This is a genomic window from Snodgrassella sp. B3882 (assembly GCF_026535915.1).
GTDB lineage: Bacteria > Pseudomonadota > Gammaproteobacteria > Burkholderiales > Neisseriaceae > Snodgrassella.
Window position 1 is genome coordinate 1 of sequence record NZ_JAFNPF010000002.1, and the last position, 57,671, is coordinate 57,671.

Annotated in this window: 47 protein-coding genes and 1 pseudogene (1 of these 48 running past the window's edge); 25 read left to right on the forward strand and 23 right to left on the reverse strand. The window is 37.9% G+C overall.

The window, feature by feature from the left end; genetic code table 11:
• Nucleotides 1-2,491 (reverse strand): autotransporter outer membrane beta-barrel domain-containing protein (locus tag J3U68_RS08845; RefSeq protein WP_267376254.1); only part of this gene is annotated, 2,491 nt, incomplete at its 3' end.
• Between the two features lie 514 nt (nucleotides 2,492-3,005).
• Here J3U68_RS08845 and J3U68_RS08850 point away from each other — a divergent pair.
• Nucleotides 3,006-3,860, forward strand: coding sequence for a serine/threonine protein kinase (locus J3U68_RS08850; RefSeq protein ID WP_267376255.1), 855 nt, complete (start codon nucleotides 3,006-3,008; stop codon nucleotides 3,858-3,860).
• 207 nt (nucleotides 3,861-4,067) lie between these two features.
• Here the strand turns inward: J3U68_RS08850 and J3U68_RS08855 are convergent, their stop codons facing one another.
• Nucleotides 4,068-5,270, reverse strand: coding sequence for an MFS transporter (locus J3U68_RS08855; RefSeq protein WP_267376257.1), 1,203 nt, complete (start codon nucleotides 5,268-5,270; stop codon nucleotides 4,068-4,070).
• A 1,072-nt stretch (nucleotides 5,271-6,342) separates the two neighbouring features.
• Nucleotides 6,343-7,233 (reverse strand): LysR family transcriptional regulator, encoded by an 891-nt coding sequence (locus J3U68_RS08860; protein WP_267376258.1) that lies wholly within the window; start codon nucleotides 7,231-7,233, stop codon nucleotides 6,343-6,345.
• A 100-nt stretch (nucleotides 7,234-7,333) separates the two neighbouring features.
• Between J3U68_RS08860 and J3U68_RS08865 the strand changes: the two genes are divergently transcribed.
• The 8 genes and pseudogenes from J3U68_RS08865 to J3U68_RS08900 all read left to right on the forward strand — a co-directional run bounded on the left by J3U68_RS08865 (nucleotide 7,334) and on the right by J3U68_RS08900 (nucleotide 14,133).
• Nucleotides 7,334-7,999 carry an NADPH-dependent F420 reductase gene (locus J3U68_RS08865; RefSeq protein WP_267376260.1) on the forward strand — a complete coding sequence of 222 codons (666 nt, stop codon included), beginning with the start codon at nucleotides 7,334-7,336 and terminating at the stop codon, nucleotides 7,997-7,999.
• 247 nt (nucleotides 8,000-8,246) lie between these two features.
• Complete coding sequence (locus J3U68_RS08870) at nucleotides 8,247-9,389, forward strand: 2-methylaconitate cis-trans isomerase PrpF family protein (RefSeq protein ID WP_267376262.1); 1,143 nt, start codon at nucleotides 8,247-8,249, stop codon at nucleotides 9,387-9,389.
• A 795-nt stretch (nucleotides 9,390-10,184) separates the two neighbouring features.
• Nucleotides 10,185-11,147, forward strand: coding sequence for a TraB/GumN family protein (locus tag J3U68_RS08875; RefSeq protein ID WP_267376264.1), 963 nt, complete (start codon nucleotides 10,185-10,187; stop codon nucleotides 11,145-11,147).
• A gap of 463 nt (nucleotides 11,148-11,610) precedes the next feature.
• On the forward strand, nucleotides 11,611-12,009 hold the full coding sequence (locus J3U68_RS08880; protein WP_267376265.1) for a hypothetical protein: 399 nt from the start codon (nucleotides 11,611-11,613) through the stop codon (nucleotides 12,007-12,009).
• Nucleotides 12,010-12,531: 522 nt separating this feature from the next.
• Nucleotides 12,532-12,843 carry a hypothetical protein gene (locus J3U68_RS08885; RefSeq protein WP_267376266.1) on the forward strand — a complete coding sequence of 104 codons (312 nt, stop codon included), beginning with the start codon at nucleotides 12,532-12,534 and terminating at the stop codon, nucleotides 12,841-12,843.
• 107 nt (nucleotides 12,844-12,950) lie between these two features.
• Nucleotides 12,951-13,121 (forward strand): annotated as a pseudogene (locus J3U68_RS08890) (RHS repeat-associated core domain-containing protein); the annotation flags it as partial.
• Between the two features lie 233 nt (nucleotides 13,122-13,354).
• Nucleotides 13,355-13,705, forward strand: a complete 351-nt coding sequence (locus J3U68_RS08895) for a hypothetical protein (protein WP_267376267.1) — start codon at nucleotides 13,355-13,357, stop codon at nucleotides 13,703-13,705.
• 188 nt (nucleotides 13,706-13,893) lie between these two features.
• The gene (locus J3U68_RS08900) at nucleotides 13,894-14,133 is read left to right on the forward strand and encodes a hypothetical protein (RefSeq protein WP_267376268.1); all 240 of its coding nucleotides are present in this window, start codon (nucleotides 13,894-13,896) and stop codon (nucleotides 14,131-14,133) included.
• A 1,155-nt stretch (nucleotides 14,134-15,288) separates the two neighbouring features.
• Here J3U68_RS08900 and metE read toward each other — a convergent pair.
• Nucleotides 15,289-17,562 carry a 5-methyltetrahydropteroyltriglutamate--homocysteine S-methyltransferase gene (gene metE / locus J3U68_RS08905; protein ID WP_267376269.1) on the reverse strand — a complete coding sequence of 758 codons (2,274 nt, stop codon included), beginning with the start codon at nucleotides 17,560-17,562 and terminating at the stop codon, nucleotides 15,289-15,291.
• A gap of 298 nt (nucleotides 17,563-17,860) precedes the next feature.
• On the opposite strand from metE, the gene J3U68_RS08910 reads away from it, so the two are divergent.
• The 4 genes from J3U68_RS08910 to J3U68_RS08925 all read left to right on the forward strand — a co-directional run bounded on the left by J3U68_RS08910 (nucleotide 17,861) and on the right by J3U68_RS08925 (nucleotide 22,446).
• A complete protein-coding gene (locus J3U68_RS08910; RefSeq protein ID WP_267376270.1) occupies nucleotides 17,861-18,793 on the forward strand; it encodes a LysR family transcriptional regulator in 933 nt (310 codons plus the stop codon).
• A gap of 110 nt (nucleotides 18,794-18,903) precedes the next feature.
• Complete coding sequence (locus J3U68_RS08915) at nucleotides 18,904-19,617, forward strand: 2-keto-4-pentenoate hydratase (protein WP_267376271.1); 714 nt, start codon at nucleotides 18,904-18,906, stop codon at nucleotides 19,615-19,617.
• A 143-nt stretch (nucleotides 19,618-19,760) separates the two neighbouring features.
• Entirely contained in the window at nucleotides 19,761-21,980 is a 2,220-nt protein-coding gene (locus J3U68_RS08920; RefSeq protein WP_267376272.1) for a UvrD-helicase domain-containing protein, read from the forward strand.
• Nucleotides 21,981-22,023: 43 nt separating this feature from the next.
• The gene (locus tag J3U68_RS08925; protein ID WP_267376273.1) at nucleotides 22,024-22,446 is read left to right on the forward strand and encodes an HIT family protein; all 423 of its coding nucleotides are present in this window, start codon (nucleotides 22,024-22,026) and stop codon (nucleotides 22,444-22,446) included.
• A gap of 345 nt (nucleotides 22,447-22,791) precedes the next feature.
• Here the strand turns inward: J3U68_RS08925 and dnaJ are convergent, their stop codons facing one another.
• Complete coding sequence (dnaJ, locus tag J3U68_RS08930) at nucleotides 22,792-23,898, reverse strand: molecular chaperone DnaJ (RefSeq protein ID WP_267376274.1); 1,107 nt, start codon at nucleotides 23,896-23,898, stop codon at nucleotides 22,792-22,794.
• 207 nt (nucleotides 23,899-24,105) lie between these two features.
• Nucleotides 24,106-25,986, reverse strand: a complete 1,881-nt coding sequence (locus tag J3U68_RS08935) for a ribonuclease catalytic domain-containing protein (RefSeq protein ID WP_267376275.1) — start codon at nucleotides 25,984-25,986, stop codon at nucleotides 24,106-24,108.
• Nucleotides 25,987-26,876: 890 nt separating this feature from the next.
• Between J3U68_RS08935 and J3U68_RS08940 the strand changes: the two genes are divergently transcribed.
• Both J3U68_RS08940 and J3U68_RS08945 read left to right on the forward strand, forming a co-directional pair.
• Nucleotides 26,877-27,104 (forward strand): exodeoxyribonuclease VII small subunit, encoded by a 228-nt coding sequence (locus J3U68_RS08940; protein WP_267376276.1) that lies wholly within the window; start codon nucleotides 26,877-26,879, stop codon nucleotides 27,102-27,104.
• The gene (locus J3U68_RS08945; protein ID WP_267376277.1) at nucleotides 27,088-27,984 is read left to right on the forward strand and encodes a polyprenyl synthetase family protein; all 897 of its coding nucleotides are present in this window, start codon (nucleotides 27,088-27,090) and stop codon (nucleotides 27,982-27,984) included. Before J3U68_RS08940 ends, J3U68_RS08945 begins: the two co-directional genes overlap by 17 nt.
• 826 nt (nucleotides 27,985-28,810) lie before the next feature.
• Here the strand turns inward: J3U68_RS08945 and J3U68_RS08950 are convergent.
• Nucleotides 28,811-29,380, reverse strand: coding sequence for an L-threonylcarbamoyladenylate synthase (locus J3U68_RS08950; protein ID WP_267376278.1), 570 nt, complete (start codon nucleotides 29,378-29,380; stop codon nucleotides 28,811-28,813).
• Nucleotides 29,381-29,467: 87 nt separating this feature from the next.
• Between J3U68_RS08950 and J3U68_RS08955 the strand changes: the two genes are divergently transcribed.
• Nucleotides 29,468-30,241 (forward strand): HesA/MoeB/ThiF family protein, encoded by a 774-nt coding sequence (locus tag J3U68_RS08955; protein ID WP_267376279.1) that lies wholly within the window; start codon nucleotides 29,468-29,470, stop codon nucleotides 30,239-30,241.
• A gap of 19 nt (nucleotides 30,242-30,260) precedes the next feature.
• Here J3U68_RS08955 and J3U68_RS08960 read toward each other — a convergent pair whose 3' ends face one another.
• From J3U68_RS08960 to tsaA, 6 genes are all read right to left on the reverse strand, one after another.
• Nucleotides 30,261-30,467: a hypothetical protein gene (locus tag J3U68_RS08960; RefSeq protein WP_267376280.1), complete on the reverse strand. Its 207-nt coding sequence runs from the start codon at nucleotides 30,465-30,467 to the stop codon at nucleotides 30,261-30,263.
• 334 nt (nucleotides 30,468-30,801) lie between these two features.
• The gene (locus tag J3U68_RS08965) at nucleotides 30,802-30,936 is read right to left on the reverse strand and encodes a hypothetical protein (protein ID WP_267376281.1); all 135 of its coding nucleotides are present in this window, start codon (nucleotides 30,934-30,936) and stop codon (nucleotides 30,802-30,804) included.
• A 118-nt stretch (nucleotides 30,937-31,054) separates the two neighbouring features.
• A complete protein-coding gene (locus tag J3U68_RS08970) occupies nucleotides 31,055-32,260 on the reverse strand; it encodes a CynX/NimT family MFS transporter (RefSeq protein WP_267376282.1) in 1,206 nt (401 codons plus the stop codon).
• Between the two features lie 963 nt (nucleotides 32,261-33,223).
• The gene (locus J3U68_RS08975; RefSeq protein WP_267376283.1) at nucleotides 33,224-33,589 is read right to left on the reverse strand and encodes a hypothetical protein; all 366 of its coding nucleotides are present in this window, start codon (nucleotides 33,587-33,589) and stop codon (nucleotides 33,224-33,226) included.
• Between the two features lie 106 nt (nucleotides 33,590-33,695).
• A complete protein-coding gene (gene lpxC, locus J3U68_RS08980) occupies nucleotides 33,696-34,613 on the reverse strand; it encodes a UDP-3-O-acyl-N-acetylglucosamine deacetylase (RefSeq protein WP_267376285.1) in 918 nt (305 codons plus the stop codon).
• A 308-nt stretch (nucleotides 34,614-34,921) separates the two neighbouring features.
• On the reverse strand, nucleotides 34,922-35,641 hold the full coding sequence (gene tsaA / locus J3U68_RS08985) for a tRNA (N6-threonylcarbamoyladenosine(37)-N6)-methyltransferase TrmO (RefSeq protein WP_267376286.1): 720 nt from the start codon (nucleotides 35,639-35,641) through the stop codon (nucleotides 34,922-34,924).
• Nucleotides 35,642-36,546: 905 nt separating this feature from the next.
• Between tsaA and J3U68_RS08990 the strand changes: the two genes are divergently transcribed.
• The 6 genes from J3U68_RS08990 to purD all read left to right on the forward strand — a co-directional run bounded on the left by J3U68_RS08990 (nucleotide 36,547) and on the right by purD (nucleotide 43,495).
• The gene (locus tag J3U68_RS08990) at nucleotides 36,547-36,729 is read left to right on the forward strand and encodes a hypothetical protein (protein ID WP_267376287.1); all 183 of its coding nucleotides are present in this window, start codon (nucleotides 36,547-36,549) and stop codon (nucleotides 36,727-36,729) included.
• Nucleotides 36,730-38,583: 1,854 nt separating this feature from the next.
• Nucleotides 38,584-39,333: an electron transfer flavoprotein subunit beta/FixA family protein gene (locus J3U68_RS08995; RefSeq protein ID WP_267376289.1), complete on the forward strand. Its 750-nt coding sequence runs from the start codon at nucleotides 38,584-38,586 to the stop codon at nucleotides 39,331-39,333.
• A 10-nt stretch (nucleotides 39,334-39,343) separates the two neighbouring features.
• The gene (locus J3U68_RS09000; RefSeq protein WP_267376291.1) at nucleotides 39,344-40,288 is read left to right on the forward strand and encodes an electron transfer flavoprotein subunit alpha/FixB family protein; all 945 of its coding nucleotides are present in this window, start codon (nucleotides 39,344-39,346) and stop codon (nucleotides 40,286-40,288) included.
• Nucleotides 40,289-40,506: 218 nt separating this feature from the next.
• On the forward strand, nucleotides 40,507-41,556 hold the full coding sequence (locus tag J3U68_RS09005; protein WP_267376292.1) for a threonine aldolase family protein: 1,050 nt from the start codon (nucleotides 40,507-40,509) through the stop codon (nucleotides 41,554-41,556).
• A complete protein-coding gene (locus J3U68_RS09010; RefSeq protein WP_267376293.1) occupies nucleotides 41,553-42,158 on the forward strand; it encodes an IMPACT family protein in 606 nt (201 codons plus the stop codon). The genes J3U68_RS09005 and J3U68_RS09010 overlap by 4 nt, the downstream gene beginning before the upstream one ends.
• A 68-nt stretch (nucleotides 42,159-42,226) precedes the next feature.
• On the forward strand, nucleotides 42,227-43,495 hold the full coding sequence (gene purD / locus J3U68_RS09015; protein WP_267376295.1) for a phosphoribosylamine--glycine ligase: 1,269 nt from the start codon (nucleotides 42,227-42,229) through the stop codon (nucleotides 43,493-43,495).
• A gap of 12 nt (nucleotides 43,496-43,507) precedes the next feature.
• Here purD and J3U68_RS09020 read toward each other — a convergent pair whose 3' ends face one another.
• The 9 genes from J3U68_RS09020 to J3U68_RS09060 form a co-directional block, all read right to left on the reverse strand.
• Complete coding sequence (locus J3U68_RS09020; RefSeq protein WP_267376296.1) at nucleotides 43,508-44,185, reverse strand: TenA family protein; 678 nt, start codon at nucleotides 44,183-44,185, stop codon at nucleotides 43,508-43,510.
• Between the two features lie 2,403 nt (nucleotides 44,186-46,588).
• Complete coding sequence (locus J3U68_RS09025) at nucleotides 46,589-47,134, reverse strand: hypothetical protein (RefSeq protein ID WP_267376298.1); 546 nt, start codon at nucleotides 47,132-47,134, stop codon at nucleotides 46,589-46,591.
• Between the two features lie 163 nt (nucleotides 47,135-47,297).
• Nucleotides 47,298-47,825 (reverse strand): hypothetical protein, encoded by a 528-nt coding sequence (locus J3U68_RS09030; protein WP_267376300.1) that lies wholly within the window; start codon nucleotides 47,823-47,825, stop codon nucleotides 47,298-47,300.
• Between the two features lie 58 nt (nucleotides 47,826-47,883).
• Nucleotides 47,884-48,105 carry a hypothetical protein gene (locus tag J3U68_RS09035; protein WP_267376301.1) on the reverse strand — a complete coding sequence of 74 codons (222 nt, stop codon included), beginning with the start codon at nucleotides 48,103-48,105 and terminating at the stop codon, nucleotides 47,884-47,886.
• Between the two features lie 254 nt (nucleotides 48,106-48,359).
• Nucleotides 48,360-49,064 (reverse strand): DKNYY domain-containing protein, encoded by a 705-nt coding sequence (locus tag J3U68_RS09040; protein WP_267376302.1) that lies wholly within the window; start codon nucleotides 49,062-49,064, stop codon nucleotides 48,360-48,362.
• Between the two features lie 668 nt (nucleotides 49,065-49,732).
• The gene (locus J3U68_RS09045; protein ID WP_267376303.1) at nucleotides 49,733-50,506 is read right to left on the reverse strand and encodes a DKNYY domain-containing protein; all 774 of its coding nucleotides are present in this window, start codon (nucleotides 50,504-50,506) and stop codon (nucleotides 49,733-49,735) included.
• A 110-nt stretch (nucleotides 50,507-50,616) separates the two neighbouring features.
• Nucleotides 50,617-50,913, reverse strand: a complete 297-nt coding sequence (locus J3U68_RS09050; RefSeq protein ID WP_267376305.1) for a hypothetical protein — start codon at nucleotides 50,911-50,913, stop codon at nucleotides 50,617-50,619.
• Nucleotides 50,914-51,245: 332 nt separating this feature from the next.
• Nucleotides 51,246-51,896 (reverse strand): hypothetical protein, encoded by a 651-nt coding sequence (locus J3U68_RS09055; protein ID WP_267376307.1) that lies wholly within the window; start codon nucleotides 51,894-51,896, stop codon nucleotides 51,246-51,248.
• Between the two features lie 1,043 nt (nucleotides 51,897-52,939).
• Nucleotides 52,940-53,875: a D-2-hydroxyacid dehydrogenase gene (locus J3U68_RS09060; protein ID WP_267376309.1), complete on the reverse strand. Its 936-nt coding sequence runs from the start codon at nucleotides 53,873-53,875 to the stop codon at nucleotides 52,940-52,942.
• A gap of 102 nt (nucleotides 53,876-53,977) precedes the next feature.
• Here J3U68_RS09060 and J3U68_RS09065 point away from each other — a divergent pair, with 102 nt between their 5' ends.
• The 3 genes from J3U68_RS09065 to J3U68_RS09075 all read left to right on the forward strand — a co-directional run bounded on the left by J3U68_RS09065 (nucleotide 53,978) and on the right by J3U68_RS09075 (nucleotide 56,191).
• Entirely contained in the window at nucleotides 53,978-54,304 is a 327-nt protein-coding gene (locus J3U68_RS09065) for an FKBP-type peptidyl-prolyl cis-trans isomerase (RefSeq protein WP_267376310.1), read from the forward strand.
• A 77-nt stretch (nucleotides 54,305-54,381) separates the two neighbouring features.
• Complete coding sequence (gene mnmE / locus J3U68_RS09070; RefSeq protein WP_267376311.1) at nucleotides 54,382-55,755, forward strand: tRNA uridine-5-carboxymethylaminomethyl(34) synthesis GTPase MnmE; 1,374 nt, start codon at nucleotides 54,382-54,384, stop codon at nucleotides 55,753-55,755.
• 310 nt (nucleotides 55,756-56,065) lie between these two features.
• The gene (locus tag J3U68_RS09075; RefSeq protein WP_267376312.1) at nucleotides 56,066-56,191 is read left to right on the forward strand and encodes a hypothetical protein; all 126 of its coding nucleotides are present in this window, start codon (nucleotides 56,066-56,068) and stop codon (nucleotides 56,189-56,191) included.
• 48 nt (nucleotides 56,192-56,239) lie between these two features.
• Here J3U68_RS09075 and J3U68_RS09080 read toward each other — a convergent pair whose 3' ends face one another.
• Nucleotides 56,240-57,671 carry the 3' portion of a class I adenylate-forming enzyme family protein gene (locus tag J3U68_RS09080; RefSeq protein ID WP_267376313.1) on the reverse strand. It continues 122 nt past the right edge of the window, so 1,432 of the gene's 1,554 nt are visible here — the last part of the coding sequence; the start codon falls outside the window, past its right edge; it ends in the stop codon at nucleotides 56,240-56,242.

The following is a 57,671-nucleotide window of genomic DNA, read 5'->3' on the forward strand; positions in this document are numbered from 1 at the left end:
AATAATTTCTTACATTCGATAAATGTACATTGGTTTTGTTTTTAAACCAGCTGTATTGTGCCCAGCCATCTACATACAAACCTGCGCCATTATCCTGAGTATTCCAGTGACCATATACACCTAGGTTATAACCGGATACGCTACCGTCTCCTCGACGTGTGCTGTTTTTCTGGTCTGTATCTGTTGAGCTATGACCATAGCCGCCATAAACACCAACTTTGAATTTATCTGATGAGAATACATCCACACCCATCTCGATGATAGAGGTCTTAATCTCTACTTTTTGACGTCCACTAAACAGATCGCTTTTCTCGCGATTGTAGCCAGTACGCATCCAAACATTTGAATCTGGTGCATAGATAGCTGTGCTTCTGTCATGGGCACTGTGACGGAACATACCCAATGACGCCATCTGATTAGCAAAAACAGATCCTGATACTGGAGAGTTCAGCGCATTAGAAAAGGCGTTGGTATAATCAATCACTAATTTACCATTACTATCCCGTTTAATCTCGTAGTCATAAGCACTGTCTTGCTTCTCTTTGATGCCCCAGATCGCCTCATCTTTACCATTAACAATAATGATGTCTTCTAAACGACCATCTTCAATATCACCTTTGCCTATTTCAATGATATCTATATCGGTTTTACCTGTGGTATCACCAGTAACAATCAGCTTATCGCTTTTGCCATTTTCAACATCGGTATAGATGTTCAATTGACCATTCTCACCAGTATAATTACCGTTGATGGTTAAAGTGGTGTCTGCTGAGTTTTTACCCAGATCGATTACACCACTGTTGATCACATCCGAATTTTTCAAAACAGCGGAATTGATTTCTGGATCTACAATTTGGATGGTTCCAGTGTTGTTGATCAGACCATTTTTAGTATTGGTACCGATAACATTAATAACAGTGCCAACTTGTCCACCACTGCTTAAACCAGTGCTGTCTTTGATATTCCAAGTTCCGTTATTATTAAATTCAACGTCACCATTACTTTCGACATCTTTATAATCATTGTTTTTATCAATTACAGATGCATTGATATTTTTCGTGGTACTTAAATCAACAAAACCATTGATGGCACCATCATTGTTGATAATGGTTTTGCCGCCATTTGTTCTGGAACGATGCGCAACAATAGTTCGATCATTCGTTGCAGAAATCACACCTTTATTATTCACAATCTGTGAGGCAGCTTTTTCATTATTTACGTCGCGATGATGTGCGGCACTGGTCATATCAATCGCCACACCCTTGTCACCACCGCCACCAATAACTTCTGAATTCGAATCTAAATTAATATTAACATCACCGTCGCGAGAAAAAACAACGATTGATTTAGAATCCTTGCCTGACGTATCGACTAAACCATTATTATTAATCGTTACCGTACCAGTATTTTCCGCAGATCCCTGCATAGAGGCATTGATACCTTTTGCATTTTCACCTTTGGCAATAAGCTGACCTTGATTATCAATATTAATGTTACCAGTAACGGTTCCTAATCCATCATTACTTCTAACACTCAAAGCGGCATGTATTAAGCTAAGATCTTTTTTGTCTTTAGATTCTGATAAAATGGTACCTCTATTTCTAATATTAATATCGCCTTTTGCTTCAATATAATATTTATTCCATTCTATGACATTTAAATTAGCATAAATACCACTGGCCCAACCCACTGCTGAATCTTTAATGGTTAAGACGCCAGCATTATCAATATTGATATCACCAATACCTTGCTGCCAAGCACGAATAGCATGAACAGGGCTACTGATATGACCAGAATTATTGATGGTAATATTGCCCTCATTACCATTCAAGGCAACACCAATAATACCTACTGGGTATTCACCAGTTTTGATATCTCCTCCGTAACCTGGATGCTCACTAGTAATGTCGATATTACCTGAATTATTAACCTCAATACTGGTATGTGTTTTCCCTTCATTCGACCATTGTGCTGCATCATTGGCTAGAGCAATGATCCCCCCAGCACGATCACCATTGATGGATATGTTACCTTCATTTTTGATTCTAATCTGTCTGTCATTTTCTCGACGAGTACCAAAAACCAATATTCCACGTGCATAGTCGGTTGATGTTTCAATGTTACCTGTATTGGTAATATCAACTACACTGCCACCCTTCAATTTATACCACATAGCCGTGCTACCTTTACCGGTAGTGGTAATATTACCTGAATTCTTAACAATAATATTTTCATCGGTATCCAGAATAGTAAATTTACCATCTGCATTGGCCGATGAATTGGCATTGTCTTTGTCAATAACAACATTATCTGTATTATTAATCACGATATCTGCTAGGGCATGACCAGCAAAACACATAGATAATGCACTGGCTAACATAGCTTTTACCAGCAATGAACTTGTTTTGGATTTTCCCTGTCCTTTGGCCAGTTCAGAGGCCACCAAACTTTGTCCAAGCCGGTTTTTTATAACTTTATAAACCTTATTCAAGATTAAATTCCTTCCAGTTTTTTTACAATTACCATAATACATAGGTATTATGTTGCTCGGATTATTATCGAATATTCTACTTATAACAATAAATAATTAGAATATTCTTCTATTTTGATGCCAAAGTATTATTAAATTATTGTGCTTAAAAGAAATTAACATTTGCTGCTGATACAACAAAAGAATTGATGTGATTTGATAATGAATAAAGTGATTAGATTCTACTTAATTGAATTTCCATCGCTATAGTTGATCATTAATGCTCCAATTCAGTCGATCTTACTGAAAGCTTTTTTAGTCTCTTTACCCAACAGAAGAGCCAATTAAAAAATAATCTTATCTATTTGTAAACGATACATTGTCATCATCAACACAATATTCGTATTGTTTAATCTTCTCGTGATAGGTATTTGCTATCGCTAATTTAGTATTTCAAATTTTTCTGCTTTTTGGCTACCCTTTTAGCTAGTAACACCGCGAATAAATCGTTTATTTGATAATATGTGGGAGTGGTATGAAAAAAAAATCTTTGTATGCCAGTGCTTTTGCCTGTCTAACTGTATTGGCTTTATTTTTATATGGGGGTGGTAAAATGGCTGATTCAAAACCAAGTGAGTATACTGGGTCAATTAAAAATACTGCTGCCAAGCTAACCAAAGTGGGTGATGCTTTTAACGCACCTACCGGCATCGCGTTTGACAGTACTGGCGCAATGTATGTTACCAACTGGTCTGGTAATTCAGTGGTTAAAATCAAAACTAATGGTGAACGTGAAACCATTTATGACAACATTGCATCACCTGCCGGTATCGTGATAGATGCTCAAAATAATATTTTCGTGTCATCTTACAGTGATGATTACATTTTAAAAATTACCCCTGATGGCAAATCAGAAAAAATTTCAGATGGTTATCACACGCCAACTGGTATTGCTTTTTCAAATAAAGGACAGTTACTGGTTACCAACCGTTCCACCGGAGAAATTGTTGCCCTGGATTTGCAAACTGGGCGTAAACAGATCGTAGCCAAAGGATTATCCACACCAGTGGGCGTGACGCAATTACCAGATAATAGTTTGGTTGTTTCCCAATATAGCGGACGTCTGACATTAATCCAACCGAATGGTAAACAGGTTGAGATTGGCTCAGGTTTTAATCGTCCAGGTGTCGGAATCGTGACTATTGCGCCAACCGTGGTAGCCGTGATCGATAATGGTGCTGATATGGTTAGAAAAATTGATGTAAAAACACAAAAAACCACCACGATAGTTTCGTCCATCTCTGGAGCTGTAGCATTAGCCTATCACCAAAATCATTTTTATATTGGCGGATGGGGTAATGGCACCATCTATTCCTATCCCAATGAGTAAAATGGTCTAGATCATTGGCTTATTTTGCTAAGCGATTAGATCACCGTTACATTCTGTAGCGCATAATCAGACAAACATTAAAACTTATATCGGCTAAAAGCCGATATAAGTTTTTTAATTCTCAACCACTCTTACTTGACCTCAGCACAGCATGGCCAAAATCAACTGATCAAAAAAGTTAAGTTTTAAGCAGATATTCCAGACATTTTAATTCTCTTTGGCCCGGGTTAATTTTATTCCCAATAAAGCCAGTGCAATATTCATCATCGCCAGAATAATGCAAGTAAAAATTAACCCATCCCAATTCAGTTTTGCATAGAGTATTCCTAAAATATAGGATCCGATACTACCGCCAGCCAGGCAAGACAATAGATATAGTGACGAAATGGCTCCGCGTGAGCTTACTGGCACTATCTGATTAAGCATAGAGATCACGATCGGTTGAATACCAAAAACAAAAAAGAACAAAGCAAATATACCCAAGGCGATAAGTAACAAGTGCGTACTGAAGCCGATAATGATTACTGCAGCCATCACGCAAAACAGATAAAGGGGTAATAATTTTTGTATACTGATTTTTTGGGATAATTTACCCGTAATGACAGCGCCGATAACGGCACTCATTCCGGCAAAATTAAGCCATCCAAGTGTAGTGGATGATAAATAGAAAGGAGCACCTTTTAAATAAATCGTTAAAAAAGATGATAAACCGAGATAAACAAAAAAGAGGATAAAGCCTACTAAAAGAAATATATTTACCTGTTTATTCAACAGTAATTTACCAGCCAGCAAATATGTTTCAGTAATCCTGATCCCGCTATGGTTGCTCGCATTACTTTTTATACCCATTGGAACAAAAACACTGGCTAATATGATAAAAGCAGCATAAACAACAAAAGCATATTGCCAAGAACTCTTATCAGTCATAATAGCGACAATACTGCGGCTAAATATAATGCCAATAATTGATGCAGAAATCATCAATCCCATTGCCTGGGCCAATTTATCATTTGGCGTGTTTTTTGCGGTATAAGCAAATAATGCCGATGGCACAGATGCAGCAAAAAAACCGATTAATGACATAATAATTAGATAGAGATTGAATGATTGTACTTGAACCGACAGAATAAGACAGACTATGGTTCCGATACTGCCAAATAAAACCAAGAATTTTGTGGCTACTCGGTCAGATAAAGGACCATAAATAAAAAATGAAATAGCATAGAAAAAACATGACAAGCTAAACACTCGACTTGCATAGACATGATCAATGTTAAAACTTTCAGCTATTTCCTGAAAAATAAGCTGGCTGATATAGACGGAACCAACCAACAAAACAATCAATATGGCTGAAAGCCACATACCCAATTTGGAAGATGGGTTTTTTATTGGCGTAATATTTGAATTCATATTGTTAACCTTATTCTGTTGCAGAATTATTTATGACTGTATTTTTAATCTTTGTTGTACCGTCAGAATAAAGTGACCTGAAAACCAGATAAAAAATATCAAATAAATAAGAACTGACCAAGATATATTACAAATAATATTGTTTATTAATTGCTCAAAGCCTAAACAAATACACAGTCAGATGGAAATACTAAATTAGCGATATAAAAAACATATCAAAAAAGAACAGCGAACAAATTATGTTTTTTGAGAATTGATTACAGTGGTTATCGGCAATATTTTTTATAAATCAGCAATAAACATAAAAAGTTTAGAGATTAAGTTTGACCGATTCAGATTAACATAAAAAAAAATGCTAATGCATTACGATTGATCTGGGAAACTTTAACTCTTTAAGCAGAACAGATAGCTTATATGATATTTGAAAGCTAAAGCAAAAAAACTTGATCGGCATAACCCCATCTGTCTACAAACAGGATAAATTAGCATATCTTTCATTATTCATGCGCCAAATTGCATGCAGAAATAATTGGCACTAGTTCGCCCAAACCAGCATAAAATACTGCGAAATTTAATTAGGCAAAGAATATAAACGATACATTTATGCGCATCTTCATCATGTCTATATTGCTATGAGTATTGAGTCATATGTCTGCAGATACCATGCAACTAGGCGTATAAAATAAAAGTTTCTGTACATCTGCGTTATGCATTAACCGGTTAAAATTCTACCAACACCATTACTGAATCAATCAACATCCCTTTAAAACTGTTTCCGTTTTGATTTAGTTGAAGGTTATGTGTAAATAGATTAATGCTTTAACCATCTATTGTAACCATATTTCTACTCCATCGGGATATCAGCATGACTTGCGGGAAGATAACATCCTCATCGAAAGAGCGAAAATGATTTCGTTGTATATCTTCTAATCCACCAAGTGGATGATTATCCAAACTGCTTAGCCTGCTTAAATTTAAATGTATTTATCTCTTTACTGGTACTTGGCTTATTGGTTGCCTGCGATGAAAATTTTAACTAATCAATCGAGCAAAGTATCCAAACCAGCTTAATTTATAATAAAGCATCTATGATAAATTCGATAAACATGGTTAGTTTGGGCAGTCTGTGCGGATCGGCAGAGTATAACAGATGCATTTCTTTAGCCGGAGGCAAAAAATCTTGTAATATAGGAATTAATTGGTTTTGACTTATGGCTTGAGCGAGCATTATTTCTGGCAACATAGTTATGCCTAATCCTTCTATTGCTGCACTAGCTAAAGCGGACACATTATTGCTTTGGAATGATCCTGCAATGGGTTGTCTGATGACTTGACCATTGCATGTAAACGGCCACAAATAATCTTTATTATTGCGGTTGGCATATTGATAAATCAAACATTGATGCGATTTTAGCTCATCGGGTGTAGATGGAATCCCATATTTCGTCAAATAACTTGGCGCAGCAGCAAAAATCATCTGATATGGCTTCAGTTTACGGGCAATCAATCCAGAATCATTAATGGCACCAATACGAAAAACAATATCATAATTCTCTTTGGTTAAATCAACATATCGATCATTTAATTGCAAATCGACGTTGACTTGCGGGTAAAGCTGCATAAAGCGGCTAAGCAAAGGTAACAAGTTGCTATAAGCATAACTTACCGGCGCACTCATTCTCAGGGTTCCTGTTGGTTCTTCTATATATTGCTGAGCCAAAGCATTACTTGCCTTCACTTCTGCCAGAATCAATTCGCAACGGTGATAGTATTGTTGACCAAATTCAGTCAAACTTTGCGATCGCGTGGTGCGGTTCAGTAGCTTTAAACCTAAGTGATTTTCTAAATAAGCTATGTATTTTGCCACCATTTGAGCGGAAGTATTCAGTGAAATCGAAGTGGCGACAAATGAGCCGGTTTTTACACTCATGACAAACGCTTGCATACATCGCAGCAAATCCATTATCAACTCCTGGTTGTTAATAATTCAAATTATAGCCCATTTATCTACTCATAATCGATTAATATAATGATCAGGTCTTAAATAGATTGGAAATAAAAATATGAAAAACATCGGGATTTTGGGTGCAGGATTCATGGGACAAGCATTTGCACGGTTATTTATGCAAGCAGGCTATGAAGTGATGCTAAGTAATTCCAGATCGAAGAATTCTCTCTTTAGTGTAGCCAGTAGTATCGGCTGCCACATCGGCAATCAGACCGAAGCGATTGAGTTTGGCGACATTGTTTTAATCGCCATACCGTTTGTCAATTACACCGATCTGCCAGTTACTCTTCTGAAAGATCAATTAATTATCGACACGATGAATTATTATCCTGATCGCGACGGCCACTTTACCGAACTGGATCATTATCAAACCACCACCAGCGAAATGCTGGTCAAACATTTGGGAAATGCCAAAGTGGTCAAGGCCTTTAACGCTATTCTCGCTAAAGATATCGTAAAAGATGCCAAACCCAATGAAAGGGTTAACAGAAGGGCTTTACCATTAGCCGGTGATGATGCTGTGGCAAAACAAACAGTATCCAAGTTGATCGAACAATGCGGATATGATTATGTTGATGCTGGCAATTTAGCCAATGGCTGGCGATTTGAGCGGGCGAAACCAGCCTATTGTATTCCTTTAAATCGTGAACAATTACTTCAAGCGTTGGACAGTGCAGATCGATACAGCGAACTTCCTCATAATTCCTGGAAACAGGCTTAGGATGAAAAAACAGTAAGCTTATAAGCAATAGTAAAAATTGAGCACTTGACTCACCAGATTTTCTGCCAATCAATTGATTGGCAGAATTGGTTGTTTTTAAAAATGATACAGCTACGGTGCAGGCGAAATTTAAGTCTATTTTTCATGGCATTTTAATAGTTTATTTCTTATAATCATTTTTGAACATTTTGATTTGTTCACTTTGCAGTAATGGATAACAACGCAACATTAGAAAAGTGAGAACAAGATGGAAAAATACATAAAATGTACATGGATGCGTGGTGGAACAAGCAAAGGAGCCTGTTTTCTAGAATCAGAATTATCAAACGACATCAGCACCCAAAATAAATTACTCAGTAAAATCTATGGGAGCAATGATCCTTCTGGGCGACAGATCGATGGCATGGGCGGTGGTACTTCAACCACCAGTAAGGCCGTCATAGTTAGCAAGCGTGCCGGAGAACGCAATAGTGTCAATTATACTTTTGCTCAGGTAGATATAGCGTCTGACTTAGTAGATCGTAAAGGCAATTGTGGCAATATGTCTTCAACCGTGGGCCCGTTTGCTATAGACAATGGCTTGATCGAAGACATCACCGAGCCAACAACACAGGTGAACATTTTTAATACCAATACTCAGAAAACGATTGTTGCTCATGTACCGGTAAAAAATGGGCAGGTGATCTATACAGGAGATTATGCCATATCCGGAGTGCCTGGTACGGCAGCCAGAATTCAATTGGACTTTTTACATCCTAGTGGCGCAGTTACCAAACAACTGTTACCTACAGGTCATGTAGTTGATCATGTTGAATTGGCGGACGGTCAGAAAATCGAAATATCAATTGTGGATGCGGCCAATCCTCTGGTGTTTGTGCGCGCTCAGGATCTCGGTTTGCGGGGAGATGAGCAACCTGAAGAAATTGACAATAAACCAGACTTGTTAGAAAAAATGCTGTCAATACGAGAAATTGCTTCGGTTTTGGCTGGGATTGCAGCTGATCAGAATGAGGCCAAAACCATTCCGGCCGTACCTAAATTCTGTTTTATATCTCCTCCAGCAGATTATATCTCTTTGGAAGGACAACCCATTAAAACCAATCAAATCGATATTCAAGCTAGAATGTTATCCATGGGTAAATTACATCCGGCTCTGGCCATCACAGGTGGCATTTGTATTGGTGTGGCAGCGAAAATACCTGGAACCTTGGTGAATCAAATTGTAGGACCAGCTGCTGACCAAGATGAGTTACGGATAGGACATTGCAGTGGTATTTTATCTGTCGGTGCCGATGTAGCCGTCAATGGTGAAGATGTTGAAGCCAAATGCGGAACCGTATTCAGAACCGCCAGAATACTGATGCGCGGTGAAGCTTGCATTGAAGATTAATTAATGACCAATATAGGCAAATCAATATTAAGTCATAGGCAATAATCATTAGATTATTGCCTGATCACTATCTTAAAATAAGTCATTATGCTCAAAAGTACAGAGCATTCAATCCCAACAATAGTTAAACTCCCTTGTAAAAATTGAGTCAAGTCAATAAATAGAATATTGATTAAGGGTAAAAACCAATTAATAATCAATTTGCATCAAGTAAGTTATATTTTAGGTTAAAATATCATGCCAAATATATTTTAACGCAGAGCTTTAACAACATCCAAATCATTTATTTAAAATATTTCTGTCTAATTGATACGCCAGAAAATATCGAATTTATACTCAACATCACACTGCTCAAACATGTGGTACTAAGATTAAATGATGGAAAAAAATAAAGTTAATGGCACATTTCAAATCGAAAGATTTGTATAAATGTCTTCGAAAAATTGCCACCAATATTCGAGTTTACTTTAGTTTTTCTAGTCAATTTTTCTATTAAATCGGATTACAGCAATGAAGATATGGTAAAAAAATAGCAATCTAGATTTCACTCATTTTGAAAAAAGGCGAAAACCTAATGATGGTTATGAAAAATTAGATACTTCTTGCACAGTAATGATTGAGAAAAAATTTTAGGACAAGTTTTTCTGAATAATCAGATTTTTCAATCAGACCAACCAACAGACTCTAGGCTAAAGCTTTTTTAAAGGCTTTAAAAAATTAGAATGTATTGCACTATTCAATTTAATTGGAAATTTTTCATCCGCTAACCCTACTTTTTCCCATATGGAAATAAAAATGAAAAAAACCCTTTATTATTTTGTCATTTTTCTAACATTGATTGCTGTATATCAGCCTGTCAGTAGCGCCAAACCCATTGAAAAAAATAGCCTGACAAGCAAAGTCATTAGCTATCCAAATACCTTTCTGTGGAAAATTGAAAAGCATGGGATACCCACTTCCTATCTAGTTGGTACCATACATAAAAATTTAGAAGGATATCAGTTACCTTTATATTTCAGTGATGCTTTATCTAGAACAAACACATTAATGACAGAAATCAAACTGGAACCTAACGGGCAGAAATTAAATAAGCAAGAATTAAGTATTATTGCCAATTATATTTATGAACCTGATAGCAATATTACATTATCGGCAAAATTGGGCGCTGATTATTTCACCAAGCTGGAGCAATATCTTACTAAAACAAATCCAAAATGGTTACAACATGTTAAACCTAGCGCAATTTATATGTTATATCTTTCTTCGCTGCCTCCAGAATACTCATTCCACAATGGCACAGATAATTTGCTAGCTCAAAAAGCATTGAAGATGAAAAAAAAATATTTGAGTCTAGAAACTATTGAGGACGCATTTAAAATCGATTTAGCCATACCAGAAGATAAAGCCATAGCGGCAATCAAAGTTTTTCTTGATCATCAAGAAGATAATCAGAAACAAATAATTGAAGCTTATAATTATTATCACCAAAATCAGGTAAATGAGTTACTCGCTAAGCTAGATGTGGCAAAACAAAACCTACAATATTATTCTGAATCGGATCGCATTTTTTGGCGTCATTGGTATAAAAACCAAATCTTATTAGAAAGAAATAAAAGATGGCTTCCATTGATTAAGCAACAAATTGACCAAGATTCTACCCTTATTGCCGTGGGCGCAGCGCATTTATTTGGAGAAGGAGGGCTGATTGAACAACTACAAGAGTCTGGCTATAAAGTAACTCCAGTCATGCCGTATTAATCTTCCATCAGACAATACAAAATCTACAACTGGGTCTTGTGCTAGTTTAATTATATCGAAGTTAAAAAATTAATTTAAACAAAAACCATTGAATTTAATTCTAATCAATATGGAAATCAAAAGTTTAAAAAACAAAATAGCTAATGAAATTATTAGTCTAAATTATCTCATCTACTAAACGATGAGAAATTTTCAAAAACAACTCGTATATTTTTATAATATATGATGATGAATATCAGAAATTACTTTTATAAAATTACTGATTAACTACATCATAATTCCTTTAAAAACTCGATGACAGCCATCAAGATTGAAGTTCCAGTATCGACTTATACAGTGAATGGAGATGATGATTCAGGTGATTTTGGATTTAAATTTCAGGAGCAAAAGACTTTAATGATCAGTTAAGTAAAGTAGAGAGTGGAGAGATGAAGCAAAACTTAGAAGAGGAAATATATTAAAAATGGATGCCATTAATAATATTTTAATTAATAGCTTAAGAAAGAATGCCATACCTCCGAATTTTTTTGATAAAAAATATATTGAAGAAAATAGTAATGATCAATTTTCTTCAATAAATCATGATGTTTTTGTAATCTATAATAATGGATATAAGTTGGAGATTTCTTATTATAAGAATCAAAGTAAGCTACATTATGTTTCATTTGAGAAATTAGATGATCATTTTCAAGATTTATTTTTCAATAACCAAATTGATAAAGTGAATGAAAATTTAAAAATGACCACAAATAAAACATTACATGTGGATAAAGATTATGGCTTAGGTAATTTTAAATTTATATTTGATGATGGTTTATTAGAATCTATATTTTATCAACCTGATGAAGTTAATAAATTATAGTCACCACAAAGGCAATTTCTTTATTTTATTCCCAGTTTATCCTTGCCGATATTATAATTCTGTAAGCGATTTATTGGTTAGCTGGGATTCCATCAAATTTGCGGGAAACAATCCGAATTTTTATGCGTTTGTGCATGATAGTAATGCTTGAGTTGTTCGTTTGGGTTGAATGAAAAAACAACAGCAGGGAGGTAAATGAGTCCAATGGAATTAGAAGAAATGATAAAAACAGAAAGGGTAGTTGAAAGTTATACAGGTACAACCCATGTAGCAAATCCAGCAAATGTTAAAGCATTCGGAAAAAAGCAATAAATGGTTCATTATATGTTGAATTTGATGTTAATAAGTCATCGTTTAAGCAAACAGGTAAAAATTGGGCAAGTATATCTGGACCTAATTCTGTATAAGGTCGACTCGCTAAAAAATAAAGGTCTTCCTGTACCTGAATTGCCTGAAGTTTCAAACATTCAAGTCAAAACAGAAAAAATAAATGGAAAAATAGTGTGTAAATAAATTTTTATTATGATAATAGATGAATTTTACAATTGGTATTCAACTTTAATATCTCTTGATAATTGTGAATTAGAAATACATAAAATAAATTTTAGTGAACATATAGTAGATAGTATTCTGAAAAGAACTGTAGTTATAGATATGATAAATGACAAATACATCGGAAAATTTGTTGTTTGGGATGATAATAGTTGTTTTTTTGAAATAATTGAAATTTTATCTGAAAAAAATGTTCTTCATCAACGAAGAGATTTTAATAATTTAGAAGAATTAAAAACTTTATATAAAAATATTGAGAAATATTTTAATTGTGAAAAATAAGGCCATAAAAATTTGCTTTAACATAATGATAAATTTAATAACTGGCGATTCATACTCTTCATACAGCTAGGACAATATGAAGACGAAGAACTAGACGGGCTTATTACAATCGTTTCAGATATTACGACAGTAATACGGGAACTTATATAAGCCAAGACCCGATAGGGTTAGCAGGTAATAACCCGAATTTTTATGCATATACGTTTGATTCTAATTCGGAAGTTGATCCGTTTGGGTTGATGGCAGGAGGAGATAGACTATTTAGCTCTTATTTTTAGAATACGGTCAAAGATTCTATTATACCTACTAAGGGTAGTGTAAAATAACAAAAATTTATGAAGTTATTAAAAAGATTGATCTTCCTGATATTAAAAAGGGGATTTATTTCATTTAGATACATTCCATAAAACAGGTGTGGAAATAGAGCTATATGATAGCTTAGGTTAGCATAAGGGAGCATTATCTAGAGAAACTGGAGAGAAAATTAAATCTTCTGTAAAAGGCAGAAAATGTGAATGATATAATGGTTGAAAATTTAAAAAAATATTTACTAGATGAAATAGAGGGCGAAAAGAAAAGCACTTTTATTTATAAATTAGACAAAGAAAATTATTTTGATGAAAAAAGACTGAATATTTTATTGAAAAAAACAGATTTTTTTTTAAAAAATAATTCAATAAATGATCCTGAATATATAGATATTTTAAAAGGATTATTTAATGTTTTTTTGCACACTATATTTTTATTTTATTGTAATAATTCTCCAGATGATTATTATAAAATAGTCAATTATGATGAATGTTTAAATTCTGAAAAAATAACTAATATATACTTAAGAATAAAAGATGTGATATTTGCATAAACTAAAATAACCTTTAAAATCAAGTATAATGCTTTGGATAATTATGGATTAAAAGCGGTTCAAGATGGAGATACACATGTAAGTATCATTACTAAGGAAGGAATAGAACCTAATGAATATGGCGAAAGATTAGGTAAAACTAAAGATAAATGGAAAAAAGTATCATGTAATTAGAAGAATAATTTTTTATGGAATATAAAAAAGAAATTGAAAAAGCAATAAACGCTAATAATCCAATAGAATCTCTTAAAGAGTTTGTTTTATTACTAAATAGAAAAGGATTATCCAAAAATGAAATTTATAACGAATTAAACCTGTATTTTTTATATTGTCAAGAACATAATAAAGATGAAGAGGAAAATATATTAGGGGATGTATTAGATATGATAACAGGTTGGTATTTAGGTAAAAATTTAGATTTACAATAAATTTTGGTAAAATATGAGATTAGTTATTTTTATTGTAAGTAATTGGGAAATATTAAAATAATATAAATAAACAAGCCAGAGCAGATTGTCAAAGTCTAGCGGAAAAATGGTAGAGCGCAAGCCCTTTACCTTCCGTTTCCGCTAAAAGAGCCGTTTGCGCAATATTACAAATCGAGTTAAGCGTGAAGCCTAAATTCTTATAATCAGGGATGAATTTAAGATAGGGTAAAGTGATTAAGATTTTTTATAAAATTTCTATTACGATCCACAAAAATCCGATCAAATATATGGTGCATCGGATAAGATATTAAAAAGTAAAATTGAAATTATATTTATGATAAACAGGGAAGTCTTATTTTAAAAACGTCGCGAAATTTATAGAATTCTGCCAATCAGCTTAATAATTCTCCTTCTTTAATTGAAAATATCAATTTTAAGAACAATTTTTGGATTGAAGAAAATACATTTGACCGTAAGGTCGAAATACGGAGATATTCAAAATCTGAACTTAAACAATACGATCAAATAAGAAAAAAAAGAACGCTTGAAAATTCTGCCCCTCCACAATGGCAGCAAGGTGACTAGGAATACCAATGGCAGGGCAATGGAATGTTACAGAGGTACGCAATCCTCAGAAAATACGGATCCATTTTGAATACGACGCATTAGGTAGAAGAACAGCGAAAATTGTAAATACAAAGATTTATCGTTATGTTTGGGATGGTATGCATTAATGCATGAATGGTTTTATGAGGGTGAGCGACGTCCAAGGGTTGTATCTGACGAGCTGGGAATGCTTATTTTAGTCAAACTAGAACTGGTTATGACGAAAGCTAGTTCTCCGCATATGATAATATGATAAAAAAAGATTTGATGCTATTGAGAAGTTCGATGCCAGCGATAAAATTAAGAGAATGCAGGTGATGTAATGGAAAATTTAGGTGACGATATGACTAAATAAACGAATTATAATGTCATCAAATATGAAGTAATATATTATCAATATTTCATATGAAACAAACGGTTAAATTATATGAAGTGATAGTTCGACAGATAATTAAGAGGGTTGAAAAGGGCAATTTTTCCTATTTTTGTTGTCGAGAAGAGATAAAAAAACCGCCCTGAATCAGGGCGATTTGATCGGCTAGTTTTAGATTAAGCGTTCAGTTCAGCACGCAATTTTTTGGTTACTTTCACCATCTCTTCTAAAGCAGCATGGGTTTCTGCCCAGCCTCGGGTTTTTAATCCACAATCTGGATTTACCCATAAGCGACGCTGGTTGATTACGTTTAATGCCTTGCGCAATAGATGTTCAACTTCTGCTTCGGTCGGAACGCGCGGGCTGTGAATGTCATAAACACCAGGACCAATATCGTTTGGATATTTAAATTTAACAAATGCATCCAATAATTCCATATCGGAACGAGAGGTTTCAATGGTGATTACGTCGGCATCCATGCTGGCTATGGCCGGTAGTATATCGTTGAACTCTGAATAACACATATGGGTATGAATCTGGGTGCTGTCATCGGCATCGGTGGAGGTCAACCGGAAAGACTCACATGCCCAGGCAAGATATTCATCCCATTGTGCGCGTTTTAATGGCAAAGCTTCACGTATTGCCGGTTCATCAATTTGGATAACCCGAATACCGGCTTTTTCCAGATCAAGTACTTCATCATTTAGTGCTAAGGCAATTTGTTTACATACTAAGCTTAGGGGTACATCATTGCGCACAAAACTCCATTTCATCATGGTTACCGGACCGGTAAGCATGCCTTTCATGGGTCGTTTGGTTAATGACTGAGCATATGCCGACCAGGCTACTGTCATTGCTTGAGGACGGGACACATCACCGTAAATAATGGGTGGTTTCACACAGCGGGAACCGTAGCTTTGTACCCATCCATATTGGGTAAAGCAATAACCATTGAGTTGTTCTCCAAAATATTCCACCATATCATTGCGTTCGGCTTCACCATGCACCAGTACATCAATATCAAGTTGTTCTTGTTGTGCTACACAATAGGCTATGTTTTTCTTCATCGCTGCTTCATAATCTGCAGCACTTAATTCCCCTTTTTTAAAAGCTGCACGTGCCTGTCGTATTTCCTGTGTCTGCGGGAACGAACCGATGGTGGTTGTGGGTAGTAACGGTAATTTCATCCATGCCTGTTGTTTTTCTATACGCTGGGCAAAGGGGCTGTGACGTTGATCAGCATGGGCGCGCAATTGTTCAATACGGGTCGCGACTTTTTCATTGTGAATCAGATGACTGGTTCTGCGGCCAGCAGCAGCAATATCTGATGCGGCTAAGGCTTTTTCCACTGTATCTTTACCATGTGCCAGAGCTTGTTTGATGATGCCCAATTCCTGCAATTTCTGCGCAGCAAAAGCCAACCAATTTTTGATTTCTGGATTGAGATTTTCTTCAATATCTAAGTCTTGTGGGCTATGCAATAATGAACAGCTTGGTGCGATCCACAGGTTATTGCCTAATTGGGTGGCCACTGGTGCCAGCAGTTCAATGATTTCTCGTAAATTGGCGCGCCAGACATTTCGTCCTTCAATCACGCCCACGGATAATACTTTATTTTGTGGCCAGACATTGGCAAATTCGGCCAGCTGTTCTGGAGCGCGTACACAATCGATATGGACACCATTAACCGGTAATGCTTTTAACAGATCAAGGTATTCGGCCACGCTGGCAAAGTAGGTGCCGATGATGATACGGGTGCCGGTAATGGCTAGCTCTTGATAAGTGGGAGCAAATGCATCAACCCATTCTTGATCAATGTCTACCGCCAGAATCGGCTCATCTATCTGGATCCAATCTACGCCAGCATTAGCCAGTTCTCGTAATAATTTTTGATACTCAGGTAACAGGCGCGGCAAAAGTTCCAGACGGTTATGACCTGCATCTTTTTCTTTACCTAGCCATAACAGGCTAATTGGACCTAGCAGGGTGGGTTTAATATCATGTCCAGTGGCTTTGGCTTCGTTAATCTGCGCGATGAGATTAGCCGCATGCGCTTTGAATTGGGTATCTCGATGCCATTCTGGAACAATATAGTGGTAGTTGGTATCAAACCATTTGGTCATTTCCATAGCCACTTGATTCTCATTACCGCGAGCCAGTTGGAAGTATTGATTTAAGCTTAAATCAGCAGGATCGAAACCAAATCGTGCCGGAATGGCTCCCAGAGCACATACCGTATCCAATACATGGTCGTAAAAAGAAAAATCACCAACCGGCAACAGATCCGCTCCTGCTGATATTTGAGTGGCCCAGTTTTGCTGTCGTATATCAGCCGCCACCTGACGTAATTCGCTTTCGCTTTTATTGCCTTTCCAGAACGCTTCTACGGCAAATTTAAGTTCGCGTTTGGCCCCAACTCGTGGATATCCTGCTAGATGGAAGGTATTCATCTCTATTGTTCCTGTTATGAATGATTAATTTTCACTATTGCTTAGTGTGCGACAGTTATGGTGTGGCGACAAGCGATAAATTTTGTAGTAGTGTATGAATTTTTTTAATATAGAATTTTGGCTGTTGTAGGTTAGAAATGGAAATGATGTTATTTATAATTTGAATTTATATTTTTATTTTCAGTTTTATATCTGTATAGCAACTGAAATAATAAAAATATTTAGCACAGCCAAAATTTGGTTGTATGAATGATTTAACTTATGACTGTTGTCAGTATTTTATAAGGGGGAATAAGCTATGGAGTCGATTGTTGAGTTGCGTCATTTACGCACATTACTGGCTTTAGAGGAAACAGGCAGTGTATCGATGGCGGCTAAACGGGTTTTTTTGACGCAATCGGCTTTGTCACATCAAATACGGGTACTGGAGCAATATTTTGGGACGCCGTTGTTTGAACGAAAATCCAATCCGATCCTCTTCACGCCGGTTGGTGAGCGACTTTTGCAACTGGCTAAGGATATTTCGCCACTGGTTACGGTGGCTGAATTAGATGTAACACAATTAATTGAAGGTGAAGCTGGTGAATTGCGGGTAGCGGTAGAGTGTCATACCTGCTTTGACTGGCTGATGCCGGCTATGGATAAGTTCCGTCCTTTATGGCCGAAGGTGGAATTAGATATTGTCTCAGGATTTCAGGCTGATCCGGTAGGTCTATTGCTGACGCATCGAGCTGATCTGGCCATTGTTTCGGAATATGCGCCCCAGAGCGGAATTGTTTTTCAACCGCTTTTTGCTTATGAAATGGTAGGCATTTGCGCTAAAGATCATCCTTTAGCCGATAAAAGTATTTGGCAGGCTGAAGATTTCCGTGACGAAACGCTGATCAGCTATCCGGTACCAGACGATATGTTGGATTTATTGCGCAAAGTGCTGATACCTGCTGGCATTCATCCTGCTCGACGCAACAGTGAATTAACGATTGCCATTATCCAACTGGTTGCCAGCCGACGCGGGGTGGCTGCTTTACCTTACTGGACAGTTATGCCTTATTTGGAAAAGGGATATGTTGTTGCCCGCCAAATTGGTTCAGTGCCGTTACAAAGTGAATTGTATGCCGCTATGCGCGAAAATGATAAAGATAAGAGCTATCTGGAAAATTTTTGTCAAATTGTGCGAGAAAACAGCTTTTCTGATTTACCTGGCTTAAGCCCTCTTAGTACACCAAGCTGATATTATTTAATTAATAATATCAATTTGATGAATAGAAAGAGAGCCAGATGGATTGTCCCGAATTAGTAAACGCACTGCTATATGCTTATTATCACCAGGAACCTTTAGCAATGCTCGATTATGCTGATAAAGTTCGGGATTTGGAAAAGGCCTATCAGATTCAACATGCCTTTACAGCAGGAAAAGCCTCTCCTTTAGGCGGATATAAAGTATCACTGACTAATTCTCTTACTCAAAAGCTGTTTAATGTGGATGAGCCCATTTACGGACAGCACGAGCTCAGTCATCTTCTGCCGCAACCAGCTGAATTGTCATTGGCAAAAATGAACCAACCGTTGATTGAGATGGAGCTGGGCTTTATTGCCAAAACTGACTTGTATGTGGGCATGACTGATGCTGAGCTTTTAAAAAATGTTTTGGTCACCGGCTGTCTTGAAATTCCTGATTCGCGCTTTTCTCATTGGTTTCCCGCTTTGAATAAATATTTGATTGTTGCTGACGGAACCATAGGTGGCTATGTGGTCTATGGTGAATGTGTCGATGGAGAGGATTTAAGCGTAGATGAGCTGAATAATATTGAAGCAGAACTGATTTTGAATGGGCAAACTATTGTTACCGGCAATGCGCGCGCCGTACTGGATAATCCATTGCATGCTTTACAATGGTTATTGCAAAAGTTAGATCAACATGGTTTAGTTTTGCATGCAGGTGAACTGGTTTCTTCTGGAGCGTTTTTTCTAACTCATAAACTCATTGAAGGTCAATATAGTGCTCATTTTTCCGGAGCGCTGAACCAAAGTTTATATCTGACGGTTTTACCCTGATAAATTTTTATCTGTTCTGTCTTTCACCATTCCAATACGCTTACAACGCTTTAAAGTTTTCATTGCATTATTGTATGGAAAGTTCGAACAGATAATCGGCAACAGCTCAGGTATTTTTTAGCTTAATCAGCTACAATAGCCCTATGGAAAATTTATCATCTACCGATCTGTTGACCGGGCTTAATCATGAACAATTAGCAGCGGTGACTTGGCCACCGCAACCTGCACTGGTACTGGCCGGCGCGGGAAGTGGTAAAACCCGAGTTCTGACTACGCGCATTGCCTGGTTGTTGCAAACTGGGCAGGCGAGTATCCACAGTATATTGGCGGTTACGTTTACCAATAAAGCTGCCCGAGAAATGCAATTACGTCTGAGTACCTTGTTGCCTTTTTCGATTCGTGGCATGTGGTTAGGCACTTTCCACGGCTTATGTCATCGGTTTTTACGTCTACATTATCAGCAAGCTGAGTTGCCCAGAGCATTTCAGATTTTGGACAGTGCAGACCAATTAGGGGTAATCAAGCGCTTGCTCAAGCAGTTGAATATTGCCGAAGAAGTCATTGCTCCGCGTAGTTTACAGGGTTTTATCAATGCCCAAAAAGAAGCAGGTTTACGAGCATCAAGTCTACAGGCCAGTGATCCACATGAACATCGTATGATCGAATGCTATGCCAGTTACGACCAGCTATGCAGACAGGAAGGTATTGTGGATTTTGCCGAACTGATGCTTCGCAGTTATGAAGTGCTGCAAACCGATGCTGTGTTGCGGACGCATTATCAAAATCGCTTTAACCATATTCTGATTGATGAATTTCAGGATACCAATAAGTTGCAATATCAATGGTTAAAATTATTAGCCGGTGAGCACGCGGCTATTTTTGCTGTTGGTGATGATGACCAAAGTATTTACCGCTTTCGTGGCGCAGAAGTTGAAAATATGTCACGTTTTATGCGCGAATATCAAGTGACTGAGCCCATCAAACTAGAGCAAAATTATCGTTCTGTAGGTAACATCCTGATTGCCGCCAATGCAGTTATCGCCAACAATGCCACCCGTCTGGGTAAGAATCTGCGTACCGAGGCTGGAACCGGAGAAAAAATTCGTGCCTTTAGAGCCATTAATGACGTTGAAGAAGCACAATTTGTGGTGGATGAAGTCAAAGCGTTACACCGCGATGGTTTAAATTATATTCAAATGGCTGTTTTATACCGCAGCAATGCTCAATCGCGGGTACTAGAGCAAGCGTTATTTCGTGCCGGTCTGCCATATAAAATCTATGGCGGTTTGCGCTTCTATGAACGGCAGGAAATTAAACATGCTTTGGCTTACCTGCGTCTAGCTGTGAACCCTGAAGATGACAATGCATTATTGCGGGTCATTAATGTTCCGGCTCGCGGTATCGGATCGCGTACAATTGAAAATATTCAGGCCACTGCTGCTGAGGATAACAGCTCTCTATGGCACGCGGCGAAAAAGCTGGCGTTAAAACAGCAAAAAATAGGGTTTTTTGTCCAGCTGATTGAACAATTACAGTCACAAGCCTTGCATGTCTCATTACCTGAACTGATGGCATCGGTTGTTTATGATACTGGATTGATAGAGCACTATCGATCGCAGAAAGGTGAGCAACAGGAGCGCATTAACAATCTGGAAGAGTTGATCAATGCAGCCATCGCGTTTAAACCAGAAGATTTTTCGTATGAATCTCCCGATGATAATCCGACAGACAATCCTTTATCGGCTGCTTTAGCCTTTTTAAGCTCTGCCTCACTGGAGGCAGGTGAACATCAGGCTGGTGAGGGCGAAGAAGCATTACAACTAATGACGGTACATGCGGCCAAAGGGCTTGAATTTGATGCGGTGTTTTTAACTGGATTGGAAGAAGGATTATTTCCGAGCGAATTTAGTCTGGCGGAACGAAACGGGCTTGAAGAAGAAAGACGCTTAATGTATGTGGCTATTACTCGAGCTCGTCAGCGCCTGTATCTGAGTATGGCAGAACAACGACTTTTGCACGGCAAAACACATTTTGCTTTGTCTTCCCGATTTGTGGATGAAATTCCGCAAGAAGTCATACAACATCTGTCTGCTCATTCTTCTAGTTTGGTTAGTAGACAACAATCTACTGTGCGTACCAACCCATTTCACAGCCGCAGTAAACTGGCTGAAACACCAGCAACAGAAGATTTTGATGGTTTTCAACTTGGGCAGAATGTTCACCATGAGCGTTTCGGTACAGGTGTGATCATTGATGCCAGCCATAAAGCCGAAGGTGCTAATTTAACCATCAATTTTGGTAAACAGGGAATTAAGGAGTTAAACACTTTGTTTGCTAAGAATAAGTTGACCATTTTAGCGTAATCGTACTTATTGAATGCGCTATAAAAGCTAAAAAGGAAAAAACATGCAGCAATATGATCAGAATAATATCTTTGCCAAAATCCTGCGCGGTGAAATTTCCTGTCATAAAGTATACGAAGATGATCATACTTTGGCATTTATGGATGTGATGCCTCAGGCTCGAGGTCATGTATTGGTTATTCCAAAATATGAAGCTGTTGAACTGTCTGATATGAATGCCGAATACATTAAGGCTGTCTTCAGTACCGCTCAGAAGGTCATCAAAGCTCAACGCAAAGTTTTACAGCGCGAAGGCATTGTACAACTTCAATTGTCAGGAGAAGAAGCGGGGCAGTCAGTGTTCCATTACCATATCCATCTTATTCCTGCTAATGTGCATGACATGGGTAAACATGAAGGTAAGCAAGCTAATCAGTCAGAATTGAGCACATTGGCTGCTCAACTCAGAGCAGAATTAGGGCAATAAATTAAGAGTTAATACCAAAATATCCACAATCTTATCCACAGAAAGTCAATTCTGCGCACGAGCGTTTGGTTAATTAAACGCTTTATTTACAATATTTTATATAGAATACGCTTTTTATTAAATCTTAACTTTGTAAATTTATCCACAAGATAAAGCATACTTAATCAGATTGATATTGGTAAACCGAATGTCATAGTAGGATTGATCCGATGACCATCCATTCTGACTGTGTTGATGATCAAATTCTCAATATTTTTTGAATTGATTTTTTTGTCGTTTTAATCATAAAACCCACTGATTTTCATGGATCAGTGGGTTTTTAGCGAAATAAGTATCTAATACAAATCAATCAAACAAATCACGCAGTTTATCCATAAATGATTTTTGCCGTGGCGTTTGTGACCGATCTAATCCAGTAGAAATTTTTTCAAATTCTTCCAGTAGTTCGCGCTGACGTTCTGTCAGATTAACCGGTGTTTCAACCACAATATGACAGTACAGATCACCCACCGCTGATGTTCGTATCGATTTAATTCCTTTACCGCGCACTCGCATCCGTCTGCCGGTTTGCGTTTCTTTCGGAATATTCAGTTTAACCTTACCATCCAAGGTAGGAACTTCGACCTCACCACCCAACGCGGCAATAGTAAAACTAATGGGTAATTCACAATGCAAATCCATGCCATCGCGTTCGAAAACTTGATGAGGACGCACTTTAACCATCACATACAAGTCACCAGAAGCAGCACCATGTTTTCCCGGTTCACCTTCTCCACTTAAGCGGATACGCTGACCATCATCAATACCAGCCGGAATCGATACTTCCACGGTTTTACGGGTTTTAACCAGCCCGTCACCATGACACTTCACACACGGGTCTTTAATTTGCTTACCGCTACCCTGACAGGTTGGACAAGTTTGCTGAATCTGGAAAATCGCTTGCCGTACTTGTACTACACCACTGCCTCCGCACATACTACAAGTAACCGGTGAAGTACCGGCCTTGGCTCCACTACCATGACAGACATCACATTCTTCATGCGTCGGAATAGTGATTTTTTTCTTAATTCCGCGTGCAGCTTCTTCCAGAGTGATTTCAATATGATACTGAAGATCAGCACCTTTGTGATTTTGCTGTTGACGAGCGCCACCACCACCAAACATTTGGCTGAATATATCACCAAAATCAAAACTGCCGGAAAAGCCGCCTCCATCCCCCATATTGCCGCTAAATCCTGCATGACCAAATTGATCATAGGTAGAGCGTTTTTGTGGATCAGAGAGGACTTCATAAGCGCGCTGTACTTCTTTAAATTTTTCTTCCGCACTTTTATCGCCTTGGTTGCGGTCAGGATGGTATTTCATCGCCAACTTACGATAAGCTTTTTTGATTTCCTCATCCCCTGCAGTACGGCTTATACCCAATACTTCATAAAAATCTACTTCAGTCATAATTTTATTCCAAACGTTTTCAGGCAACTGCTCTCTAGCAAAAGATTGCCTGAAAAGCAAAACCGGATAATAGAAATGCAACCCATATATGGGCTGCATCTGTAAATACAAGACCTTAATTAAAAGTAATTATATTTTCGTCTTGTTGATGAGCAAAGCGGAAATGTGCAAATACTTTAAAATGCTGACAAACACGACATTAATCTTTTACGTCTTCTCATTGGTCAGTGGCATCAGTGCATTTACATAATTTAGACTGATACTGATCTGTACCAGATCAATGCCTGTAATGGCAATTTTCATCCGGCTTTTTGGCATCGCATCGACCGGCACACCATTGACGCGCCCCATTAAAGGTAATCCTTCGATGCGCACCAGATCATCACGAATCAACTGCCCTGTCAGTTCCTGTATACCTTCTTGCTGAATATAAATCAGGCTCCAGTAAGCTTCCATCTGGCGTTGAAACTCACTATACGCATTATAAGTTAACTCAAAATCTCGTAAGACAGCGAACAACATACTATCCTGCGGCGCAAAACGGGGCTCAGTATCTGGTTCAAGCAAACTGATTAATTGCTTTTGGTTAACGTAATCTGCACCGCGTCGCAACGGCGAAGAAAACCAAGCATAATGTTGCACGCCCAAACCTATATGTGGCTCGGATTGAGTACTCATCCGTACCCGTCCAGTAGGCTGCACCCTGAATAGACCGGCTAATTTAGCATCGTGCAGCATTTCTGCCCAAGTACTATTAGCATAAATCATCAGCTCACTAACCAAAGTATCTATCGGTGCGCCACGCTCACGTACCTTGATCTGGACATGTTCGTTTTCATCAAGTTCAATATTATAATCGTAGACGGGTTGACGATCTGGATCATATTTACCCCGAACTTTCATTCTGGCAATAGCAAAATCGTACATCCAGTTCATTGCATGATGGTGAGGAAAAGCTTCAACAGAACTTCGCGGCTGCTCGGGTAAAAAAGCTTGTTCGATATTCTGAATACGCAAATTATTGACTACATGAATCGCTTCCAGCTTCGTTTCCGTCCGCACGATCTCAAACTGCGGGTTTACTTCTAAATACAGACTGATTGCCGGGCGTAATTTTCCTTCATCCAAACTGAACGCTTTGATCCAGCTTGACGGTAGCATAGTGATTTTGCCACCCGGATAATAAACCGTGCTTTGGTGTTCAAACACACGTTTTTCCAATGGTGATTCAGGCTGGATCGCCAGCGAGGGCACGGCGATATGCAGACCAAGCAACTTATTGCCGTTGGGTAAATCTTGTAAGCTAGTCGCGTCATCTACTTCAGTGGTGTCCAGATCATCTATTGAAAAAGCCTGAACGGATTCATCTGCAATCGGTAAATCTGGAATGACTGGTAAAGGATAATCGTCTTTGTCTAACCCTTTGGGAAACTGAGTTAGTAGAAAACCATCTAAAAAATATTCAGGTAAACTGGGTACAGCCCCCACACTTCGTAGTAAGGCAAAGGGTGAAGTTTTTTTCTGATCCGCCGCTTTGGCCACCGCTTTATAAGTCAGACTTTGTTTGTCAGGTGCATGCAAAATCAGCTTGGCATCCGCTGCAATTTCATCGGGCAAAGTACCGGCTAACAATTGTTCTACCCAAGTATTGATTTGCGCTTCTTGTTGCTTTTTTCGTTCAATGGCTGCCAGAGCCTGTTGAAGAATATCCGCCGGCGCAGCTTTAAAAGCCCCTTTGCCTTTGCGATAAAAATACACCGGCACAGCGTGTAGAGCAATTAAAATAGCTGCCTGCTCAACCTGGCTAAATTGATTACCAAAATATTCAGTCGCTGCTTCTTCTGCAGTAAATTCAGCTTCACTGCCTACAGCTTCCCACAGTAGATCAATATCAATTCCAGCTGCAATTGTGGTTGCATTCTGTAAAAACTGTGCTGCATCCTCATCAAACGACAGGAATACATGATTAGATTTTATTTTTGCCCGTTTACCATGCTGCGTATTCACCAGAAAAGTAGCGCCGTTTTCCTGTACCACCTCCGCCACTTTAAACTGTCCGGATTCTTCATAAAAGATATGTTTACCCATAACGCCTACTTAAACCAATTAAACTACCAATTAACTCACCAAACTGAATGTGAAATTATCTATTTGTTCGATTATAAACGAATGTTCTGCAAATAAAGTTTTCTACTTCAGGCACAGAATTGTTTTTATCACTTATCAATGGTCCGAATAATGCGTGATCAGGCTGACAAAAAAATCCCTGTATCGTGATATAGACAGTAATAAAATCATTGCAAAAAATAATTCTATGTATTTATTTCCGATACATCAATTAACTAAACATCAGCACAGTATACTAATCATTTATACAGCATTATGCTTTAAAAGCAGCATTATAGACAATAAAATTATTTCAAATGGCAACTTTATCATGCCAGAATTGAATTTCAGGAATTAAATAATAAATTGCAATATTGTCTAAAAAGAAAGCATCATTTCAACTTGAATATGTCATTAATATTTTGTCATACAGGAATTTGATGACAATATAATTGCAATAATAGACTTTTTTAAGCAACTAAATTTTACCTTAATTTGTAATTATTAAAATATTATTCTGTTTTTTTAAAATTTATTAGAATAATTGTATTTTCTCTGTCTTATTTAGTATTATTTAAATATTAATCAACTATTTTTTCTATCATAAAAACTTCAAGCCTTTCCTTATAACATGATGTTATTTATTAATTTATATTATGAACTAGTTTATTTAATATTACACTATTAATGTAATCAATGCTTATAAAAAATAATATATTAAACTTTGAAATTAACCATTATTGCCCTTCTTCTTCCATTCTTTCACATCAACATCCTTCAAGACACCGTAGCTCTTAACTGATGCCTACAGATACAGCAACACCCTCCTAGTGAGTGTTACAATATCAAGAAACTTTCTGGAGTTGAAGAGCATGAAAAAATTGAGCCCCAAAAATTATGAAGAAGCATTGCAGCAACTTGAAAAAATTACAGAATCAATGCAAAACAATGATTTACCTTTGGAAGAAGCATTAGCAGCCTATCAACAAGGTCAAGAATTAGTCAAGTACTGCCAACAGAAGCTAGCCGAAGTGGAACAAAAACTTCAAGTTTTTGATCATGGTGAACTAAAGGAGTTAAAACTTGAAGGCGGGGAGTAAATTTGATATCTGGCAGCAACAGGCAAGAGCACAGGCTGAATTAACCCTATCCAGATTACTTCCATCGGAAAACCTGCTTGAGGCTGATCTGATTGCAGCGATGCGTTACAGTGCTCTGGAAGGCGGCAAGCGTTTGCGCCCCATGCTGGTACTTGCCGCGGCTGAACTGGGTAATGCAGACGCTAAAGCCATCGAATATGCCATGGCAGCTGTGGAATGTATCCATATTTACTCATTAGTGCATGATGATATGCCTGAAATGGATAATGATAGTCTGCGCCATGGCAAACCAACTTGTCATATCCGTTACAACCAGGCAACGGCATTACTGGTTGGCGATGCACTGCAAACCATGGCTTTTACTTTGCTGAGTAAGCCCACATTATTGCCACCAGCAAGACAACTACAGATGATCCAAATTCTGGCTACCGCTGCGGGCTGCACCGGCATGGCAGGTGGACAAGCAATTGATTTGGCACATGTCGGCAAATCAATTGATCAGGCCGGACTTGAACACATGCATCAACTTAAAACAGGCGCATTGATTCGTGCGTCAATCGCATTGGGTGGATTGTGTTGCGAAGATGTCAGTGAAACCGCACTGAGCGCACTAGATCAATACGCAATCAATCTTGGGTTGGCTTTTCAGGTAATTGATGATGTATTGGATTATGAACAAGAAACCAGTGTTTTAGGCAAAACTGCCGGCAAAGATGCTCAAGCCAACAAACCAACTTACGTGAGTTTGATGGGTTTGACCAAGGCAAGACAATATGCCGAAACATTAATCCAACAAGCCATAGATGCGTTAAATCAATTTGACCAACGAGCAGATCACTTACGCGCATTAGCACAATATGTTACCGCAAGAAATCATTAATCAATACTGTTGCTAGAACTTGATTTAGCATAAATATAGATAACGATTAATTATGACCTGATTCATGATCAATCGTTATCGGCTAACATAATATTTTCCTTCTGCCATTAACAAGGTTCTGAAGCCGATTTAGACCGTTATTCCACACAAGCGAGACAAAAACTCGGCAAACTCAATATTCTCAACAGTAAAGATCGTGCATTCATGCACTAGTCAGATTATATTTGCTTGTGGATAAATCACTTTAATCCTAAATTAAAAGCGTCTTTTATCAACTTCTTTATTATCAATCATTGATTTAATGTTATTCAGTTTCGATTTCAAACCGCATATCCAACCTAATTTTTCGTCATGCTAATTTATTTTTTCTAATCAAATAGTCTGCTAAAATCGGCCACCTGACGAGCCCAGATAGACTCTTTCGTTAGTACAATACTATTAAACTTAATTGGAAAAAATTTGGCTACAATGGGTACCAAATCATCTTATCCATTTTGCCGAACCCATCAATTTTTGCTAATCAATACAGTCATTGACCACACCCGAGGCAGAGGGCACTCTTGCTGTGTACCGCTCGCAGGATCAAGTTTAGATGATTACATGCAACAAGATACGGGTTTGTGCTTGACTTTATCCGTGGCATATAGCATTGGAAATGAAACATGTTTGTGGCTTTTTTTATAGATATGATTGTCTCACTCTAAATTATTATTGCAGCCCAGACAGACCATTACATATAAATGGCACTGATTAAAATCTTTCTTAACATCTTTCAAAATTAATTAGCAACGGATTATTCCTGGCCACTGCCAGTGCCATTGGCAACTTAGCGTAATCTGCAACCTGATTTCCAATCAATAATTTGACTTGGTTGTTTTCGCCTACCAGTCCGACCACCTAAAATCATAACCTGGCGTCCAAATTGACGACGTACCTCTCGTTCTGTTCGACAGGCTTTTTTTCCGGCACGATTGCTGGAAGTGGAAACCAGCGCGGATTGGGTCACATGGCACAAAAAACGCGCACTGGCTAAAGCAGGAATTCGCACCGCCAGCTTATCTCGTCCTCTTCCGCGTAATATAGGCAATATCCGCTGATGTGCCGGCAACAAAAAAGTGATTGGCGCAGGCCATTGACGCTTAATCGCAGCCTCCTCATCCGCAGCCATAGGCTGTAATAATGGTTTTAATTGGGCAAAATTGGCTGCGATAACAATCAACCCCTTGTGTTGTGGACGCTTTTTTAAAGCTATTAAACGTCTTACCGCCAAGGCATTTTGGGGCAAACAGCCTAAACCATAACTACTCTCCGTCGGATACGCAATCAACCCGCCACGATGTAAATGTGCGCGCAGACGATATAAAAAGCGACCACTGGGATGACTAGGATGGGACATGAATAATGCTAACAATCAAAATTAAAGCACTATAATAGCATTCGTTCTGTACATATTACTGCTTTCTTTGTCAGGAAAAGGCAATTAATGATTACCGATGAACAACTTTTACGCTACAGCCGCCATATTCTGCTCGACGAGATAGACATAGCTGGACAAGAGTCGATCTTAAATGGACGAATATTGGTTATTGGTGCTGGTGGATTGGCACATCCTGCCCTCACTTACTTAATATCCAGCGGGGTACAGCAACTGACCATTATCGACGATGACCAGATCGAACTTAGCAACTTAGCCAGACAATTTTGGTTCAATAAGCATGATATCGGTCGCAAGAAAGTTTCTATATTGAGTCAACGTCTACAAAACCTGAATCCTGCTGCCCAAATACAACCCATTGTGGCCAAAGCCGACCTGACTTTATTACAGCAACAGGTACCATGGGCAGATGTCGTATTGGACTGTACGGATAACTATGCCTCACGCAGCTTAATTAACCAAGTGTGTTTCCAACATCGCAAAGTCTTGGTTTCCGCTTCAGCATTAATCTTTTCCGGACAACTCGCCGTATTTGATTTTCGCCAAGGGCAGGGTCCATGCTATCAATGTCTGTTTAACGGAAAAGTCTCTGATCAGGATGCGAGCTGCGCCAAAAATGGTGTTTACTCACCATTACTGGGCATCATGGGATCAGCACAGGCCAATGAAGCCTTGCAAATATTAGCCGGTATTCATGATCAACAGGGGTACCTGCATTGTTTTGATGCTCGCCACTTCCAGTGGCAAAAATTTCAACTGAATGCCAATCCCAGCTGTTTAGTATGCAGCAAAACAGCTTTATCCACAGAAAAATGTGAATAAGGCTGTGGATAAATAATGTTTATTTCTCAAAATCTGATAATTTATGATCTTGTCCGGCTTTCCAACCGGCAAAAGTGATAATCAGTGCGGCAATAACCAACAACCATAAAGAAGGCCCCCACGAATTGAGCATATCATGCAACGCACCCATCAATACCGAACCAATCGCTGCGAGTAAATATCCACAAGTCTGAGCCATACCAGATAACAACTCACCTTCAGTCATAAAAAAATAATTTGATTGAGTCTAATTTATTTTTTACTCATCTTTTTTATTATCAAAATCATGAGTTATTTTATCCATTAATTCTTTTTCATTTGCTGAGCAACTTAATGTATTCCCATATGGATCATTATAAAGTTTAAATGCTTTGTTATTTATACTTAAATAACTTATTCTCATATCGGGGCCATCTAATTGTTTCTCTATTTTTTACATTATATTGGTTCTGTATATTGGTTCTGTAAATATTTTAATATCTGATCAAAATCATCATAAGTCTGTAATGTTATTATATCTAAAAATAACTCATTATTCTTTTTTTGCAAGCTTACTTTCCTCATTCTGTATTATTTTCTTTATTATTATCAATACCTAATTTATCATTAACTGATTGTCTTGATCTTTGAGATGATTCAATAATTCCTTTATAAATATCATCTCCTTCTAAACCTCTATTTCTATCTTTCTCCACAATTTCATCCTAAGTCATATTTCTTTCATTAGCATTTAATTCCTCAGCTAATTATTACTGCGTAAATTAAAAACATCATCCACAGAATAATGTGAATAAGGCTGTGGATAAATAATGCTTATTTCTCAAAATCTGACAATTTATGATCTTGTCCGGCTTTCCAACCGGCAAAAGTGATAATCAGTGCAGCAATAACCATCAACCATAAAGAAGGCATCCACGAATTGAGCATATCATGCAACGCACCCATCAATACCGGACCAATCGCTGCGAGTAAATATCCACAAGTCTGAGCCATACCAGATAACAATACACCTTCAGTCATATTATTACTGCGTAAATTAAAAAACATCATACTCAAACAAAAGGCACTGCTGATGCCAAGCCCCAGTAATAAAACCGCGGGGAAATAACAGCTTCGCCATGGGGATATCAATAAAAATATCGCTATCAACAGCACAATGCCACACATTGCCCCCATCCAATGCTGTTGTTTTATTTTGGCAGCATAAATGGGAATCAGCAAATTAGCCGAGATCATGACCAACTGCATCATGCCTAGCCATTTTCCACATTCCGATGCTGATACGCCCGCTTTAGCCACAATTTGCGGTAACCAGCTCACGGTAGAATAAAACAGAAATGATTGAAATCCCATAAACAGCGTAATCTGCCATGCCAAAGGATTAAGCCATAAATTTCCGGATACCCGGTGTGTGGGTAGTTCAGCTTTGGCTGTAGCATTCGCCACTTTAAACGGTAACCACCAAATCAGCATAGACAATAATGCTGGAATGACCCAGACTAATAAAGCCCCACGCCACCCCCATTGATTTAACTGAGCAATGGGCGCACTTAAGCCAGAGCCAGCCGCCCCGCCTACATTCATGGCTAGCGCATAAATTGCCGTAACCAGACCGATTTTCATCGGAAAATAGCGTTTCACCATACTGGGAATCAACACATTTCCTACCGCAATGGCACAACTGAGCAATGCAGTGCCGATATACAATGGGAAAAGACCGCCACCACAGCGCAGTAACAAACCTAAAGTCAGGATCCATATAGCAAAAAATACCATTTGCTCAGAACCCAGCCGTCCCGCCAGACGAGGTATAAAAATCGAGAAAAGTCCAAATGTGAGTAAAGGGACCGTTGTCAGCAATCCAGCAGAAAATCCACTAAGCCCAAGCTGCGACTGAATATTTTGTAACAATGGTCCCACACCAGTAAGAGGTCCCCTTAGAACAAAAGCCAGTGCGATAATGGCTATAAATAAACTCAGCCTGTGCTGAGTTGTAGAAAGTGTTACAGCGGTTTTCATCAGGTTACCAAATATCAACAAGTTTAAATTCGTTTGGCATAAAGCGGCCAACATCAGAAAAAATTATACTCCTATTAGCCTTGATTCCAACGAATTTAGATGAACATCATAAAATTACTTTTTTGCCAACTACTTTGCTCAACCATGCAACCACAGCAAATATGCTGGCATGAATAGAACTGATTATGCTTGAAGCAAATCACTGCGCCATTGCAACCGTCCATATTCTCTGTTGCATATTATCCAATAATCATTAACTTAATTCAGATCTCACCATACGGATGTGGCATTAGTGCTGCCTAAATTCGGCATCATTAACAGCTCAAACCCGATGCAACCAGCTTATTCACATTCAGCTGAACGTGTTTATCGTCGATATAACTTATCCACAATTAGCACTGCGGGGACAACTGGGCAAGAATCTATTTGATTGAGTTGTGGATAACTGCGGCGAAAAGACCATTTTCGTTCTTTTCTCCACCATATCCTTGGCTTAAAGTATCAGCAGATATATTAGATGGTTCATGTCGCATTCATTTCTACGCCATTTCGATCCAAATGACACCATACAATTTATGCTGATCCGGTCTAATTCAAATTCATTCATTCAGCTAGAGCAATTGCGCAACCCTAATAGCCTAGCTAATCAGTACCACATTTGTATTGGCAGATGTGGACAATGCCATGGGTTAGTTAAACCTTCGCGATGTCATGTCGACACGCTCATGCACATTAATCATAATGGCTAAATATTTTCCATCAGCAACCATATCGCTTTTTTCTGACACAAATCGTTTTGATTATTTAATCCGTTAATAATAAGGTATAGATTAAATTTATACACCTCTTTATTATTTTTATTTAAATAATACCGTAGTTATAAAACTAAAAAAAAGCCCGAAGCTTTTGACTTTTATTTCTTATTAACCCAATTTATTTACATCTTCATAGACAAATAATTGTTTATTCATCGCCAAGGCATTTTTTTTCCACATCAATCAACGCACGTCGCGATAAAGCCAGATTTGCACGGCTATTATCCAAAACTGAATATAAATACAAACTTCCCATTTTTCTTAGCGGTCTGATCAAATGATAATGATGTCCAAGCGTGATTAAGATATCATCAATTTCATCGTTCAGCTCAAGCATTTGCATGGTTTTTATTTTTGAACGGATAACCTCTGTACTGCTGACTGCAGCAACTTCCAGATCCAGATTGATGGTGCTGCTACCTGCCATCAGCATACCACTTTCAAAATCCACTACCGCAGCAGCTAATGCACCTTCGACATTAAGCAATTGCGCTACGATTCCCTGATAATTCATTTAATTATCCTTAATGCTCGATACAATATAAATTATAATACATTTGCAACTTTTCTTCCCATATTAATTTACAAAAAAATTTATTAAATAATACCTAAATTATAATTCAGGCAACCTGAGGCAATGCATGAAAAGCCTGCGGTAAAGATTTATTGTTGGGAAAGGTCACCCATTCGTAACATTGAGGATCTGCTAAAAGCTTGCGTAATAAGGCATTATTGATAGCGTGGCCGGATTTATACCCAGTAAACGCCCCAATAATTGGATGACCCAGTGTATATAAGTCACCGATTGCATCAAGAATTTTATGCCGCACAAATTCATCTGGATAGCGCAAACCTTCCTGATTGAGCACATCCAGTTCATCAATCACAATTGCATTACTGAGATTACCACCCAGACCAAGGTTGTGACTGCGCATCAATTCAACTTCCTGCATAAAACCAAACGTACGTGCACGGGAAATCTCTTCTACATAAGACTGATGAGCAAAATCAATCTCAAAGGTCTGATTGCAGCGATTAAAAACAGGATGATCAAAATCAATGGTTAACGTGACTTTAAACCCATCATAAGGAGTAAACTCAACCCATTTATCACCTTCCTGTACCGTTACTTTCTGTTTAATTCTCAAAAAGCGTTTTTCAGCTTGCAGATCATTAACACCTGCATCTTGTAGTAAATAAATAAATGGCAAACTTGAGCCATCCATAATGGGTATTTCCGGCGCATTCAGCTCCACCAGAACATTATCAATGCCATAAGAAGCAAATGCCGACATAATATGTTCAATTGTGCCGATTCTAATGCCATCTGCGGTGACCACCGTAGAAGACAGACGAGTATCATTGATCAAATCAGGAGTGAGCCGAATAATTCGACTTTGCTCACCGTGCAAATCTGTACGCCGAAACATAATTCCACTATCAGCGACAGCCGGATAAAGTCCCAAGCGCACCCGTTCGCCCGAGTGCAATCCAACACCGGTAACATGAATCGTATTCGCCAAAGTGCGTTGTAACATATGCTTCCTTAAAATTTGATCAACTTAATAACCGCTATATTAGCGAATTTGCCTGGCAAAAGTGATTAATTTTGGCTAAATGGGGATAAATTAGCGCTATCACAGCGGCTATCCTAAGTTTTATACACAGCATGCACTAAATCCATCAAAGTTATCCACATAATCCACAAACCGCTCCCAAGCGGAGAATTGAAGTTATCAATATATAACTATATGAAAAATAGTGATTTTATAATTTATCCACAGAATGTATGGCTTCGTCTTTGTCTTCATCCATTTATTATTAATTCTATTATTAGAAAAACAAATTAAACTTCGACATGTTTGCGTAACTTGTTCACCACCACAACCTGAGAATCGACTAAAAACAAAATATCCCAGTCAGCAAGATGCATAACATAGATTTTATTTTTATCATGTTGATGAGCTGGACGTGGATCCTGTGACAAAGTTTGATTAACCAATTGATAAAATTCATCATTTAAACCATATAGACTGAGCTGTTCTAAAGCTTCTGTAGACCATTGAACATTTAACAATGTTCTGGGTTGTGCATAACTTCCAGCTGCATTTTCTTTGGCTTCTACAAAAGGCAGATAGGGTTTGATGTCAACTACCGGCGTTTGATCGAGTAAATCAATGCCACTTACATAAATAGAAACATGATCAGTTATCGAAATTCGCTCTAATTTCAATAGAGATAAGCCTAAATGATTAGGACGATGTGGGCTACGCGTAGCAAAAACCCCTTTTTTTTCTTTGCCTCCCAATTTTGGTGGTCGAATTAAGGGCAACCAGCCTTCTTTGACCGTTGCATGAAAAATAAACTGAACCCAAATATAGTCATATTCTTCTAAGCCACGAATGCAATCGGCATTAAATTGCGGGCATAAATCAATTCTTGCTGTTGCCGCAGGAACCAAACCTGGTTGACGAGCCAAACCAAATTTTTGTTTATAAGGAGAATGGATATAACCAATTGGGGTAATCAGCCATTCTTGCTGGTGGTTACTGGATAATTCACGCATAGAACAAAGTAATCAATTAAAAAAGCTTATTTTACGATATTACCCACAGCTTATCTGTAGATAATTTGTGAATAACCGTTCTACTATGAAAGAATTTAACTAAATACAGATGTTTTATTCTTTGCTATTTGTATTGTGGTTACTGTGCCGATGGAATTTATCGTCGTATCGAGGATCGTTTATCGAGCATTAGCCATGATTGCCATGTCACGATGGAGACGGCTTCAAGTTTTAAAAATTGATTTTGGTTTGGATCTGTCGATCAAAACTGACTGGGATGCAAGAAATAGCGTGAAAAAAAGTACAGCTGCATTGTGGATAAAATAGAAAACGCACCGTACCCGAAAAGCAAAATGGTTTTGAAACATTAGATTAGGAAAATTTTTCACTCTTGAACGATATAAAAATAAGCTTGCAGCCTTTTTCACGAAATTGATGAGAATGGTTGAAAAAATAAAGAAAAAAACAACTGGAATATTTCGAGATTGAAACAATCAAATAATAATGAATTAAAACAGTGCATTATCTTTGGCTAAAAAATATATGAAAGTAAAATGGCAATAAAAATATCAATGTGAAAATCAAGGAAAATTTAAGAAGTGAACAACATAGCAAAAATAATGATTAGAGTTTAACCGTGATACATGGGTCAATAAGTATTTGGTTTTTAAGCACATTAATCGTAAATGAATGATAAAGAATTATTGACCCTATTCCAAAAAAACAAATTTACGTAGGGAAATATTTTTAATGATGTAAATAAATATCTGTAGTTACCAAATCTAAATTTCTCGCAGCAGCAATACTTAGAAGAATTTGATTAGCTGGCAGAAAAATCTGGGCGCGATTTTGGAATCAAAGACGATAATAATAAAGTTTTGCAGTTTTATGGTGAAGATAAAAATTTGTTTTTGGTAGATATACCTAACCCTCTTGCGTTTGTGAACGATCAAAAACGGGCAAAAAAAGATGAATGCAAAAAAATTATGGCGGAAATAGATAGAAATAATAGAATAATTGCTGTTGATGGAATGGTAAAAGTGCCTATTAATAAAAACATGGGACGACGTCGTAAAAAATCATTATGAATAATAATGATCAAAACCATTTATTCATTGATAATGCCCATATCTAATTGATTATTCGCTGGTCTGGAAAAGTAAGCATCGTTCAAGTCAGATATTTTTGTCTTCAATGTTAGATGATTTTTTGCATGCGCACCTTTAGCATCTGATTGAATGCGCGTATAAAATGATCAAAATTGGCATTTTAATGTTTTGTTTTCATGGCAAGTGACAGCATCGGGCTAATAGCTTGACCCATTGCTGACCACTCCGATGATTAGCTACGGAAAAACTAATGAGGTGATTTTAATCATTGCTATTATTTCGCCCTAGCAGAAAAAAAACTATTCTGAAGTTTTCTGAACCATCATGCTGGTCAATTGACCTTAAAATTTTATCCACAATTTCTGCAAATATTTGCCGATTTTTCTATGGTATAAAAACATGGATGAAGAATTTTCTATGCTAAAATTGATAATTACCATTATTTTCATCATGATGCAGTATCAATGGATAAAAAATAGAGCAATAAATAAATTATTCACAGAAAAAATAGCAAATTAATGCCTGTTTGGTTGCAAAACGTTGTCTTGCTTTTAAATCTGCACAAAAAATATATAACCCGGTTCATTAACACAAAAAAAGATCAATGAAAATTCAGCAAAAGGCAATTTAGTTAATCATCAAATGATGTTTTACTATCTTGGTGCAAAAGCAGAGTAATCAGTTGACTCTATTTTTATCGACTTCCGGATTTTGCATAAAGCAAGGAATTTCTTAACATTCTGTTGATAGCATTAGCAGTTACAGAAAACAGGCAGTAACCATGGGTAGTAAATTTCAATCAGAGTTTAAATAATATGGTTATGAAACAAGGAAATAGATAGATTTACATCCATTGTTATTAGCCCTGTCGTTATTTCACAATCTTTAAGTGTCCATATTAAATGAAAAAATCAGCACAATGAAGAAACTATCTGCTTAAAATGGTAGAAAAATTCCTGCTTTGGCGGTGAGAATGTGCATTGATAGTCAATACTGGCCGGTAGAGACCAACCAGATGGACAAATGTGTCGAATGAATCAGGATTGTGCTGTTTAAATTTTTATTTTCTTTGCATGATAAACAGATATTTGCATTCAGAAATAAAGATATTTAGATTTAAATCCATATCATTCAGTGATTAGAATTTAGAAGTGAGTAATATAACTTTTGGTTTATAACGTTAACCTTCAATATAATGAAATTTGTTCTTGTTACTGCAGTTAGTCTATGGGTGCATTTGTGGATAAAGTCAGACTTAATGCTCAGAAAGTATGGCCAAAAGAAAAGCTGGAACATATGTCAGTGCAGATCGGTCAACGATGCAGAAGTCAGCCTGTGGAAAAACTGTTGATAAATCTAAGCGCCACCATTGCATCTGATTCAATGCGGCAAATATAGAATGATAATAAATAAAGCTGATGCACCACCAAAGGCATCGTGTTTAACTGAAGGCTGGAATCGGGCTGGTTAATGGGTTGAGTTTTTTGAATGCAGCCTATTGGACATCATCCGATCAAAGATATGGTTTGAACGCAAAAATAACTGATACAAAGTCAAAAATACCATCCAGATTAACTAACTGTATTTAATCTTTTAATTTAATTATCCACATGCTTCGCTCAGGGTGAAATGCTGATGCGCTCATCTCGGTGTCACACTCATTACAGCAGCTTACGGCAAGTTCTGTTAATATAAAAGGTTAGTTATGAAATTAACTGGGTAAGTTTAAGTGTAAATCCCTGTTTTTAAATATTTTCCGATTTATTATCGGCAAACTACTGAATTATTTTCGCTTTAACAAGCAGATGAGCATTAATCTAAAGGTGAGATTAGATGAAAGTAATGGTAGCGGTAAAGCGTGTTGTGGATTACAACGTTAAGGTACGCGTTAAGGCTGACCAATCAGATGTGGATATTGGCAACGTTAAAATGTCGATGAATCCGTTTGATGAAATCGCTGTTGAGGAAGCTGTACGTTTGAAAGAAGCCGGTAAGGTAAGCGAAGTTGTGGTGGTTTCTATGGGCGTAAAGCAGTGCGAAGAGACCTTGCGTACCGCACTGGCCATGGGGGCAGACCGCGCTATCCATGTTGAAACTGATGAATGTTTACAACCCTTGGCTGTGGCTAAATTATTACATGCTATTGCTCAGGATGAACAACCACAATTATTCCTGCTGGGCAAACAAGCGATTGATGATGACGCTAACCAGACGGCCCAAATGCTGGCTGCATTGTTGTCTGCGCCACAAGGAACCTATGTCAGCAACGTTGAGTTGGGCGCTGATGAAGTGACTGTGACACGTGAAATAGATGGTGGACAGGAACGGTTGGGACTGAAATTACCTGCTGTCATCAGCGTTGATTTACGCTTAAATGAGCCTCGGTACATCAAACTACCCAATATCATGCAGGCGAAGAAAAAGCCTTTAGAGAAAAAAACGGTGGCCGAATTGGGAATAGATATTCAACCGCATTTGATCCAGTTGAAGGTGACAGAGCCTAAATCTCGCGCTGCTGGGATAAAAGTAGCTGATGTGGCCGAATTGGTGGCCAAATTGAAAACTGAAGCCAAAGTTATTTGAGGAGATATCCGTGTCTGTATTGATCATTGCTGAACATCAGCAGCAACAATTGGATGAAGCCACTTTGCATGCGGTGACAGCTGCTGCCAAATTAGGTGAAGTGGATATTCTGGTCGCAGGGGACAAGGTTGAGAAGGTGGCCGAGCAGGCTCAGCAAATTGCCGGAGTTAGAACAATATTGCTTGCTGATGCCGCGGTCTATGCCGAATCTTTGGCAGAGGCGGTAACACCATTAGTCATCAGTTTGGCCAAAGAATATACCCATATTTTGGCGGCCGCCACCAGTGCTGGTAAAAACTTATTACCTCGAGTGGCTGCCTTGTTGGATTGTGCACCGGTATCCGAAGTGATCGACATCATCGATGCACAAACATTTGTTCATCCTATTTATGCCGGTAATGCATTACAGACGGTGCGTAGTGAGCAGGCACAACATGTGCTGACTATCCGTGCTACCGCATTTGCTCCAGCTGCAACAACTGGTGGTCAGGCAACAATAGAAAAAGTAGCCTACGAAACATCACAAAATCTAAGCCGTTTTATTGATCGGACTTTAACGCATTCCGACCATCCAGAACTGACTACCGCGAAAACCGTGGTTAGTGGGGGTAGGGGATTGGGTAGTGCTGAAAATTTTGCCGCCTTGCTTAATCCATTGGCTGACACACTTAATGCGGCTATTGGTGCGTCGCGAGCAGCGGTGGATGCTGATTATATTCCAAATGAATATCAAGTTGGGCAGACAGGTAAAGTCGTGGCGCCAGAACTCTACATCGCGGTGGGCATTTCTGGAGCCATTCAACATCTGGCCGGAATGAAGGACAGTAAAGTGATCGTAGCGATAAACAAAGATGCTGATGCGCCGATATTTAATGTGGCCGATTATGGTCTGGTGGCTGATTTGAATGTTGCTGTACCTGAGTTGGTGGAACAACTCAAAGCCATCATGTCTTAACTGGTGATGAATGTTTCACGTGAAACATTCGCGTTGCTCATTCACGATTTGTTAATCTGCTCATGATCAGGTGGAATAATATCAATCTGCTTGATCATGTATGGCGATAAACCGGCTCAATACGTTCTGTTTATCGTCATCACATGAGCAAACAGTACTATCTGAAAATAGTCAGGTAGTAATGAATGGTGATGTTAAATGTTCAGGAGAACCTGCTTATGAACCGCCTTCACGATCCCAATCAGTATTCTTTTGCATCGGATAACTATTCTGGTGTCCATCCACAGATTATGGCTGCGCTCAACACGGCGAATGATGGACACCAACCTGCATATGGAGCCGACGTCTATACTGCCGCTTTGCAACAAAAAATAAAGCAGTTGCTCGGCGCTGATGCTCAGGCCTATCCGGTGTTTAATGGTACTGGAGCAAATATCATTGCTTTGCAATCCATGTTGCCAAGATGGGGCGCAGTGATTTGTGCACAGAGTGCTCATATCAACTGTGATGAGGGTAATGCCCCTGAATATCTTGGTGGTATGAAATTGTTGGCGATTGCCAGCGAAGATGGCAAACTCACGCCCGAACTGGTTGCTAAAGAAGCATGGGGTTTTGGTTTTGAGCATCGTGCTCAGCCGGCAGTGGTTTATATCAGCCAAACTACTGAACTGGGCACTTGCTATACTCCTGATGAAATTCGGGCTTTAGCAGACTATTGCCATCAACGCCAGATGAAGCTTTATCTTGATGGTGCCCGCTTGGCCAATGCATTGGTCAGTCAAAATGTTGATTTGCACACCATGGTAGCAAGTACTGGGGTAGATATGCTTAATCTGGGCGGAACCAAAAATGGTTTAATGCAAGCTGAGTGCATCATTAGTCTGCACAGTGAGGCACAGGAGGCCATGCCTTATCTGCGTAAAATCAATGCACAGCTCGGTTCTAAAATGCGCTATGTTTCGGCACAATTTTTGGCGTGGTTTGAACATGATTTATGGCTTAACTTAGCTCGCCACAGTAATGCCATGGCCAGCAAATTGGCTTCGTCTCTGGCTGAGTTTCCCTGCATTAACCTGACGCAAAAAACTCAAGCGAATGCGGTTTTTGCCACTTTACCCCCAGATATCAGCGCTCGATTGCATGAACAATTTCACTTTTATGACTGGAATGAACAAACACATGAAGTGCGCTGGATGACCAGTTTTGATACCACTGAAGAACAGATCGATGCTTTTGTCGCCGCTATTCGACAGGCGACAGCAACATGAGTGTGGAACAATATCAGACATTAGCGGCACCGGCTGAGGCAGAATTCAAAGATAAAGGCAGCCGTTTTTTGGCTTTTGCTTATCCGGTACAAACCGAAGCGGAAATTAAGTCTCTGGTGCAGCAACTGCGCGAGCAACACCATAAAGCACGTCATTGTTGTTTTGCTTGGCGTCTGGGTGTAGACGGTAATCGATTTCGCGCTAATGATGATGGCGAGCCAGCAGGCAGTGCAGGAAGACCTATATTGGGTCAGATTGATTCAGCAGAAATCACCAATGTATTGGTAATTGTGGTACGCTACTTTGGCGGTACATTGCTGGGGGTGCCGGGTTTGATCAATGCTTATAAAACAGCCACAGCTTTGGCCTTACAGAATGCAGAAAAAGTACAGGAAGATGTGTGTCGTCTGCTAGAATTAAGTTGCGATTATGCTCACCTGAATGAAGCACTACGATGGTGTAAACAGCAGCAAGTAAGGATTCTAACTCAAGATTTACAGCAAAACTGCCGTCTGGAAATATCGATACCTTTAGCCAGATATCAATCTGGCTTAAGTGCTTTACAACAACTTCGGGCAATTAATGTTAAACTGGAAGAATGAATTCTCAAAGCTGAACAAGCAATAAGCAATATGGTTTCCATGGATGATTTATTTGCAAAGGGGTAGGCATGAAATTACTGGTGATAGGAAGTGGCGGGCGTGAGCATGCGCTGGCTTGGAAGCTGGCGCAATCTAATAAAGTAGAAATCGTTTACGTTGCACCTGGCAATGCCGGTACTGCATCAGAAAAAAAGATCTGCAATATCACTTTGAGTGATCATCAACATCTGATTCAATTTTGTATCGAACAGGAAATTGATTTTACGCTGATTGGTCCGGAAGCACCATTGGCTGCCGGAATAGTTGATGATTTTATATCCGCCGGATTAGCTGTATTTGGTCCCAGCCAGTATTGTGCACAATTAGAAAGTTCCAAAGATTTTGCTAAAGCATTTATGCGCCAGCACGGTATACCCACAGCAGCATATGCTACATTTACCGATGCAGAAGCAGCGCATCGCTATATAGATGAAAAAGGAGCACCAATTGTCATCAAAGCTGATGGTCTTGCTGCCGGCAAAGGGGTGGTGGTGGCGATGACTGAAGAAGACGCCCACAACGCCATTGATAGTATGTTGCTGGATAACAGTTTGGGCAGTGCTGGGGCTAGGGTGGTAATCGAAGATTATCTACAAGGGGAAGAAGCCAGCTTTATTGTGATGGTGGATGGTGAACATGTTATACCGATGGCCAGCAGTCAAGATCATAAACGCTTGCTGGATGATGACGCTGGACCAAACACCGGTGGAATGGGCGCTTATTCACCGGCACCCATCGTCACGCCAGAAGTACATCAACGGGTAATGGATGAAATTATTTTACCAGCAGTGAAAGGAATGCAGGAGGCAGGACATCCTTATCGTGGCTTTCTGTATGCTGGCTTAATGATCGATGAATCAGGAGCGCCGTACACCATCGAATTTAATTGTCGTTTTGGCGATCCGGAAACGCAACCCATCATGTGTCGCTTGCAAACGGACTTAGTCGATTTATTGTTGGCTGCGCTGGAAGGCAAGCTGGATAAAATCAGCGTAAATTGGTCTGATCAAACTGCAGTAGGGGTGGTACTTGCCGCGGCAGGTTATCCACAGACACCGAAACGAGGCGATTTTATTGAGGGCATTGAAGCAGCCAATCAGATCGGTAAAGTTTTTCATGCCGGCACGACCTTTAATCTTGATAAAAAACTAATTGTCTCAGGTGGTCGGGTTTTGTGTGTAGTTGGTATGGGTAACAATGTTGCTGAGGCTCAGAAGCAAGCCTATGCCGCCATTACACCTATTCAGTTTAGAGGAATGCATTACAGGAAAGATATTGCAGCTAAGGCCTTAAAATAACCTTTTGCACCATTATAGAGCCCAGCTGTCCATATACCAGCAGCTGTGCCATAATTGCCATTCCATTTTTGCTGCTGTCAAAAAAGCATTCAACATAGCCTGACTAATCTCGGCACTGTTTTGTGCTGCCAATCGATCGGCTATAGACATGGCTATTTCACCATCAAGACGATATTTGGGACAATTGTAAGCCTCTATCCAACGATGATAAGGGTTAACGTATATATCGGTACGTGCAAGCAGTTGTTCTCCCACTTGTTGGTAAACATAAAAACAAGCTAAGGTACTGGCAATTGCCACTGGCAGAGGTTGGGTAGCTAGCTGTTGATATAAATAAGCTGAGTATAATAAACAGCTCGGCGTCTGCTGATGAATAGTTATTTGATTCTGCAATAAATCTTGCTGTAGGCATTGCTCTGCTTTAATGGTTTCTGTGCTGAATCGACGAAATTGCTCCGCGTCTGTGCTTAAAGGACACCGGTCTGCAATCATTTGCATGATTTGGCTATAATGATGCAGATATAAAACATCCTGCTGTAAATAAAAAAAGAATTGTTCCTGCTTAAGAGAGCCATCAGCTAAAGCACGTATAAAAGGCAATTGCATAATCTGCTCCAGAATAGGCTTAACTTGTTGCTGAGCATGATACCGCCAGGGAGTCTGTGAATCTGAATCGAAATTTAAGTTCATTCTTTAAGCGAAGCTGATAATAATGAGAAGTAAATGATAGCACTGATGGTGTGGATATTTGCAAATGATTCAACTGGTGGGGGATGATGTGGCTATATCCGATTCAATTAGTTTCTGTGGATAAATCTTAATTACCCTAGAATTAATGCAATTAATTGCATGATTTATGAGTCAACGCTCTGCTTATCTTTGTGGATAAAATGTGATCTTTTTCCGCTAACAAACGATTGTGGCTGGACATCTTCGAACATCGACATCAATTATATACTTGAATGCACAATGTAAATTTTTTGCGAATATGATTTTTTCTGATAAAAAAGACCTTGGGTTTTTACATTAGTGCAGTTAGCTTGCGGTTACAAAGCGAAGTTTTATCGTGTACGGGATTGAATAACATCATGAATAAGGGCTAGGGAGAGTGTAGCAGTGAATCTTGTGGATGATCTGTGCCATAAAATTATCCACAGAATAAATTGAATGAAGGTTTTGTAATTTATTGATGCCAATAACAAGTTTAAGCATGGTCATGGCGCACAGTTCATGAATAAGTGACATTATTGGCTCTATATGCATTACTCGATGGCTGTATCAGCATAGCATAGGGTTTATGGGATGATTGCTACCGCTAATTAGAAATTATTTCTTTGCCAATAAAAAAAGTTATTCATTGGTTGCAAAATACATGGCGATGCAAAATTTAGGCGAATATGGCTTGATTCAAATAATTATTCACAACATGCAGTGAAGTTAACATTGTAGGGGACATGAAGCGGTTGAATATTGAATGGATTTTTCTTAACAGTTATAGTTGCACTAAAACCATGCTATGGTTGGCAACTTTAATGTTTAGATTCAAATTTTGCGGGTGATTATGTGTTTTGGATACTAATTTTTCGTATTTTATACACAGAAGTTATAAGCCTAATTAAAATATAAATTTAATCTTAGCCGTTTAAAACCCTTTACAATCAAGAATAATTTTAATTGTGACTGTTGTGAAGGTTGATTTATCTAAAAGTTATCAACAGTTTTATCCACAAGTTTGAAGGTGGTGTGTGGATAGCTGTTTTAGGCTTGATGATCTTTGCTCAGATGGAAGTAGTCGGTGGCTTATCTTTTTGTTGCAATACAATTGAGCCGATTCTGCAATCAAATTGATATGGATGATTCTTAACAAGGAGCCGATCATGAATGCCGTCCATTTCTATGTGGATATGATGCACCAATTGCAAATGGCAGATGGAAGAGTAATCATATAATGCTTAAAATTTTAAAGGGATCATGCTCTGCCGATTCATATTATCCATTGCTTTTTTGCTCGTTCGGTTGGCTACATGTGTTGTTCCCGTTATGCTTACCACTCCTTTTTCTGTGTTTTATACTTATCTACTTCAACTCAACCCATCCATCTAGCTAATCCCTCTTATTAAATCTAACTGTTAAGAATTGATGAGTACCTTACTATCACGGGTATAAGCGTATCGGTTGGCGTTTGTTCCGGCTAATCCTATCGGGTTGTGGCTAATGGATGAACCTGATTCAGGATGATAATATCGATAACGATTGTCACTTTATACTGGAAAAAAATGCTCATACTATTTAACATGCAAACGGTTCATCGCCTATATTGAATGTTATTGTTGAGTTCTTTTGCCACATCCAAGCAAGATACCTGATAGTGAAGATTATTTTAGTTGGGGCTAATATCACATCTTTTATTTTTATAAATATATGAGTTTTTTTCAGGTTTTAAACTTTCATCCTAATTGACTTGTTCTAAAAATCAGCTGGAGAATGATTCCAATATAATAAAAATTGAGGAGACAAAAATATATTAATTAATCCTTTTAAAATAGCCATATGAGCAGGATCATTTATTGAACTATTATATGAAATCTGTTTTTTTAATAAAATATTCAGTCTTTCTTAATCTTGTATATTATTCATTTTCACATATCTCACGGTTTGTGCTCAAAACATCAGTTTATTTACTGGCTTTGAATCATGGATTTCTGCCAGTGCAATTGAAATATTTTCAGTATATGTTTGTCTATGCTCTACCTATTAAGGTAACTCTTCTTCCGTCGGGTAAAGATATACTTTAAGGACTATTATCCATATTTTTATTTTGTGTGTGTCAGGAAAATTATTTTCCATCTGCAAAATATTGTTTTCTCAATGCTAAAATTGCGTATCAATACTTTTCAATATCTTTAATTTATTGATAAATATAGAATTTTACTTTTTCTGTCTGTAGAGATTTTTTATTTATATCGATACATTTAAGATAAAATGAATTGTTACTTATATGAGTATCTATTTTGTTCCTTTATTACCTAGTAATAAATCTCTATCTATAACTGGGTTGTTTATGTTGTTTATTTTAAGGTAATAATTATTTTATTATTGAATCGTATCATCAAGTTCATGGCTGATGCAGTCAGAACTCTTTAATGATAAATGATAATTTTCAACTAAAAATAACTGTTTTGATTTGAAATATCCTTCAAAATAATAGATATAACATATTGCATTTACTCCCTCTTGTTTTTTAAATTTTTCCTCATCTGTTTTATTTGCAAATATTAGATCTATGTCTCTTCCAATTAAATTATCATCTTCTGGCTTATTAATAGCATAAGATAGTTCTTGTGAAAGATCGCTATCTTTACCATCCAAATCTAAAGGTTCTCTATCTTTTAAATGATTCCTTTTTATCGACAAATTATCTATTTTAAAGATTTTATATTGTGGGCATTCACAGGCATAAAGCATATTATAAGTATATAAACCAACTTTTTCCTGTGGGTAATTATCTTTACATCCGAATAAAGTAAATAATAAGATATACAATATTTTTTTCATTTTTATAATTCCCCCAATATCTAGCCAGCGTTTTTGAGTTGTGTAAGCCCAAATATTCTGCCAATAGTTCTTTTTCCATGTCAATCTTGTTGTTGAATAGATGTTTACCCATCATCATTTAATATTTGGATTTGCTTTTGGTGAATGGCCAACCCATTGTTTTTTTGATAATTTCCCTACTCTTCAAGTGGGTAATTTTTGCCTTTATAGGTCTTATATATGGTATCGTTTTTTGATGTGTCTTTGGTCAAAAATATACAACACCTTTATTTCTAAATTCATTCCTCGCCCAGTCCTCATTTTCGATTATTGGATAATATTTTTTTAATTTTTCATAAAATTCATCATTAGGTGGATAGGCTTCTTTATTTTCATAATGGTCATAGACTTCTTTATAATTTATACAATAAGCATTTTTACCCTTTATTTTTAAAGTATAAACATAAATTTCTTGGTAACGACTATATCTTAAAAAAGAATATCTATATTTTAATTTTTTTAATAAATCTGTGTCTGACATAACTGTCAATTCTCGTTGTAAATCTTGCTTATCTTTAGTTGTAAAATTAGGGATATTTTTCATAGCCCAATTGGGTAATTCCTGCCTGATTTCTTGTAATTGTTGCGGATCAAAAGCTTTGGGTTTAGGATTCCATAAAAGCGATTCGCTTAAACATTCACAGCCTTCTTTTTCTATTCTTTCAGTAATATCATAAGGAGTGGTTCCCCATATTTCATATCTTCCATCTTCTGTTTTGCACCATATATTTTTCATATAGCAACTGTTTAATAATGTGATTAGTAATAATATTAATAAAATATTTTTCATTGTGTTATATTTGAGGCTTAAAAGCTTTCATATCATTAGGTACACCCACAGGCGTTGTACCATCTTTTACCGGATGCCTTGCTCCGTCGGGAGCAAACCAGGCACTATCTATTTTTATTTTATTAAATTCTATTTTTTTCCATTCTTTCCATCTCTTTTTTTCTGTAGGAGTATATTTTTGATTTAGTAAGTATTTGTATTTATTATTACATAGTTTATTCTTCACTGAAGTCGCTTTATTTTTCTTGCTTCATAAAATAGTTTAATACAATTTGTTTCATCATTAATTACTCTTAAATTCCATCAAAGATGTGGGTGATATTTAAGGGAATCACCGTATGGTAACTAAAGGTTATTTTCCAATCTGAATATTATCCTTCAGGTAACATTCCAGACCGACAGGTATAAGCTTAATTTTTCCTGAGGGATAAAAACTATCTTTAAACACTATCATCCATATTTTTATTAATGTAAGAAATGTTATTTTCCATCACCAAAATATTGTTCTCTCAATGCTGGATCTGTAAAGAGACATCTATCGTCAAATTCTTTATCAAACTCTTCACGACTTTTTATAGGCTTATCAGTAATATAAATATAATTTTTATCTAAACCAATCGTTTCGTCCCATTCTGAATCATGTCGGATCTCATTTTTCGTTCTAAACGTATTAACATCGGCACCGTCTATTTTTTTTCCACCGTAGTAGATTGCATTTTCAACACGTAAGTAATCTCCTCCTAACACCGCATAATCTGAAGATGAGCCAGCTATAAAAAGTTCACTATTGACTTGAGAATGGCAGGTATAAATATAGATATGGTGTTTATCTTTGAAATAATACTTACTTTGCATACCTTCGTTATATCTTAACCAGTGATCATTATTAATCTTTTTTCTATCCTCTATGTCATTAAACAGCAAATCAAACGTTTCTATATCAATTGTTTTGCTTACTGGTTGATACATTTTCGTTTTTGGATTATAAATTGTTGAATAATCGAGTGTATCTGTTGTTTCGCTTGCACTCCATGAATTTTTTGCACACCATGAATTAGGAATTTGAATATTCCATTCGTTACCATTCTTGATAAGAAATGTAGAAAGAGTTTTTGTACCAGCATGATGGCAGGCTGTTACCAAAAAAAAAGATATTAAATAGATGATTATTTTTTTATTTTTCATAATTGGTTGATATTAAATATCTCTCCTTGATAATAGTCATTCTTTCCATTTTACCAAATCAAATTCCCTTTTTATCGATAATGAAAAATTATTTGGATTAGTTTTTGCTACACTTTTTATGTATCCCCCTGCTAATGTCTCTTGAAGATAATTAACTTGCCGTTTTCTTTAAAATAATTGCTATTTTCAAGTGTTTCATATGAGTTGGCATCGATATGACTCACTTCAATATAGACATATTTGGGGCATGATTCTGTGGTGGAATCTACTGAACGAATAAATAAATTATTATTCATATTACGATATAAATTATCTCTAATTTTTTTAATCGGCACTCTCTTTTAAGCAAGGTATTTTTGTGACCGTTTTTAAACTATTGCCATTATTTTAATAAAAGTGATGATTATCTTGAGCATAAAAGTACGCACCTAAATGTTCATAACTCTCTGTATCGATCATATCTTTTAACGGGTAGGTGGTCTCATTATGGGTAATAGTTGATAAATAGCGGGGTTTAAGATCATTATTGTGTGAAAGTAAATATAGATTTCCGGTTTTATCTTGAAAGAGATCATCTTTTATCAATACTACTTCTTCGCTTAGATGACAAGAAACTAATAAGATGGGCAAGAATAGGGTGAGAAGTTTTCATCACATTTAGAAATAGATTACTTTTCTTCTGGAAAATATTGTTGTTTTAATTTTTCAAACTTAGTCGCGTTTAATATATTTTTTAGTGGCTCAAAATCTTTATATTCCATAATATCGCCTTGAGACCAAAAAAGATGATTATTATCAACGCCTAGCATCATATTACCAACCTTTATAACATGAAACTGTTTAGCATCAGCATCAAGTTTTTTAGTTAACCAATAGACGTTTTTATCATCTTTAATGTAATTATCAGGTAACAACTCAAACTTTTCAGGATTAATTTCAATAATGGTAATTGGATCAAATCTGGGAGGGAATTGTTGATATGCATAAACAGCACGTTTATCTTTAAAATATTGTGTATTATCAATCTGTTGAAATGAGTCGATATCAATGATATCTTTAAGAGCAAAATAATGACCATCTTTAGTAAGATAATCATAATATGCTGAATATAAAGAATCTGTACTAGGAAAGACTTCATTCACTCTTAAATAAATATTGTTATTATTATCTTTAAATAAAAGATCATCTTTTATCAAAATATATTGATGACTTTCTAAAGTATTTGTAATAACTGGCACAGTTTTTTTTTCACATGAAAAAAGGAGCAAACAACTGATTAAAATATAATATAGTGATTTCATAATGTTTTTAATTTCAGCTAGCCTTGTAATATTATTAGCAGCCCTTTTAAATAAACTAATAGTACTTTCTAAAAAGTAATTGTCTATTGCATTAATAATTTTCTTTGTTTCAGTTTTCCACAGAGTGCCTTGATCAAACACTTCAAATTGTACATTACAAAAATCAGTACTATCAATTAATAAAAATCAATACATGTACATCGTTTAGTACAGAATTTTAATATAAATTGCATCCTAATCTTTTATTAATATCATTTACAATAATAGTCATTCGTTCCCTTTTTATATGATAATGAAAAATTATTTGAATTAGCTCCTGCTACATGTTTTATGTATCCCCTTGCTAATGTCTCTTGAAGATAGTTAACTTGCTGTTTATCTTTAAAATAATTGCTATTTTCAATTTTTTCATATGAGTTGGCATCGATATGACTCACTTCAATATAGACATATTTGAGGCATGATTCTGTGGTGGAATCTACTGAACGAATAAATAAATTATTATTCATATTACGAGATAAATTATCTTTAATTTTTTTAATCGGCACTCTCTTTTAAGCAAGGTATCTTTGTGACCGTTTTTAAACTATTGCGATTATTATAATAAAAGTGATGATTATCTTGAGCATGAAAGTACGCACCTAAATGTTCATAACTCTCTGTATCGATCATATCTTTTAACGGGTAGGTGGTCTCATTGTGGGTAATAGTTGATAAATAGCGGGAGTTAAGATCATTATTGTGTGAAAGTAAATATAGATTTCCAATTTACCTTGAAAGAGATCATCTTTTATCAATACTACTTCTTCGCTTAGATGACAAGATACTAATAAGATGGGCAAGAATAGGGTGAGAAGTTTTCATCACATTTAGGAATAGATTAGTTTTCTTCTGGAAAATATTGTTGTTTTAATTTATTTTTAATTGTACTTTCTATATTTAAAGAATTAAATTCCTCATAGGATAATCGGTCATTCCTTATATAAAGATATTTTTCATCATAACCTAATTCTGGATGATTCGCATTTGCTGGTATAACCTTAAAATATTTAGCTTCAACATCTAATAACTGCCTGGCATTCCAAAAAACGGTCTGGCTATCTTTAATATATTGCCCTACAACTTTATAGTTTGAAAATTGCAGAGGTAAGATGTAGACATTAATATCTGTAGCAAAATCAGCAATAGCATAAATATTTTTATTATCCGAAAAATATTTAGTTTCATCTATACGATGAAAACTATTTTCCTGCAAAACATCATTAAGTAATTTTATTTTCGATTCTCGCAAGCGTAAATCGTAAACTTTATTCTCATAACCATAAGCAATTGTTCCTGTCGGATATCCAGGGTATTGATATTGTAAGTAATAATTACCTTGTTTATCTTTATATAGGATATCTTTTATCTGAATATAGTCAGAATTAATTTGTTCTATATGTTTTTTTTGTGTTTCTATATCATGTAAATTGGTGTGACATGAAGTAGTGAGTAACATGAATATAAAAATTATTATTTTTGCATTTTTCATAAAATAGTTATCTCTGTTTGATGTTACCTAAAAAAGCTTTCCTTTTAGCCCTCTATTTTTTCTAGTAAATATTTTATTAAATCTGCAACCCGAATGTTTGTCACATTTTCCCCTTTTCTGCGGATTTAGCTTTTTCTCGGTTTATTCCGGATAATGCTGCTTATGTTTACTTAAGCTATTATAGCTCCATTTCCTCACCTGCTTTATGCCATGTATAAAAATTGAATAATTGACCTCTCTATTCAATTTTTTCAACGTACTCTGCTATAGATAGTAGAATTCATCATTGAATATGAAACACGAAATAATATTGGTTAAATTGGGCTTTGACCATTTCGCTGTCTGCACAAGTTGGACACTTTAAAAAAATACCGTTTATTTTGAAAAGTAAACAATTTAAATTTGCTGTTCAACCAAGTTGTTTTGCAGTTGTATTTGTAGCGGATTCCACCGAAATTCGATTAGCACGATTTGTGACCTGTTTGCTAAGGATTTGCCCAATTAAAATCATTCATTTGCAATAAGATATATTAAATACTATTTCATGCCCCATGAGCATGATTAACCCTATGCTCAATAGAAGCATGAAGGTGTGTTTGGATATAAGCAAAAACTCTGTAAGCTATTTAAAATAGGATACAGCGCATTGTTGCTCTCAGGGTTATAGGTTGGTTTGTTTATACAATTACTATCTAATCAATTATTTTGCTAGCTATGCGCTATGTGGCTATGAATAAACGGATATACGTCACTTTTAAATATTGATTTACAGGACTTTTATGTCCGTAAATTTGGTGACGAAGATTGAAACGCTTAAACGATGCTATGCGGTGCTGCAATCTTTGTGTGGCTGGCTCATGGGCTTGGTTTTTTGGGCGGTCAAGGTTCTGTCTGTGTTCGTTAACAGGAATGAATGCCATGACGAGTTCGTGTCTTATCCGGCTTCAGCGGGTTAACCGCTTTCGGCCAGATAAGTGATGCACAGGGTTGGTGTCAATGCTGACAATAGCAATTATTGAGCAGACCACGTGCTTTATAAGATATTATTTATTCGCCATAAAATGGTTTATGTTGTCTTCTAGCATCACGAGGATACGCTTGATGGCATCGATGCTACCCCAAGCAATATGTGGCGTGATGATGAGATTGGGTAGCTGTGTACTCAATAATGGATTGCCGTTAACTGGAGGCTCTTGACTGAGAACGTCCATTCCGGCTCCGGCTAACTGGTCATTTTTCAACGCATTAACCAATGCTTGCTCTGACACCAATCCACCACGTCCAACGTTGATTAATATGGCTTGTGGTTTCATGGTTTTTAATTCTTCTTCCCCAATCATGTTGCGGGTTTGATCATTTAAAGGGCAATGTAAGCTCAGGATATCTGCTTGTTGCAGAACTTGTGTAAATGGGGTGTAACCTTCGCGAACGCTTGTGGCGTTTTTATGCTCACCCCATAATATTTTCATGCCAAAAGCCTGTGCTCTAGTGGCGACAGCTTGTCCAATACCGCCACGACCAAATATACCCAATGTTTTACCATTCAGATCACGAATGGGCGCACCTTTATAGCAGAAATACGGGCTTTTTTCCCATTTTCCTGCGGCAACATCACGCTGATAAGCAGGTAATTGGCGCATCAATGCCAGCATAAGCATTAAGGTATGATCGGCAACGGCATCATTACCATAACCATGTACATTGCGGACTTCAACGCCATGTTGTTGTGCTGCCTGCAGATCGATGTGATCTAAACCGGTTGCAGGTACGGCAATTAAGCGTAGCTTGGGGCAGTTTTTGATGGTCTCTGCATCAATGGGAATTTTATTTGTCACAACGATGGTGGCATTGGCGATGCGACTAATCACTTCATCTGGATTGGTACGCGGGTATTCGGTGGTGTGGTGCGGAAAACGGAAGTCGAATTGATGTTTAGGCAGGGTGGCACGATCTAAAAATACGATTTCGCTGGTATTCATTGGGGCTCCTAATTATTTATATGTCATTTAACAAGCTTGGCATGCAGACAATTCAGCTCTATGATACAGTGTACGCTGATTATAGACTGAAAGTTTCTCACTATGGATTTGATGATCACAGACTTAGAACAAGGTACGGGTAAGGAAGCGGTAAAAGGTAAAGAAATTACGGTTCATTATACTGGTATGCTGGAAGATGGCACGGTTTTTGATTCGAGCGTGACGCGTAAGCAACCGCTTACTTTTACGCTGGGCGCTGGCATGGTCATTGCTGGCTGGGATCAAGGATTTGATGGCATGAAAGAAGGCGGCAAACGCAAGTTAACTATTCCGTCACACATGGCGTATGGTAGTCGTGGTGCCGGTGGGGTCATTCCGCCTAATGCAACGCTGATTTTTGATGTGGAATTGTTGCAGGTAGAAGATTAATTTTTTTAGGTTGAGGTTTCACTCAGGCAGTCTGTGTAGCAGACTGCCTGAACTGCTTTAATTTTGTGAGTTAGGTAATGAAAAATAATCCAGTCATTGCTGCGATTGCTACCGCTCCGGGACGTGGTGGCGTAGGCGTAGTGCGACTTTCCGGTCAGAATCTGTTGCCATTGGCTCAAATTTTGTCTGGAGGCAAAACGCCCAAACCCAGGGTAGCCATGTATACCGATTTTACCGATGATCAGGATCGGGTCATCGATAATGGTTTATTGCTATTTTTTGCCGCGCCAGCCAGTTTTACCGGCGAAGATGTGATTGAGCTTCAAGGGCATGGTGGACCGGTGGTGATGCAAATGTTGTTACAACGCTGTTTGCAGCTTGGCGCGCGTTTGGCCGAACCGGGTGAATTCACAAAACGAGCTTTTCTCAATAATAAACTGGATCTGGCACAGGCCGAAAGTGTGGCAGATCTGATTGATGCTTCGAGTCAGTCGGCAGCACGTATGGCTGTACGCAGTTTGAAGGGGGCATTTTCCAGTGAGATTCATCAATTGGTTGATGAACTGATTACGCTGCGGATGTTGGTTGAGGCAACGCTGGATTTTCCGGAAGAGGATATCGATTTTTTACAAGCCGCTGATGCTGCCGGCAAGCTTGAGCATGTGCAATCCGCCCTCGAACATGTTTTGCTCCATGCTGAGCAGGGTGCTTTATTGCGCGAAGGCATGAAGGTGGTGCTGGTGGGTGCGCCCAATGTCGGCAAATCCAGTTTGCTTAATGCTCTTGCTGGCGAAGAAGTGGCTATTGTGACCGATATAGCCGGTACAACCAGAGATACGGTGCGTGAGCAGATTACGTTGGATGGTGTGCCGGTACATATTATTGATACCGCCGGCTTGCGCAAGACAGATGATGTGGTGGAAAAAATCGGTATTGAACGCAGCCAGCAAGCCGTGCAGCAAGCTGATGTCGCTTTAATTCTGGTGGATCAGCGCGAAGGCATTAATGAAACCACAGCAGAGATTTTGGCGCAGTTGCCTGCAGGTCTACATAAGATTGAAGTACACAATAAAATCGATCTGACTGGGGAGGTGGCGACAAGTGTTCCACGTGAAACTGGACAGTTACACGCGTTCACTGATGCAGAAACGGTGATTGCTTTGTCGGCAAAAAATGGTGTCGGACTGGATTTATTACGGCAGGCGCTGTTGCAGCAAGTGGGATGGCAAGGAGAAAGTGAAGGGCTGTTTCTGGCACGAACACGTCATATACAGGCATTACAGCAGGCACAGCAGGAGCTGGGGTATGCCAGCCAATGTCAGCATGATCAAATTGAATTATTTGCCGAACATTTACGTTTGGCACAAAATGCTTTGAATGAAATTACCGGTGAATTTAGTGCAGATGATTTGCTCGGGGTGATTTTCAGTCGTTTTTGTATTGGTAAATAGTCATTAAACTGGCGGTATTTGCAGCTTTTGGCATGGAAATCTTACTGCAGCTGTTTCTGCCTGCTGGATCAAAAACTTTTGAAAGAAATGAATGTTGAAGCGGGCGGTTTATGCTGACGCTATTCAACTGATAAGACCGATCGGCACCATGAACTGATCTTTGCTAATATGACAGATATGTATGGCTAAACGTGGTTGACCGTTGTTGACTTTTCAAGTTTATGACGAAGTTTTGATTTATTAAGTTTGCTGGGCGATTTGACCGTTTTTTTGAATACTTGATTCATGCTGTAACACGAGAATTAACAGCATGAATATTGCTCACCAAGGTCTGGGCACCTTGCCGCTGGTATCGATCTGGTTAGAACGACAAATTCATTGCAGTGTGACTAATAAATTGTATGTGATCAGTAGGATGTTTTTAATGGCGATTTGACAATTGAATTGCTATCTAATGGAGTTGCCATACTTAGGGTGTAGTCTATCAGTGAATGTGTGGTTGCTCATTTTCGTTTCCCGCTTGGGTTGAAAACAGCTGGCGCAGTTTTTTTCTGTCTACCTTGCCAATGCCTGTCATCGGCAATTCATCTAGTAGAATGATTGTTTTGGGCATTTGATAACGTGCAATTCGCGTTCTCAGCCAGTCCAACAAGGTGGTTTTTGTTTCGGCGGCCCCTAGTTTCAGCACAATGAATGCCACCAATCTTTGCCCGAAATCTTCATCTACAACACTGACTACTGAGGTATCGGCAATGTGTGGATGGCTCAATAAACTGGTTTCAAGCTCAAAGGGATAAACGTTTTCTCCGCCGGAAATTATCATGTCATCTACGCGACCCTGCAAGTAGTAATACCCATGTTTGTCTTTGCAGGCTAAATCGCCAGTGGCTACCCATTGGTTCCCCTGTGTTGACCAAGCGCATTTTAGATAAAGCTCGCCCTGAGTGGCGGTGACCTGACCATCTTTCATTAGTTTAGCCGACAATCCTTTAAGAGGTTGACCAATGGTTGCGGGGTGAGCAGCTAGGTCTGCGGAAGTGGCAATCATGGCGATGCCGGCTTCGGATGTGCCGTATAAGTTGAACAACACTTTGCCATAGCGATTGAGAACATGAGTGACCAGTGCGGGTGTAATGGGGGCGCCACCGGTGATGATACAACGCAAGCTGGAAAGGTGTTGCTCTGAGTAGCTGATCATTCGGGCGAGCATTAACGGAACTAAGGTGACAACTTCAATGTGGTGATCAGCAATCAGGTGGCAGGCTTTTTCAGCCACAAAACGTGTGCGCAGAAAGATGGTGGCACCCAGTAAGACTGACATGCATAAGGTTGCCATTCCGAAGCCATGATAAATAGGCGTGGCAAGGTAGATTCTCTGGAAATCACTCAGATTGAGTTTTACCAATAGCTGGTAGAATGGGCTGATAAAATTTTGTGCCTGACTGCTTCTTCCTGCCAGTTTGAAACGCCCTGTTGTGCCACTGGTCAGTACGGTGATTTTACTAAAATGGGTTACAGGTCGCTTTAAAGGATTATTTGGTGGGGCTGCCCGTAACAGTGTCTGAATAGAAAGTAAATTGTCATGATAGGTAGGCAGGGTTTTTACCGCTGGTAATGTGCTGATTTCTGGATCATGAATAATCCAGTCAAACTGTACCTTGTCGTTGATCTGGCCTAATTGGCTGGAAGATATTTCGGTATTTAGCAGATAGACATCAGCGCCCAAGGCGGCCAGTGCAAATAAGGTATGCACCAGTAGCGCATGATTGGTCGCCATCACGGCGATTTTCTGCCGCGGTGAGATTTGGCAATGTGTGAATAGCTGATTGGCCAGATGTTGTGATTGTTTATATAGTGTCCGGTAATCCAGAGTGTAATCAGTAGCAATAATGGCTGTTTGCTGGGGTGACAGTTTT

What these genes read in the sequence shown, in the direction of transcription:
- J3U68_RS08850 (WP_267376255.1), top strand. Translation starts at nt 3,006, where the DNA reads ATGAAAAAAAAATCTTTGTATGCCAGTGCTTTTGCCTGTCTAACTGTA.
- J3U68_RS08855 (WP_267376257.1), bottom strand. Translation starts at nt 5,270, where the DNA reads ATGAATTCAAATATTACGCCAATAAAAAACCCATCTTCCAAATTGGGT.
- J3U68_RS08860 (WP_267376258.1), bottom strand. Translation starts at nt 7,233, where the DNA reads ATGGATTTGCTGCGATGTATGCAAGCGTTTGTCATGAGTGTAAAAACC.
- J3U68_RS08865 (WP_267376260.1), top strand. Translation starts at nt 7,334, where the DNA reads ATGAAAAACATCGGGATTTTGGGTGCAGGATTCATGGGACAAGCATTT.
- J3U68_RS08870 (WP_267376262.1), top strand. Translation starts at nt 8,247, where the DNA reads ATGGAAAAATACATAAAATGTACATGGATGCGTGGTGGAACAAGCAAA.
- J3U68_RS08875 (WP_267376264.1), top strand. Translation starts at nt 10,185, where the DNA reads ATGAAAAAAACCCTTTATTATTTTGTCATTTTTCTAACATTGATTGCT.
- J3U68_RS08880 (WP_267376265.1), top strand. Translation starts at nt 11,611, where the DNA reads ATGGATGCCATTAATAATATTTTAATTAATAGCTTAAGAAAGAATGCC.
- J3U68_RS08885 (WP_267376266.1), top strand. Translation starts at nt 12,532, where the DNA reads ATGATAATAGATGAATTTTACAATTGGTATTCAACTTTAATATCTCTT.
- J3U68_RS08900 (WP_267376268.1), top strand. Translation starts at nt 13,894, where the DNA reads ATGGAATATAAAAAAGAAATTGAAAAAGCAATAAACGCTAATAATCCA.
- metE (WP_267376269.1), bottom strand. Translation starts at nt 17,562, where the DNA reads ATGAATACCTTCCATCTAGCAGGATATCCACGAGTTGGGGCCAAACGC.
- J3U68_RS08910 (WP_267376270.1), top strand. Translation starts at nt 17,861, where the DNA reads ATGGAGTCGATTGTTGAGTTGCGTCATTTACGCACATTACTGGCTTTA.
- J3U68_RS08915 (WP_267376271.1), top strand. Translation starts at nt 18,904, where the DNA reads ATGCTCGATTATGCTGATAAAGTTCGGGATTTGGAAAAGGCCTATCAG.
- J3U68_RS08920 (WP_267376272.1), top strand. Translation starts at nt 19,761, where the DNA reads ATGGAAAATTTATCATCTACCGATCTGTTGACCGGGCTTAATCATGAA.
- J3U68_RS08925 (WP_267376273.1), top strand. Translation starts at nt 22,024, where the DNA reads ATGCAGCAATATGATCAGAATAATATCTTTGCCAAAATCCTGCGCGGT.
- dnaJ (WP_267376274.1), bottom strand. Translation starts at nt 23,898, where the DNA reads ATGACTGAAGTAGATTTTTATGAAGTATTGGGTATAAGCCGTACTGCA.
- J3U68_RS08935 (WP_267376275.1), bottom strand. Translation starts at nt 25,986, where the DNA reads ATGGGTAAACATATCTTTTATGAAGAATCCGGACAGTTTAAAGTGGCG.
- J3U68_RS08940 (WP_267376276.1), top strand. Translation starts at nt 26,877, where the DNA reads ATGAAAAAATTGAGCCCCAAAAATTATGAAGAAGCATTGCAGCAACTT.
- J3U68_RS08950 (WP_267376278.1), bottom strand. Translation starts at nt 29,380, where the DNA reads ATGTCCCATCCTAGTCATCCCAGTGGTCGCTTTTTATATCGTCTGCGC.
- J3U68_RS08955 (WP_267376279.1), top strand. Translation starts at nt 29,468, where the DNA reads ATGATTACCGATGAACAACTTTTACGCTACAGCCGCCATATTCTGCTC.
- J3U68_RS08960 (WP_267376280.1), bottom strand. Translation starts at nt 30,467, where the DNA reads ATGACTGAAGGTGAGTTGTTATCTGGTATGGCTCAGACTTGTGGATAT.
- J3U68_RS08970 (WP_267376282.1), bottom strand. Translation starts at nt 32,260, where the DNA reads ATGAAAACCGCTGTAACACTTTCTACAACTCAGCACAGGCTGAGTTTA.
- J3U68_RS08975 (WP_267376283.1), bottom strand. Translation starts at nt 33,589, where the DNA reads ATGAATTATCAGGGAATCGTAGCGCAATTGCTTAATGTCGAAGGTGCA.
- lpxC (WP_267376285.1), bottom strand. Translation starts at nt 34,613, where the DNA reads ATGTTACAACGCACTTTGGCGAATACGATTCATGTTACCGGTGTTGGA.
- tsaA (WP_267376286.1), bottom strand. Translation starts at nt 35,641, where the DNA reads ATGCGTGAATTATCCAGTAACCACCAGCAAGAATGGCTGATTACCCCA.
- J3U68_RS08995 (WP_267376289.1), top strand. Translation starts at nt 38,584, where the DNA reads ATGAAAGTAATGGTAGCGGTAAAGCGTGTTGTGGATTACAACGTTAAG.
- J3U68_RS09005 (WP_267376292.1), top strand. Translation starts at nt 40,507, where the DNA reads ATGAACCGCCTTCACGATCCCAATCAGTATTCTTTTGCATCGGATAAC.
- J3U68_RS09010 (WP_267376293.1), top strand. Translation starts at nt 41,553, where the DNA reads ATGAGTGTGGAACAATATCAGACATTAGCGGCACCGGCTGAGGCAGAA.
- purD (WP_267376295.1), top strand. Translation starts at nt 42,227, where the DNA reads ATGAAATTACTGGTGATAGGAAGTGGCGGGCGTGAGCATGCGCTGGCT.
- J3U68_RS09020 (WP_267376296.1), bottom strand. Translation starts at nt 44,185, where the DNA reads ATGAACTTAAATTTCGATTCAGATTCACAGACTCCCTGGCGGTATCAT.
- J3U68_RS09030 (WP_267376300.1), bottom strand. Translation starts at nt 47,825, where the DNA reads ATGAAAAATATATGGTGCAAAACAGAAGATGGAAGATATGAAATATGG.
- J3U68_RS09040 (WP_267376302.1), bottom strand. Translation starts at nt 49,064, where the DNA reads ATGAAAAATAAAAAAATAATCATCTATTTAATATCTTTTTTTTTGGTA.
- J3U68_RS09055 (WP_267376307.1), bottom strand. Translation starts at nt 51,896, where the DNA reads ATGAAAAATGCAAAAATAATAATTTTTATATTCATGTTACTCACTACT.
- J3U68_RS09060 (WP_267376309.1), bottom strand. Translation starts at nt 53,875, where the DNA reads ATGAATACCAGCGAAATCGTATTTTTAGATCGTGCCACCCTGCCTAAA.
- J3U68_RS09065 (WP_267376310.1), top strand. Translation starts at nt 53,978, where the DNA reads ATGGATTTGATGATCACAGACTTAGAACAAGGTACGGGTAAGGAAGCG.
- mnmE (WP_267376311.1), top strand. Translation starts at nt 54,382, where the DNA reads ATGAAAAATAATCCAGTCATTGCTGCGATTGCTACCGCTCCGGGACGT.
- J3U68_RS09075 (WP_267376312.1), top strand. Translation starts at nt 56,066, where the DNA reads ATGAATATTGCTCACCAAGGTCTGGGCACCTTGCCGCTGGTATCGATC.